Below are 41,667 nucleotides of genomic sequence, written 5' to 3' on the forward strand. Positions count from 1 at the left end.
CCGAAGAATCATTCAACAACATCAAATTAAACAAAGCATGAGTCGTAAGGGAGACTGCTGGGACAATGCTGTGGCTGAAAGCTTTTTTCGAACCTTAAAGACTGAATGTACTTACCATGAAAACTTTAAGACACGAGAGCAAGCTAAAAAAGCTATTTTTGAATATATTGAGGTATTTTATAACCGTAAAAGGAGGCATACACATAATGATTATTTATCCCCTGTAGAGTTTGAGAGAAAATCTAAATTTGCTTAAGAAAACTGTCCGGATTAGTGTTGACACTCCATATGGACGTATCTAACAGATAGTAACATGAGGCATAGCTGAGTTGGCTAAAGGTAAATCGCCAATAGATGATTGCTTATAGAATTTTAATTGAAAGGGCGTGGATTTTATCTTTCATTAAATCGCCAAGGCAGCTATAAATTGCTTGATGTGCTTTAAGGGTTGATAGGTTTTTGAGTTGAGCTGAGGTGATTATAAGTAAAAAATGACGTTTACCCTCTTGAAAGTGTCTATGTTTTTTATGCTTATGCGTCTCGTCAATTAATTCAAGCGCTTGCGGGGAGAAGGCTTTTTCAAGTTTGCGAATGATTTCATTTTGTAAGGAATCGATATTTTGAGACATAGTTTATTTTAATATTTGACTTGGTGTGATGATAATATCCATTTTAATATCCCAAGGGCGAATTTCAATATAATCAAGCGCCTGTTCATCAAATGCAATGCCAACCATTAGAGGTTTTTTAGGGAAAATCTCTTTATGTGTTAAAAAAGCAAAGCTACTGTCATAAAAGCCACCTCCCATCCCAAGGCGATTTTTATGCCGATCAAAACCAACAAGTGGTGTAATAACAAGATCAAGTTCCCACGGTGCGATGATATTTTTAATGTTGATGATAGGCTCTAGTAGTCCAAAGCGATTATGGCGCCATTTCTGAGTATCCTCTGCGAACCATAAATGCCTTGCTCTATAAGGGTGTATAATCGGGTAGTGGAGTGTGTTATCATTGCTTAAATAGCTATCAATCTTCAGTGGGGATATTTCCTCCCAGCTTGGTTTATAGCTGGCAATATTTAGTTGTTTAATTGTTGGGAATGCACGTTTAAACTGCTCTAGTAGCAGTATTTCATCGCTGGCTTTTTTTTGAGAGGAAATAGCTTGCCTTTGTTTTCTTAGCATATCGCGAGACATAAGCGTGCCTGTGCTATATTGGTGATGTAATAATGGCATAGATTCAATGTGATAACAAATAATTACAGGTGAATAACACCCAATCATGATAATGGAGCGTTATCGAGATGGAAAAATCAAGATGCCTTTGGGCAAAAGGGGATGAGTTAATGATTGCTTATCATGATACAGAGTGGGGCGAGCCTGTATATAATGAGCAGAGGTTATTTGAATTTTTATCATTAGAGGGGATGCAAGCGGGACTTAGTTGGTCATGCATATTAAAAAAGCGTGAGGCGTATAGAGAGGCGTTTTATCAGTTTAACTTGGAAAAAGTTGCAAAGATGAATGACGATGATGTTGAAAAATTAATGCTGAACGAGGGCATTGTTCGTAATCGCTTAAAAATCAAAAGTATTATCAAAAATGCGCAAACTTGGTTAAAAATAGCTCAAAATGAGTCGGTGGTGGAAAAGCTTTGGTCATTTGTGGGGGGCGAGCCTATTTATAATTGCTATCAAAGTGACACGGATGTTCCGGCAGCAAATAAGGATGCAACCTTGTTGAGTCAATGGCTTAAATCAGAAGGCTTTAGCTTTGTAGGTCCAGTTATTTGTTATGCATTTATGCAGGCGACAGGGATGGTTGATGATCATGTTAAAAACTGCTTCAAGTATAAAAAATAAACAAATCGTGACTTAATTCCTTGTATTAAGATTCTGTTAATATTTTGTGCTTAGTCTATATTTTAATCGCAATTTATATTGCGGTAGTTGGTAACAAAGTAACTTGAAATATGGTAATTGAGGAGCATGATGATGAAAAAGCTAGCAGCAATATTAGAAATAATGTTACTCCTTAGTATTGCCATAGGTGTCGCAAGTGCAGCTAAGTTTATGTATAAAGTAGAGCATACGGCGCAAATGCAGCAACAACACTAAGTGAGATTATTGGCTATCAAAGACCTATCAAGCCTGTCTTGATCACAGTCACGAAGATTAAAAAGCGCCTCATCCATTAAATGGCTTGGGACAATATGCTTTAATGAGCTAAAAATATTTACAGGAATTTTAGGATTTTCGCCTGCCAGTTCATTAAGTAATTGCTTAATTCTTTGGCGTTTTAAATTTTCCTGTGTGCCACAAAGATTGCATGGAATAATAGGAAAGCTCTCTTCATTGGCAAAGCGTTGAATGTCTCTTTCCTGACAGTAAACTAATGGGCGTATGACGACATTTGTTTTATCTTCTGTCAGTAGCTTGGGTGGCATGGTTTTTATCTTGCCTTGATAGAACATTGACATTAAAACGGACTCAATTACATCATCTCGGTGGTGACCGAGCATAATTTTATCAATGTTATTTTCACGAGCATACCGATAAATATTCCCTCGTCTTAAGCGCGAACACATAGAGCAGTAGGCTTTTCCTTCAGGTGTTTTGTCAACAACGACGCTATAGGTGTCGCGTTTTTCAATTACAAAAGGAATATTATGTGCCTGTAGATAGGCTCGCATCTCTTTATCATCCCACCCAGGCTGGCTTTGATCTAACGTGTAGGCAATGATGTTAATATCGTATACTTTTTCAGCGATTAAGTTATGCATTAGCTTTAATAAGCTAAAAGAATCTTTGCCGCCAGAGAGACAGATCATTACCTTATCATGTTTTTGTAGCATCTTATAATCAGCAATAGCTTTAGTCAGATTAAAACGTAGTTTCTTTTCAGTATTGGTCATAGCTTTAGTGGTGTTTTTTAAATAGACGTTCTTTTTCTCGCTGCCAATCCTTCTCTTTAGAAGCTTGGCGTTTGTCATGGAGTTGTTTTCCCTTGGCGATCGCGATTTCAAGTTTAACGTGGGAATTTTTCCAGTACATTGAAAGTGGCACAATGGTATAGCCTTTTTGCTCAATTTTCCCCATTAGGTTATCAATCTGCTTTCGATGTAGTAGTAGCTTTCGTGTGCTGTCAGCGATAGGTGATACATGTGTGGATGCTGAATGAAGAGGAGTGATATTGGCGTTAAATAGCCATGCCTCATTGTTTTTAATATGAATATGTGAGTCGGTGATTTGCACTTTACCTTCACGTATACTTTTTACTTCCCAGCCATCAAGGACAATGCCAGCCTCCATCCGATCCTCAATAAGATACTCGTGAAAGGCTTTTTTATTTTTGGCAATAATATTTGAAGTTGCCTTTGGTTTCTTTTTTGTTTTTGCCATGATTTTGCAAAATGCGCCTTTAGCGTTACAATAGCCAAGATTTTAACATGAACTGATAAAATAAGAGAAACAATATGACAACAATTCATCGAACAGCGCTGGTTGAATATAGTGCTTGTCAGATGTATGATCTTGTAAATGATATTGATCACTACCCTGAGTTTGTGCCAATGTGTCAGTCTGTAGAAGTGCATAAACATACTGAAACTGAGGCAGAGGCGACACTCAAAATCGCCAAAGGTGGAATTAAAATTGATTTTGGCACCAAAAATGAAATGACGCCAAAGGAAGAGATTAAAATTCGCCTAATGAAAGGTCCGTTTAAACGACTTTTGGGTTTGTGGAAGTTTGAGCCATTAAATGAAAGAGCTTGTAAAGTTACTTTAGATTTGGAGTTTGAATTTTCTAATCGCATGCTCGCGATGGCGCTGGGCGTTGTATTTAATACTTTGGCCAATACGATGTTAGATGCATTTTGTAAGCGCGCTTCGATTGTGTATGGAGAAAATGAGTGAACGTTGAGCTTGTTTATGGAACAGCGGCACATCAAAGAATATATTCTTTGTCATTTACATCTTCTGTCAGTGTTGAAGAAGTCATTCGACAAAGTGGCGTGTTAGATGACTTCCCTGAGATTGATTTAACTTGTCAAAAAGTAGGGATTTATGCTGAAATAGTCTCTTTAGATCATCAAGTGAAAGCTGGCGACAGAGTAGAGATATACCGCCCGCTTAGTATTGATCCAAAAGAAGCAAGGCGTTTGCGTGCTGAGCGAAAACGTAAAAAAGAAGGCATACGATTATTTGGAGCATAATAATATGGCAATATGGAAAACACCTGCAAGCCCTGAGATTTTAAATGAGCGATCCAGTGGATTATTTGCAGATTTATTAGGCGTTCGTTTTATTGAAGTGGGTGAGGATTATGTGCTCGCTGAAATGGAAGTAAAAGATAAACACAAGCAGCCTTTGGGTATTATGAATGGAGGGGTATCTTGTGGTATTGCTGAGACAGTTGGAAGTACGGCTGCAAATTATGCTGTAGATATTACGAAGGAATATTGTGTTGGTCTTGAGATTAATACCAATCATTTAAGACCAGTGAAATCAGGTAAACTGATCGCAAAAGCCTTTCCTTTTCACCTCGGAAAAACAACACATGTTTGGTCAATAGAAATTCGAAATACCGAGGGGAAGCTTGTTTCCATCAATCGCCATACCGTTGCTGTTAAAAAGCGTTAAGACAATTTAATTATTGTAAAAGGGTAACTTTTTCATTATGTCATCTTCTCGAGAAGTAAATGATCAATCCACTGAAGTGAATGTTAGCTGGAAAAGTGGTGAGCCATTTTCACTTGAGTTTGATGATGTATTTTTTGCAAAAGGGCATGGACTTGAAGAGTCGCAATATGTTTTTTTGCAAAAAAATGATCTTTATGCGCGAGTCAGCAAGCTTCTCTCAGGCAAACACTTTAGTGTTGCGGAGACTGGCTTTGGTACGGGATTGAATTTCTTAGCATTGTGCGAGCTTTGGGATTACTATGCACCGAAAGGGGCGAAGCTGCATTTTATCAGTAGCGAAAAATACCCTTTATCTCAAGCAACACTGAAAAAAGCGCATAGCCTTTTCCCAAAGATGCAAAAATACTCTGAGCAGTTACTTAGTATCTATCCAGAGATTTTGTATAATGGGCAGTCACATTACCAGTTAACAAAAGATATTAGTTTGACGCTTTTGATTGGAGATTCACTTGAGCGTTATCGTGCATTTGAAGGGGTGATTGATGCATGGTTTTTAGATGGTTTTGCGCCAAATAAAAACCCTGATATGTGGCAAGAGGCACTATTTGATGAAATTTGGCGCTTAAGCCATACGGGTACAACGCTTGCGACATTTACAGCTGCATCAAGAGTTAGAAAAAGCTTACAGCGAGTTGGTTTTAGGGTTACAAAGCACAAGGGGTTTGGCTGTAAGCGAGAGATGTTAAGTGCAGTTGTGTCACATGAAAAAAGCACAGGTTCTCATTGTGCCAAATACTTATCAGTCGCCCATTCAATAAGCAGCAATTCAAGCAAAAAAGTGGCTGTGATTGGGGCAGGGCTTGCTGGAGTTTCAATTTGTTACGAGTTATCTAAACTTGGCATTCAGGCTGAGTTATATGATAAATCTCCTTCCTTTGCAATGGGCGCATCAGGGAATCCTTATGGTATATTAAAGCCCTATCTAACAGCAGATTGTAACTTATCTGATCAGTTTCATACGAGCGGGTATTTATATACTAAGGCTATTTTACAGGAGCATCATAATAAGATTGATTACATTCAAACTGGCGCAATTGAATTATTTAGCAATGAGAAAGAGAAAAAACGTTATCAGCATATTTTCAATAAGCGCTCTATTGCAAAAGATTTAGCTTTTATTGTATCCAAAGAAAAGGCAAGCGAGATTGCTAATATCCCACTTGAGCATGCGGGTGTGTATTATCCTCAAGCGGTGATGGTGAATCCTAAAAGCCTTATTGAAACACTGTTAATAGAGTCAAAGGCGAAAATGAGTTTTAATCATAGCCTTGAAGATTGTCAGTATCAGCATAAAACTAGAACATGGCAGCTTTGTTTTAATGTGCAAGGAGCTCGTGTCGAAAAGGAATATGATGCCGTTGTATTTGCAGGCAGCTTTGATCTAATGGAGCAAATAGCTATGTTAAACTTTATTGAGGCATATCGCTCATTTGGTCAAATTTCAATAACAAAAAAAGGGACAAGCGTAGCAAATAACAAGTGCATTTTAATTGCAAAAGGCTATCTGCTACCTTATATAGAAGGAACGCAGTTATTTGGGGCAAGCTTTCGAGATAATAGTGATACTAATGATCAAGTAGAGGATAAAGATCATTTGTTTAATATTGCTCAGATAGCCTCTATTGTGAACACGGATATAGAGCAAATAGGGTCGGCTAGAGTCAGTGCACGGTGTGTAACTTCGGATCATTTACCGTTTGTTGGTAATATTGCAGATAAAGATCAGTATGCGAAACAATATGCTTTAGCGCTTAATAAAGGGGGCAGGTTGAAATCATTAGATGAAGCCCAATATTGCCCGAATATCTATCTAACATCAGGGTTTGGCTCAAAAGGGTTGTGTTCAATGTTTATCTCAGCAAGACATATTGCGAATTTAATTCATGGGAATCCAAACTTAACACTCTCTAATGAGCTATTTCAAGCGCTTCACCCCATGCGTTTTATGGCAAGGAGCTTAAAAAAGAAAAGGTAAACCTATTTCTTATCAGACACCCAGTTTGGAATGTTGCTGCCATTACTTTGACCGTCATTGTTGAAAAACCCCATCTGGCGCTGACCATCAGCTTTATTTGGCTCATTCACCATTTCAAAGAGGAAGGTTGGTATTGTGTAGCCACTTGCCATGCTATGCTGACTGGTAAGAGAGCTTGTAATCGCATTATTGACTTTAACTGCATAACTGGCATCTTTATCTTCAATGCCTTCAGCACCCGTTTCTCCAATGAATGCTTGAAGTGGTTTTCCTGATGAGGTTTTGAAGCGTGAGATATAGTTATGATAAACATCAGCATAATACTCAGAAAAAACTTTAGGGGCAGCATTGATAATATTTTGTGGTGTCTTCTGAGATACTAACGCATCAGCATAAGGGTCGAACTCAACAAATGGATAACCATGATTCCAAGTACTCTTCCAGCTGTTAACAACAGCATTCATATAAGGATCAAAAATAGCATTTGCATTAGGATCGTTTCCAATGCGAGGTAATCCATTAAAGCTTGCACTAACACTTATGTCTGGCAAACCATTTGCTGTTAAAGCTTGAGAGATCGCTTGAATACGCGCTTTAAGCTCACTTGCACTAATGTTGTTCGCATTAACCTCGTTACCAATTAGAATAGCTTTTATTTGATTAACACTGCTACCAAAAGTTTGTTTTAGCTTTTTAACCCAGTCATTTGCTGAGATTGGCATAACATTTAAAGTGCCAATTACTGCTTCAATACTTGAATCTTCTTGCATTTGTTTAGCAAGTGCTTGAGTGGGAATATCAATAACACTACAGTTAGCACTTCCAACCGCACACAAGCGATAAACACGAAAAAGCTTAATATTGGTTGAAACATTTTTCATAAGCTCTTCAGCGCTTGAGAGGTTGTTCACACTTGGTGCTGCCATTGTGTCAAAGTTCATGCCCACGTTATAAGAAAAAGGGCTCTGGATGGATTTAATTTGATCAGCGCTAAGCGGAGTGCTTGCATAGCTAAGTGAAAATCCTGTGATAGCTGCGCCAAGAATAATTGTATGAGACAATAGCTTTTTCATTATGTAGTTTCCTTGTTGTTGAGGTTAAAATCCTAAATAATCTACAAACTTTTCTTTTGTCTTAGAAATTACCGGTCTCATTTTAAACATAAATGGGTTGATTACAAGTCATTCTTAAATTTATAGTTACTTTGATACATAAGCTATGCTATTGCAGATTTGCTATTAGGTTATAATATATTATCCATAACGACCACATGCTATAGGTCTCAGGTGATATTGTTACAGGGTGATTGAAAAGTATCACGATACTTCTTTATCCAAACTAATAAATGCATTAAGTGCTAGTGCTAAAGAGGCTTTGGCCCAATTAAGCGGTGTAATAGGAGAGGGTGCGTAGTGCTTTTGATCCTTTATTTTAAGGGTGTTAATGCTCTCTGGTAACAGCTCGCCTTTAAGTAGTGCGCCATCAGCCGCTAGAGTGTTCGATTTTGTCATTTGCGCTAAGGCGCGTTTAATGTGGTAGGCAGCTTTTGCTTTTATGCTTTCCTGAGTGGAAAGAAGCTTATTAGATCGATAGCAGCTTATATAGGCAAGTGCGAGCATACTATCAAAAAACCATTCAGCTTCAGTGTTAGCAGGCATTGCATTTTCTCTTGCTTGAAAGCTTGCTGCATCTGAGCTATCCCCGGTAAGAGAGGGCTCATCTTGCGTTTTTTTAGTTTTCAGCCAGTAATTTCCAGATTGATAGCTATCTTTTACATAGCGAATAATCCCATGTGTGCGAAGTAGCTTGGTTTCAATCAAATCAAGGATTATTTGATACTCTTTTTGCTCAAGCTTAGAGAACATAACAGGGGTAAGTATGTGTAAAAGTGCAGCATCTGCTTGGCGATAGCGTAAATCATCTTTATCATAGCCTGCCGATTCTCCACCTTTTTGCAGGTTTGTTTTAATAGTCTGTAGCCCTTTTTCAGCCAAGGAAGTGATTTTATTCTCTTGAGATAATATTATTTGTTGCTCGTCGGCAATTTTCTGCCAAGCGAAAAGTGCATTTGTCACGAGTGTAATACTGCTGGTATTAACTTTATCTATTTCCTCCCAAGCGCCAGCATCTTCATAATGGTAGTATTCAATCGTCTCAAAAAATTGAATAAAAAGATCAATCAAATTAGCCAAAATAACGTGATGCTGAGCATTAATCCACCCTGATTGAAAGGCATCAGCTAATGCAAGCAAAAAAAGCCCATGGGCATCCATTTGCTTATGATTCCATATCTCAGGTTTTCCATCGACAATTACATCATCTAAATGTTCATCAGTACCATCAAAGCGAATATGAGGGACTTGCATTTTATCTTTAGCAAGCTCTGGTGAGCTGATGATATTCAAGAATCTAGCGTGCTGTTTTTCACTGATATAATAATCAATCAGCCGATTAATCAATGTGCGCGCCTTTTCAGGTGAAAATACCTTGAAATAAAAATATACCCATGCACTGTCACGTACCCAGATGGCATGATAGTTTGTGTCATCTTTATCGACATCTCGCTCAGCGGCAGGTGGAAAGCCATTTTGGTTTAAATCGATATTAAAACTGCTTGGAAAGCGATTGAGAATCTCTTTGGCACTTTGATAAGTCAGCGGGTTTTGTAAATAGGGCGCAAGCTTTGGATTACAAAAATAAATTGGCGTATTTGATTCAGGGGGAAGTACCTTCTCCCAACTTGCTAATTTTTTTGTGTCAATTTGCATTTTAGAATGTCCATTAAGTTTTCTTTCTCAGTGAGTGAATGGTGATAATAAGAATGCTTAAAATTACAAGCATTACAGGGCCGACAAGCATAGCACTTTGACGAGAGAAGCTCTCACCAATGATGCCAGATAATGAGGTGCCAATAGGAATACCAATTGCACCTACTGTGACCAGAAATGAAGTAGCGCGCGCACTGACTTTGTTTAGCTGATCCATCCCATATCCAAGGATAGATGGATAAATACATGAGTCAGCCAACCCAAGTACTGCAAGCACAATAAAAAGCATCCAAAGCGTATGAGTAAAAAGATAAATGATCAAAAAGATAGCAAATAGAAGAGCACTTACAATCAAATAGCGGTGTATTTTAATATAAGGCAGAAGAAACTTGCCAAATATAAGCCGGCCAAGAAGCTGAGCAAAAACATAGGTTGATACCAACATTCCAACTGTTTTCATGTCAATGCCAAGGTTGTAATGCAAGTGTGGTTGGTTGTAGTAATTCATGATTTGCTCGGTATAAACAATGCAAAATAATGCAATAGCAGTCAATATAATCGGCAAGGTTAAAAAGGGTTCCTTTTGGTTATTTTGCTCTTGAGAAGTACATGAGTGTCGGCTTTTGTGCATATCAACCACCTCATCTATACGCAAAGATAATAAGAGGATAATAAAAAGCACAAACAAGATCATAATGACAATAAATACCCATTGCCAGCTGGAGTAAAAAAGTATCATACCAACAATTGAAGCACTGATAAGAAAACCAAGGCTAAAAAAGACATTTAATATGCTGAGTTTGCCTTCTGACTCACCCTCTTTGCTAACTGTGCCCATAACCATATAATTACACGAGACAAGTGTATAACCAATCGCCATGTTGCAAATGAAAACCATGATGGTGTAGATATAAACATCTGGCGCTAGAATGGAAAAAAATGAGCCGACGATCATTAAAACGCCAGATAATAAGAGGGTGTTTTTGGCCTTAATTTTATTGATGATAAGACCGCCGGTTGCCATTGCCAGAATCTGTCCCCAAAGACCAAAACCGTCAAAGAAAATAATCGTGTTTGCAGAAATATTAAAATGGGTGGAAAGGGGCACGCTTAACATGCCATAGATGGCAGCCTGAAAGCCACTAAATAAAAAAGCAACAAAGGTCAGAAAGATGGCTTTTGAAGCATCTACTTTAGATTGATAAATTATGGTGCGTTTCTTGCTAGCTGATGAGGGGGTATGTGTTCCCAATTAGAGATCCTGATATTCTATAGTGAGGCTAACATAACACTTTCACTTTAAAGAATAAATGCTGCTATACCACTTGCGAATCATTTTGCGGTGTTTAATGTTGAAGAAGTTTTTGATAGTTTTGAGTCATTGGGTTGCAGGTAATAGCTTGGACTATTAGCAATATCTGATGACTCAAAAGAACAAGAAATTCAATGGCAGAAATAGGGTGAAATGGTTTGCGGGTGGTATATGGCACCTCTTGGGCACTTAAAATACTGCCTATTACCAACTCACCGTTTGTAAGGGCGTCGTGATTTTTGCAACTGCTTCCAATAGTGCATCTTTATCAAGGAGCCCGGATTTCGCATCATGATACTGAATAACAGAGGCACTATTAACAAGACCATAGGCAACCGCTTTTTCAATGCTTTCCCCTGAATAGATCGCTCCTGAAAAGCTAGAGCCAAATGCATCGCCTGCACCGAGGGTGTTGACAACATTTTTAATTTTAAGTGCAGGATGGAAGTAAAGCTCTTTCTCTGTTCCAACATAAACGCCATTTGCGCCATCTGTAACAACGACAAGTCTTGGGCCCAGTGCTAAAGTTTTTTGGAAAAACTCTTTTAGAGAGAAGAAGCTGTCTTGATAGACAGGTTGTGCTTCAAGTAAGTTTTGCTTATGATCAGTTACTTTTTCAGTTGTCTCATCGCTTAAAAGCGAGCTCATAAGCTTTTGTGCTTCTTCATAGTTTAGAATTAAGATATCAATACCGCTTAATGACTCTTTAATAAAGCCACTGCCAAGTTCAAGCTGGCTGCTTCCTGGGTTGATCGCAACCTTTGTATTACAAGATTTAGCAAAATTCACAATCTCTGGCAATTGGGCAGCAGAGGTTTTACTTAATGAAGTGACATAAACAAAATCAGCACTTTGAATGGCCTCAATCGGTAAATCTTCAGTTAAAAGATCACGGTTAGCACCGCGATAAGCAAAAATGGTTCTATCCCCCTTTAAAGAGGGAACCACATAAGAGGTCGCTGTGCCAAAATGGTTGGAAAAGCGAACTTGAGAGGTATCAACGCCTTGCTTATTGAGCTCTTCTAATAGCGATTGACCTGTGCTATCTTTGCCAACCTTCCCAAAGAAACTTACATCAATGCCTAGTTTTTTAAGAGATACAGCAGCATTTGTCGCACCGCCACCACTAAAGCACTTTTGTTTGGTCACTTCAATTTTGGCGCCTTCTTCTAACAACAAATAAGCCTGTTTTCCGATAGCCTTTTGAATTTCCATGGTTTCCATTTTTTCATATTCGATAATGGTGTCTAAAGTCGCACCACCTATAGTTAAAGCTTTGATTTTCATACAGCGCTGATCTTCATATTCCTTGTGAGTATTGTGCCTGAAATTTATCAAGATGTCATGAGTGTTTTGGGCTTACGCCTTTAAATACGATAGTGCATTAGCAATTAGCTTTATTCCCGTATCATTATGCAAAGTCAAAATAGACTCAGGATGAAATTGCACAGCCAAAATAGGTAGTTCTTTATGCGAAATGGCCATGATATCATCCTTTTCATTGGTGGCAATTACTTCTATCTTTGAAGGAATATGCTCACCATCAGCGATTAAAGAGTGATAAGCCGCTACATCACTATCAATGTCGATACCGCTAAAAAGTGGATGATTATGGTGTTTGAGCTTCCATATTTTTCCATGTTTTGGCTCATCAAGCAATTGAAGCTTGCCACCAAATGCCTCAATGATTCCCTGAAGTCCAAGACATACGCCAAATTGGGCAATACCTTGGTCAGCTATTTTTTGTATCTTTGTTGCCAAATCAAAATCAGAAGGTCTACCAGGCCCTGGCGAATGAATGACTAAATCAGGCTTTTTATCAATAATTTCTTTTGTGCTAATAGCGTCAAAGCGGTAAGTTTCAAGTATTACCCCCAATTTTCTAAAGTAGCTTGCTAATGTGTGGACAAATGAATCTTCATAATCAATCATAATTGCATATAACCCATCGAAGCGACTAAGTTTGCTATCTTCTTTGGATGGCGCTTTTTTAAGATTAAGTGCTCGATAGAAAGTGGTAGCCTTTGTGATGGTTTCTTTCGCTTCATCCAATGGATTAGAGTCCCAAACCAGTGTGGCGCCAGATTGATAATAAGCATGATTATTGGTTAAATACACCGTTCTGATTGTAATTGTTGAGTTCATGTCTCCATTAAAGCCAAGGCAGCCAATAGAGCCACCGTACCACTTACGTGACTGGTTTTCATTTTTCTCAATAAGCTCTATTGCGCGTTTTTTGGGTGAACCTGTGAGGGTAACTGCCCACATGTGACTTAAAAAAGCATCAAGACCGTTGTAGCCCTCTCGAAGTTGTCCTTTTACATGATCCACAGTGTGAAAAAGACCAGTATATCTCTCGATGGTTCTCCTTGAGATAAGCTCAATGCTGTCAGCTTCACAAATGCGTGCTTTGTCATTTCTATCAACATCTGTGCACATAGTCAGCTCAACTTCATCTTTATAAGAGTTTAAAAGCTTACGAATTTGCATTTCATCCTCCATGGCATTTTTACCACGAGTAATCGTGCCTGAAATAGGGCAAGATTCAACCGTTTTCCCTTCGCAGCGAACAAACATCTCAGGGGAGGTGCCAATAATTTGTTCATCCCCTAATTGACAGTAGAACTCATAAGGGCTTGGGTTCATTTCTTTCAAAGTGTGATATAACTCTGAAGGTTTCCCTGACACTTTGGCATGAAAGTGACGGGAGTAGACCACTTCAAAAATATTTCCCTTTTTCATTTCCTTCTTTGCACTTTTAACAAGCTCAGCATATTCTTGATCACTTAAAGATACTTGAATATCTGACTCCGCTTTAAAGGGAGTGTTCTGCTGCTTTAGTGTATAAAAAGGCTCAGAGGACTGTCCGATTGTTGTTAGTGATTCCTTCATGAATTCTACAGAAAGCTCAAAAGCCGCTTCTTTTTGTTTATCAATTGCATAGGCTTTATCAACAAAGAATAGATGGTAGATCTTATTTTGATTATCACGCTTTTGTTGCAACTCACATGGTTCAAATTCAAATATCAAATCATACCCAAACGCACCAAATAATCCCAGCATGTTGTCTTTAAGCTTATCCATTTCAAGGTTGATTAAGCGTAATATGCTCACAGCAGAAGGTTGTTTACTTCGATCTTCTTCACTAAATATCTGATTAGTACGGGAGATAGAAAATATAAGCTTATCCTTTTGCTCAGTTACGATATTGATATTATTGGCCATAAATACGGGCTTAAATAATGCTAAAATCACCTCTCCACGCGGATTAAGGGCAATGAATTCAACATGCTCTTTATAGGCGATGATTTCACAAGGCGGATTAAAGGTACCTAGCTCCCAACGGTTATAACGCCCGGGGTAGTCGATGCCTGAAGACAGCATTACCCCCTTATATTGATCAAGTTTCTTAGTAATATGATCAAGTGTTGATACATCAATCGGTTTTTTTTGATAATGAACTTCTATATTTGATGGCGTTGTAAAGCGTTGAGTTTTCATTGGTCCCACGATGTAGTAATTTAGTTTGTATTTGTGTAACGATACAGTAGTATTTATCTAAAGTCTAGGTGATTATGATGGTATTTTAAACTTTCCACTAAAAAGCAATCAAGTTAGGCGATATTAACCAATATATCTTAACAATATTATGCTATTATAGCTCCCAAGGTTATTTAGCGTAATATTGAAATGAGTCGTTTACAACAAAATATCATCTATGCTTGCTTATTGGTTGCCATTATTGGTTTTTTCTGGGCAGTTTATCCAAAGCATAACTACACACCACATGGGGTTTATCTACCGCAAACCAAAGAAAAATTGGCACCAGTGAAACTGAATCAAGTTAATTTTTATGTCTCTCAAGATATGGATTTAAGAAAAGCGGTACCAATTGTAAATGGCATAAATGAGTCACCTATTGGTATTATTCGTGTGGTGACGCATTTTAAAGATAGCTCAGAGATTCAATCTATCTGTGAGAAAAGTGTGTTGGTAGCAAGAGAGAAAGCCGCTGAAAATGGGGCAACAAAAGTTATTGGAAATTGTATGTCTTCTCGTCAAAAAGGGCCTTTGGATGGCGTGAGCTTATATGCTTATGCTTATAAGTAGTCTGCTTGGAGCTTGATATGACAAATACGAAGCTTCGCATTGTTTTTGCTGGGACGCCTGAGATTTCCAAGGTTGTGCTGTCCGCGCTGATTAAAGATGAGTACGATATCGTTGGTGTGTTTACGCAGCCAGATAGAATGAAAGGTCGAGGGAAAAAAGTGTTACCGAGCCCGGTTAAAACACTTGCCTCTGAGCATAATCTCAAGGTGTTTCAACCTGTCTCATTTAGAAAAGAGCCTGAATATATTGAACAGCTAAAATCATTAAAGCCAGATGTGATGATCGTATTAGCTTATGGTTTGATTTTACCAAAAGCTGTTCTTGAAGTGCCCAAGTATGGCTGTATTAATATTCATGTCTCATTGTTACCAAAATGGCGAGGTGCGGCTCCAATACAACGGGCAATTGAAGCAGGAGATCGGCAAACGGGCGTCAGTATTATGCAGATGGATGAAGGGCTAGATACTGGGGATGTGTTGCATCAACAAAAGATTGATATCGATATCGCCGATACCTCGGCCTTGCTGCATGATAAACTGGCTGAGTTATCCATTCCTGCCGTTAAAAAAGTGCTATCAGATATTAATAACAAGACACTTTGTGCAATCAAGCAGGATCATGAAAAGGCAAGTTATGCTCATAAGATTAGCAAAGAAGAAGGACGTATAGATTTCTCTCAATCAGCGCATGAGATTGAAAGAAAAATAAGAGCATTTACCCCTTGGCCAAGCGCTTATTTCATGCTGGAAGACAAGATGGTTAAAGTTGCAGATGTGCATATTCTAGAAAAATGCTCGAGTGACGCTGCTGGCGTAATGATTGCAGCTGATAAATCAGGTATTCAAATACAAACAAAAGACCATATTATTCAAATTGCAAAGCTGCAATTTCCCGGGAAAAAAATGATGGATGTTGCCAGTATTTTAAATGGTCATGATTTGACACAATATATTGGTCTTACACTTTAGGAGATAAAAATGATTCTCTCTCATAAACATAGAAAAGATGGGGGCGATATTAAAATTGCCTACATTATTGATCCAATTGAGTCGTTTAATATTCAAAAAGATAGCACTTTTATGATGCTGCATGCTGCAAAAGAGTTAGGCTGGAGTCAGTATGTATTGGAGATGAATGATCTTTGGGTTGAAGATGGTATTGCCTATGGCCGAGCACATCATATTGAACTTTTAAGTAATACGGACAAGAAGTGGTATCGTATTATTGAGAGCGAAACGTTTGACTTATCGCACTTTAGTGCAATCTTTATGCGCAAAGACCCCCCATTTGACATGGAATATGTGTATGCCACTTATATTTTAGAGATGGCCGAGAGGCTTGGTACCTTGATTGTGAATAAGCCAAGTACACTTAGAGATTCAAATGAAAAATTCTCCATTACACGTTATCCTGAGTTTGCGCCAAAAACCTTAATTACGCGTGAATTTTCACAAATTATTCGATTTTTAGATCAACACAAAGATATTATTGTCAAACCGCTTGATGGTATGGGGGGGGAGTCAATCTTTAGAATTAAGGAAGCTGATCCAAATCGAAACGTTATTTTAGAGACCATCACATCCTATCAAACACAATTTGTAATGGCGCAGGTATATCAAAAGGAAATTGTTGATGGTGATAAGCGTATTTTGATTGTTGATGGTGAGCCGCTTGAGTACCTTGTTGCGCGTATTCCAAACCCTGAAGATGGTCGTGGCAATACTGCAAGAGGGGCAAAAACGATTGTAAGAAAGCTGAAAACATACGAGTATGATATCGCTGCAACAGTGGGCAAAGATTTAAAAGAGGCAGGTGTATTATTTGCTGGTATTGACGTTATAGGAAGTGCATTGACCGAAATTAATATCACTTCGCCAACAATGATTCAGCAGATCTATCATCAAAGTGGCATAAATGCAGCCGAGCGTTTGATGGAAATAGTAAAAGATAGAATTTCATAAGTATAATAATTTATTTATGTGTTAATAACACCAAATCATTGTTTTTTTATTCAAGGAATATTGAGATGCAATTAAATAATATAGTTACAGATGCTAAAAGACAGAATAAACACTCTGAGGCATTATTCACCGAAGCAAAAGAGTATATCCCAGGCGGTGTTAATTCGCCTGTGCGGGCATTTAAAGGCGTGGGCGGCACACCGAAGTTTATAGCCAAAGCGAAAGGTGCGCATGTTTATGATGTTGATGGCAATCGTTACATTGATTATGTTGGTTCTTGGGGGCCGATGATATTGGGTCATGCGGATGATGATGTCATTAAGGCAGTTCAACATCAGGCGGCTTTTGGACTCAGCTATGGTGCGCCTTGCGAGCTTGAGCTTAAGCTTGCCAAGAAAGTCTGTGAGATATTGCCAAATATGGAGCAAGTTCGTTTTGTTTCCTCTGGTACAGAGGCGACGATGAGTGCTGTGCGTTTAGCACGTGCATACAGTGGCAAAAATAAACTGATTAAATTTGCAGGTTGTTATCATGGTCATGGGGATCAGTTTTTAGTACAAGCAGGCTCTGGTGCGTTAACTTTAGGTCTTCCAAACTCTCCAGGTGTTCCTGAAGCGACAGTAAAAGACACCCTGACAGCCAGTTTTAATGATTTAGACAGTGTAGAGGCGTTATTTAAAAAGTACCCAGATCAGATTGGTGCCATTATCGTTGAGCCGGTTGCTGGGAATATGAATCTTATAACACCGCTCTCAGGTTTCTTAGAGGGATTAAGAGCGCTTTGTGATCAATATAAAGCAGTATTAATTTTTGATGAAGTCATGAGCGGTTTTCGGGTATCATTACAAGGAGCGCAAGGTTATTACAACATCGTGCCAGATTTAACAACCTTAGGTAAAGTCATTGGTGGAGGCATGCCTGTTGGCGCCTTTGGTGGTAAAAAAGAGATCATGCAAATGATCGCACCAAGTGGCTCTGTCTATCAGGCAGGAACACTTTCAGGGAACCCGATTGCTATGCAGGCAGGGCTTGCTACCTTAAACAAAATTACCACAGCAGGGTTTTATCAAAACCTTGAAGCGAAAACCACACGTTTAGTTGATGGCTTAAATAAAGTTGCAAAAACCCATAATTATCCATTTAGCGCAAAATCTATAGGAAGCATGTTTGGCTTGTATTTTACTGAAAAAACGCAGCTGACATCCTTTGATGATGTTAAAGCCTGTGATGCAAATGCATTTAATCATTTTTTTCATTATATGCTCAATCAAGGTGTTTATTTTGCACCGTCTTCATTTGAAGCAGGTTTTATGTCTATTGCACACGATGATAAGCTGATTGATCAAACAATAGCATTATTTGATACTTACCTTTTAAATTGTTTGCAAAATAGCTAATGAAAACTCATAACAGGGTATTATTAATTACCGGTGCAACAGGCGGAATTGGTACGGCAACCTGTTTGCTTGCTGCTGAGAAGTCTTATGACATTGCCGTGCACTATCATAACAATGATGCGAAGGCATCAAAGTTAGTAGAAACGTTGTTATCTAAAGGGGCAAAGGCAATTTCAGTTAAAGCTAATCTCTGTAATGAAAAAGACATTGTCAGGATGTATGAAAAGATTGATGCAGCGCTAGGCCCATTAACTGACCTTGTCAATAATGCAGGAACGCTTTTTAGTGCCTCTCGATTGGATCATATGGACGCAGCTAGGATAAAAGAAGTGCTAGAGCTTAACGCGCTCGGGCCTATGTTGTGTTCAAAGCATGCCATTTTACGGATGTCTCCACGATATGATGGCAAAGGAGGTAACATTGTCAATATATCTTCTAGAGCATCACAGCTAGGTTCTCCAAATGAGTATGTAGATTATGCAGCATCAAAAGGTGCGCTTGATTCGTTAACAGTAGGCTTATCACTAGAGTTGGCTGAGGAAAATATTCGCGTTAATGCTGTGCGTCCGGGGTTTATTTATACAGATATTCATGCAAAATCAGGTGATAAAAATAGAGTTGAAAAAATAAAACATAAGATTCCAATGAAAAGAGGTGGAGAGGCAAGCGAGGTGGCTAATGCTATCTTGTGGTTACTATCAGATCAATCTTCTTTTTGTACTGGCAGTTTTATTGATGTTTCAGGTGGTAAATAAACTAACATGAGAAAGTTATCTGAGATTTTCCAATTTTTTCATCAAGACTTTCCTAAAAATCATCAAGATATCGTGCTTCATCATCTGACGCAAGATAGCAGGCTTATAGCTCAAAATAGCATTTTTATTGCCCTTAAAGGGGAGGTGTATGATGGGCATCAATATGTGCTAGATGCATTTCAAAATGGCGCTTTATTTGCTATCGTTGAAGATAGAAATACTCTCTCACAAAAAATTGATCAACCTTATATTCTCGAGCTGAAAACCATTAAAAATGAGCTGGCAGCATTTGCTGAATGGTTTTATCATTATCCCTCAAGAGCACTTGATATTTATGCAGTAACTGGCACAAATGGCAAAAGCTCAATTGCACACTTTATTGCGGGATTATTTACAACGCTAGAGAAAAAAGCAGCCGTTTTAGGAACCATTGGTAATGGCGTATATCCTTTGTTGCAGGACTCTCCGCTCACAACCTTAGATAGTATTGCAATCAATGATTGGATGGCGCAATTTGTTAAAAAAGAGGCATACCATCTGTCTCTTGAAGCCTCTTCTCACGCATTAGATCAAAGACGACTTGAGAACATTAAGATCAAAACGGCGATTTTCACTAACTTGGATGTTGATCATTTGGATTATCATGGGTCAATGGATAATTACTTTTATGCAAAGCGCTCACTATTTATGATGCCAAGTGTTGAAATAGCTATTATTAATATCGATGATGACTATGGGCAAAAGCTATATCGGCTTCTTGATAAGAAAAAGCTGACATGCTTTAGCTACAGCATTGAAAATAAGTCGGCAGATTGTTTTTTTGAGATTGTTGAGACGATTCAGTTAAAGCACAAAGTGAAGGTTTATTGGCAAAAGCGATATATAGGCATATGTTTGCTATCGATACCTGGCAAATATAATGTCAGCAATATTGCTGCAAGTTTTGCTGCAATGATGGCAAATGGTTATGAGCTTGCTGTTGAAAAACTTGAGCAGCTAAAAAGTGCAAAGGGACGTGTTGAGCTTCTTGAGTATCGCTCTAAAGCAGCGGTTGTTATCGATTATGCCCATACACCAGATGCGCTTGAAAATGTACTGATTGCATTAAAAGAAAGGCTAAGTGGCAAGCTTATTTGTTTGTTTGGCTGCGGTGGTGATAGAGAAACCTCCAAACGAGAAAAGATGGCAATGGTTGCAAAGCGCTATGCTGATGTTTGTATTGTAACAGAGGATAATAGTAGAACAGAGCCATTTAATAGCATTGTTAAAGATATTCAAAAAGGCTTTTCATTAGATGATCATTACACCGTAATTGAAGAGAGGGAAAAGGCAATTTATCATGCACTTGAGATAGCTGAGAGTGAAGATGTCGTATTATTAGCAGGAAAAGGGCATGAAACATATCTTGATAAAAACAATAAACGCCATTATTTTGATGAAAGAGAGATTGTAAAAGCGTATTACAGTCGCGGTGATTCGAGTTTGTAAGAGTAAGCGGTGCAAGGAGTAAATCTTGATTAATTCATTAAAAACATTAGCAAAGTCCATTCAGGCAAAATATATCGGTGAGGATGTTGCCATTACAGGTGCGCATATTAATTCTAAGTTAATTAAGGTGGGTGATCTTTTTATTGCCATCAAAGATAAACGTGATGGTCATCAATATATTCAAAGTGCGATTGAACATGGTGCAACAGCAGTGCTTGTATCCGTTGAGCAAAAGAATTTGCCTATTGCGCAGATTGTGGCTAAAGATACAAGAAAAGCCCTCTATGCGCTTGCTTTAGCGCATAGGGAAAAATTCACAATGCCGATTTTATCAGTAACAGGAAGCTGTGGGAAAACCTCTACCAAAGAGATGCTGGTACAGATATTGTCACATTTCGCTAGGGTATATGGAAACCCCGGTAATTTTAATAATGATCTGGGTGTGCCAATTTCCATCCTCTCGGCGCCACTTGATTGTGATTATATGGTGCTGGAGGCAGGAACAAATGCGCCGGGTGAGATTGAGTATTTAGCGAAACTGATTCAGCCGAATGTTGCAGGCATTACGAATGTGTCTGCTTCACATTTAGAAAAGCTTGGCTCTTTAGATGGTGTGATGGAAGAAAAAGGCGCATTATTGCAGGCGTTAACGCCAAGTGATACGGCGATTATTAATCATGATGATAGACGCATTTATCATCACAGTGAATTTCTTAACTGTCACAAAATTAGTTTTAGCATGACAGAAAAAGGAGCAGATCTATATTTGGCATCGCACTCAGAAGTGTCAGGTGGGTTTGAATATACGGTGCGTTATAAAGATATAAGTTATCAAGGTATTTTAAATGTCAGTGGTGTGCACAATATTCAAAATGCACTCATGGCACTTGGTTATATTGTCGCGCTTGGGCTTGATTTAAAAGAAGCCATTTATGCTTTAAGTGGATTTAATGGCTATCAAGGGCGCTTTTCTTTAACTAAGCTGAGTGATCAGATCTCTTTAATTGATGATACCTATAATGCTAGTGTTAAATCGGTTGAAGCAGCCATTGAAACACTCGAGCGCTTTGAAGGGACGCGTATACTTGTGCTTGGTAGTATGGGAGAGCTTGGAGAGCATGAAATTTACTATCACAAAAAGATAGGCCAGCTCATTAAAGCGGCACACATTGATTCGGTATACCTATATGGACAAAAAGAGGTTATGGCGCATGTGCTTGAAAATGCAGGATCACAAGCGAGATACTATGTCGATAAGCAAGAAATTATCAATAACCTTAAAGATGAGCTTCAAGAAGCACAAGATAGCTTGCCAACTTTAGTGATTGTTAAAGGGGCAAGGGTAAATAAGATGGAAGAAATTGTAAGCGCGCTTAAAAGAATGTAAATTACTTCCCTTGTGCTTTATCGATTGCAGCTTGAATACTTGCTTTAGGCGCAAACCCTGGAATAACAGTTGTATTTTGTGCATTTGCTCCAGAGGTTGGCATAACAATAATAGCTGGTGTACCTTGAATGCCTAGTTGCGTAAAGCCAAGATCCATATCAGATTTGATTATGCCAGTAATATTTTTATCTTTCATAACACTTTCAGCTTTTGTCACATCGACGCCAGCTTGTGCTGCGGCTTTTTTCACATCAGCAACAGTCAGTTTCCCTTCATCATTACCAGTTGCAAATACACCATTATGATATTTGATATAAGCTTCAGCGCCTTTTAGTTGATAGACTGCTAAGCCCATTTCAGCGGCATATTGTGAAGACTCCCAGCGTTGACCGAAGATAGGGAACTCTTTGAAGATGTACTTAACATTTGGATTTTCATCCATGACTTTTTCAACAACTGGCGCAATCTTACTACAGAACATGCAGTTATAGTCAAAGAATTCAATCACAGCAACTTTTGCGTTTTTAGGACCTACTGTTGGCGCATGTTGGCTGTTAAGTAGTGTATCGGCACTTTTTAATACGCCAGCGACTTGTTTTTGCTGCTGCTGATTAATCAGTTGTTGTTGAAAAGCCTGCATGATGCTTTGCATTTGAGCATCGGTGAATTTGCCTTTTTCTTCTGCAGCACCTTTTTTGAAGCCCGCTAGAAGCTCTGCGGTATCTAAAGTTGCTCCTTGGCCTTGAAGCTGAGCAGTCACATTATGACCCACGCTATAGCCAAGAGTGTAACTAACATCATTTAAGAGTTTTGTTTGGTCTTTTGCTGTATGTGTCGTTGTATCTGTTGTTTTAGCGGCAGCTGTTACCGCTGTTTGCTCTTTGGTGCTATCTTTTGTCTCAGACTTGCTGCATCCAGCTAAAGCGATACTGAAGATAGCAGCGCCAACAACGCCAATGAGAAGTTTTTTTGATTTTTGCATAGTGGGAACACTCCGTTTACATTAAATATGAAATTAGTTGAATCCAATATATCAAAGCAACGAACAAAAATAAAAATATTCATGCCTAAATAATCGGAAATATTATATGTGACTGTTTTAGAGTGTTACATTAAGAAGTTGTTGTTGCTGTGGTTGCTGTTGTAGCTTTGCTTGCATCAGCTGTTTTTTGAGCAGTGTCTTTTGCTGCTGCCATTTGTTTTTGCGCTGCTTCTTGCTGTGCTTTCATTTTAGCTTCCATCTCTTTTTGGAAAGATTGCATTGCTTGTTCCATTTGCTCTTGAGTTAGCTCAGGTTTATCACCTTTCACGCCAGCTTCAAATCCAGATTGTAGTTTTGCTAGGTTTAAATCAACTTTTTGTTGCTTAAGCTGTGTAATCATGTTTTTGCCGACGGAGTAACCAATAGTGTAGCTTGCATCAGCTGAGTTATCTTTAGGCGCTGTTGCAGTTGTCATATCTGTTTTGCTTGCAACAGCAGCTGAACTTGTTGTAGCTGTAGTGCTGTTGTGTGCATGATTATCAGCAAAAGCACTGCCAACAAAAGCAGAAGCAATTAATGCGCTAAGGCCGATTTTAGTAACTTTATTCATGATGACTCCATCGTTTTTTGTTTATCAGTTATTAATCTTTATAAAAAGAAGTACACCCAAGCTTAAACAGGCTCTTTAAAAAGAACAAGTGTTTTACAGGGGAAAGTTTAAATCTCTTGCACCAATACCCAAGGTTTGATAACACTCACCCATAGTATTTGATTCTGCTCGTACCAGTTTTTAGCTTGATCATCGTTAACTCTATAAATTAGATTATCTTGCAGGTATTGGTCAATTTTTATCTGCTCATTATTGGCAATTTCAAAGGCAGTTTCAATTAAATCAAGAGAACTATCAACATAAAAAACTTTACCTTGAGCAAATAAACGCTGTAAATTCGACCAAGGCAGCTTCGCAGTTTCACTATTTATCTTTGCTTTTAATAATAATGAATCACTCATTGTTAGCCTCAATCTCAGCGAGCATCTCCCAGCGTGCATATTTTTGCTCTAATGCCGCATTAAGCGACTCAAGCGTTAAATTAGTTTGTTTAATCACATCAGTCTCTTGCCGATAAAAGTTACTGCTGGCAATGTCAGCTTGAATTGATGCAATTTCACTTTCCAATGTTTCAATATCATTTGGCAGCTTATTAAGCTCTTTTCTCTCAGCATAGGATAGCTTTGGCTTACGTGATTTACTCTCAGGTTTATTGCCTTTGGTGTTTTTGCTTGTGGCTGAAGCTTTAGAGGTATCGGTTAATCTCTTGGCGCTTGTTTGTGAAAGCCAATCATCATAACCGCCTATATATTCATTTAACTTTCCACCTGCCTCAAATACAATTGTGCTTGTGACAAGGTTGTTAATAAATGTGCGATCATGACTAATCAAAAGCACCGTGCCCTGATAATTAACAAGCATTTCCTCAAGAATTTCTAAGGTTTCAATATCCAGATCGTTAGTCGGCTCATCAAGAACTAGAACATTACTTGGTTTGGCTAAAAGCTTGGCGAGCAACAGGCGATTTTTCTCACCCCCAGAGAGTGAAGAAACAGGACTTTGTGCTCTTTGCGGTGAAAATAAAAAGTCTTGTAAGTAGCTAATAATATGCTTTTCTTTACCATTGATATTAATATATTCTTTGCCTTCAAGTACATTATCAATGACAGAGCGCTCAAGATCAAGTGAGGCTCTTAGCTGATCAAAATAGGCAATATCAACGCTATCACCATGTTTAACAGCACCTGTTGATGGTACTATTTTTTTAAGTAGAACCTGAATAAGTGTGCTTTTACCCACCCCGTTCGGCCCTAAGATACCTATTTTATCGCCACGGTTAATCTGACAGGAGAAATCACTAAAAAGCTTTTTATCTTCATATTGAAAACTAATATTATCAGCAATTAAAACAACTTTTGCTTTGTTTTGACTGGTTGCAGCTTCAATTTTGCTGACACCTTGTTTTTCTCGGCGCTGTGCTCTTTGCTCGCGCATTTGTTTAAGTGCGCGCACACGTCCCTCATTTCTGGTGCGTCTGGCCTTAATGCCTTGTCGAATCCACTTTTCCTCATCCGCGAGTTTTTTATCAAACAGAGCAGCCTCTTTTTGCTCATTGTGTAAGGCAGCTTCTTTTTGCTGTAGAAATTTATCATAGCTGCCAGGGTAGCTATAGAGCTTACCTCGATCAAGTTCAACAATATCAGTTGCTACATTTTGCAAAAATTGTCTATCGTGAGTGATAAAAAGGATGCTTCCTTTAAACTGCTTGAGAAACTCCTCTAGCCAGTGGATGGAATCAATATCAAGATGGTTGGTTGGCTCGTCAAGTAATAAAAGTTTTGGCTTTTGGATCAAAGCTTGCGCGAGTAAAACACGGCGCTTTAGTCCGCCAGAGAGAGCGTCAAATCGCACATCCGCGCTTAATGAGAGTTTTGAAAGGAGAATCTCTACTTCATTTAAGGCATCCCAAGCTTGATGTTGATCAATATCTTTTTGTAATTGTGATAACTGATCAAGTGCCTCTGACTCGGTTGCATTTTCAATAAGGCGAGTATATTTAATGAGCGTATCACCAATACCATTTAAACCCTGAAGAATGACTTCTTTAACTGTGTGATGATCACTATTTTGTGGCACATCTTGTCTTAACGAGGCAAGATAAGCGCCTTGATGTGAAATACGCTCACCTGTATCGGGGGCAATTTCACCCGAGATAATTTTGAAAAGAGATGACTTTCCCGCACCATTTCGCCCAATAAGGCATAAGCGCTGATTATCATTGATATCAAAAGACACATTATCTAATAGTGCATGGTGTCCAAAACTTAAAGAGAGGTTACGAAGAGAAATAATAGGCATTTAGATAACTCGATTCATCTCAGCTAGTGTGCTTAAACCTAAATCTCCACCAATATGCTTGCCAAGACGTCTGCCGATAAAGCTTGCTGAGAAAATACCACGGATAACTTTTTTATTATTGCTGTCGTGATCATAAACTAAAATATGATCAATATTTCCTTCGTGCAGTAGTCTTGCAATGTGACCAACTAAAGCATCTTTTACCGTGTTGTATTCTAATAGTGGTAGCTCTTTCAAAGATGCCATTAAGTTGGCAATGGTGATATCTTTGGTTTTAATTCCGTGCTGTTGTGCAATTTGTGTTTTATAGGCACCATGAACACGCGCGGCATTAATTAGCCCTACAACTTGATCATGATCATCAATCACCAAAAGGGCGCGAACTTGCTCTTTTTTCATCAGCTCAAGCGCATCATTGGCAAGTGCATCTTTATGGATATGTCTAGGTCTTTTCGTATGAAAATCTGCCAACACATCAAGTGCAGGTGTTTCAAGTGTAATAACTTCTACAGTATCTGGATGATGATAGGGAATGCTTTGTGAATGAATAGAATCTGTATTTAATAACTTATAATCTTTAAACATGGAAATAGCCTTTTTAATATGAACTATATAATAAGTTTAAACTAGGTATGTAAGGCTTGGCAAATGTTATAAAGCAGATATCACCTTTTATAATCCTTTTATAAGTAGTTATGGCTTATGAAGGGTTGTGTTGTGTTTGAAGCGCTTAAAAATTAAGTGCTATATACTGACATTAATCCCATTTCTTAATTTATTGGTTCCCGCGATGACAATGATATCTTTTAAGTGAATGCCATTGGTTAGAATCACTTCATTATCACCTACTTGATTGCCTAGGGTAACAGGCTGTTCATAGGCCTTATCATCAACTATTTTATAAACATAGGTTTTTGTCCCATCATAAACAACTGCTTGAGAGGGCACAATTACAAGGTTTTTCTGCTCTTTGGTAACAAGGTTGATATTCGCCAAATCCCCCGGGAGCAGCTCTTTATCTTTATTGCTAAAATTAGCCCGAACTAGAATGCTATTGCTATCAGGGTTTATTTGATTATTGATTGCACTGACATAACCAGTAAATATTTTATCAGGATAGGCATCGATGGCCAGCTCCACTTTTTGTTTTAGTTGAAGGGCGGCTTGATATTTACTTGGGATGGAAAAATCAACATAGACCGGATCAAATGTTTGTAGTGATAATAAATCATCGCCTGCGCTAACATACTGGCCAACTTTTGCTGAAATAATCCCGACATTACCACTAAATGGCGCATGGATAATGGCATCATTTAGCTCAGATTGAATCAATTTCTCTTCAGCTAAATCTTTCTGGTAGGTTGCTTGTGCGGTATCAAGCTCTGCTTTGGAAGTTGCAGCTTGTTTATATAAACTCTGATAACGGGTAAGATTAAGCTTATCTAATTGCGTTTGAGCTTGATAATAAGCAAGATTAGCTTTTAGTGCATCAGGGTTAATCTCAATCAGCGTTTGGCCTTTAGTAACATACTCTCCTGAGGTTACATTTATTTTTGTGATTGGGCCGGCAACATTTGATTTAATGGTTATCCCGTTAACTGATTCAATATGGCCAAGGGCGTTGATGGTGTTGTCATGGCTTTGCGTTTTAACTGTCATGGTCGCAACATGTGGCTTAGTTATTCTTATGCTCTTTTGTTCAGAGGCTTGGTGCCACATTAATAAAACAATTGCAATGAAAATGAGAATAATGATAATGCTGATAACAGCTTGGAGTCGTTTTTTCATGATATCTATCTCTCTAAACGTGCGGGTTTTCGCTTAAAAATGCAATATATGATGGGCAAAATAATCAGTGTAAATAGTGTGCCAAATAGCATGCCTGCAAAAATAACCATTCCTAGCTGATTTCTTGCATTACTGCCTGCTCCAGATGCAAGTATTAAAGGGATGCTGCCAAAAAGCATTGCTAAAGTGGTCATAAGAACAGGCTTTAAGCGAATGCTCCCAGCTTCGATAATGGAGGTTTCTATTGAGCTTTTGTGTTCTTTTTGATGTTGGCGCGCAAAATCAATCAGTAAAATACCATGTTTTGTAATAAGTCCAATCAGGGTGATGAGTCCAATTTCTGTATAAATGTTGAGTGAATAGTGACAGAAGTACAGTGCCAATAGTGCGCTTGTGATGGCTAGAGGTACGCTAAACATGATAATAAGTGGATCGATAAAGCTTTCATACTGAGCTGACAGGACAAGGAAAATCACTAATAAGGCAGCTAAAAACAGAAGTGTCATGCTGTCTTGCGTTTGCAAAAAAGAACGTGTTTGTCCACTTGTATCCTCACTCATTTGGTCAGTTTTATATTCATTGAAAAGGGATTGAAAATAACTTAGAGCCTGTTGTGTACTGTAATTGCCGGCAAGTTGTGCTGAAATAGTTACGGCGCGCTGCCCCTGAAAGTGTGGCCAGCTTGATGAGACAACCTCGTTTTGTAATTGAATAACGCTGGATAAGGGAATTTGTTTACCAGAGCTTGTTGGAACGGTTAAAACATCAATAATGCCTTGATTGTCGCGTGTCAAATCGCTTAGCTGAGGGATGACATAATAACCATATCCATTGAGTGTGAATTCGTTATTTTCAGGCTGACCAAATGCAACACTAAGCACTTTAGCAATATCATCCATTGACACACCAAGATAATTGGCTTTGGTTTTATTTACCTTGATGAGCACTTGGGGTTGGTCAATGTGTAGATCAATTTGGGTATTGATGATCTCAGGATTATTCGCAGCCTCGCTCACTATTTTATTGGCAACTTGGCTAAGATTACTATAGCTCCCCATGCTTTTTATGACATATTCAAAATTATATATCCCTTTGGAAATTGGCAATGCTGGTGGAGAGTTCAGCATAATGTTAAGCCCTTTATTTTGTGAAAGCTCAGGCATTAGCTTTTGTGTGATTTCGCTGGCACTTAAGTTACGATCACTCCAGCTTGTAAGGCTCAGTATAATCATGGATGCATACTCTCCCATTGGGAAACCATTGGTAATGGTGTTATTTTGAATTTCGGGCACTTTTTTAAAAATGGAGCTAAGTGGTAGCGTATAGCTTTGTGTGTAGTTTAATGAAGCTGAAGTTGGACCGATTGCCATACCGATTAAAACACCTTGATCTTCACTTGGTGCGAGTTCACTTTTTTCTGATAGGAGAAAAAAGCAGCTACCACCTAAGATTAGAATAAGTATTAAGAGCATCAAAATGATTTTCTTTTGATGAATAATACATCTTAGAAGCTTTTTATAAAGAAGGCTTAATTGCGTAAAGCACTTTTCAGTTTTGATAGCAAACCTTCCCTCATGTGTAGTAATCACCTTCGAGCACAACATGGGAGTAAAAAATAGAGCAACGACTCCAGAGATGAGAACTGCTGATGCTAAAGTAAAGGCGAATTGTTTAAAAAGCGCGCCTGTAATGCCGGTGTTTAAGCCTATTGGTGCAAAAACGGCTAAAAGCGTAATGGTGATGCCGATAACAGCAGAAGTGAGCTCCTTAATGCCACACATAGCAGCTTGCAGTGGTGATTTGCCCATTAACATATGGCGGTGAATATTTTCCATCACCACAATCGCATCATCAACGACAAGACCAATTGCTAATACAAAAGCCAGTAAAGTCATCAGGTTAATGCTAAAGCCGAGATTGTACATAACGAGCAATGTGCCACAAAGTGATAGGGGAATTGCGCTAAGTGGAATCAAAGACCAGCGCAGTGACCCTAAGAACAGTGCAATAATAAGCATGACCAATACAATTGTAATAATCAATGTGCTTACAATTTCCTCAAGTGCGGCATTAATATAAAGAGAGCTGTCTCTCATTACTTGAACGTGCAAATCAGCAGGTAGTTGAATGCTGTTGATTGCACGTTTAATTAACTTTGCCGATACAATCGGGTTCGCATCATTTTTATAGGTGATAGCGAGTCCTACAGCAGGCTGCCCATTGGTGAACATTGAGCTTGTCGTATCTTCTGCACCCAGTTTAACCTTGGCAATATCTTTGAGGCGTATAACCGTATTATCAACTTGTTTAATAACAAGGTTACTAAACTCATCTGCCGTATTGTTATCTGTTTTTGCTTCGATAGTAATAATTTGTGATTTGCGATCAATTTCACCGGGCGTTGCCTGCACGTTTTGCTTTGTTAAAGCATTATCAACGTCGATTGCACTAATGCCATATTTTTGCATTTTATAGGGGTTTAACCAAATGCGCATCGCATACTGTCGATCACCCATAATTTGTAGCTCCCCAACACCGTTAAGGTTGGATAATATCGGTTCAATATTGCGGGTGATATAGTCACTTACTGTGCTTGCTTGCATGCTGTTACTGCTATAACTGAGCACCATATCTGGCATGCTGCTGGCATCAGCCTCTCGTATAACAGGGTCATTTACGCCATTTGGCAGTTTTGAGCTGACGCTTGACAGTGCAGTTTGGATTTGAGTAACTGCTTTATTTTCATCTGCATTGATCGTGAGGTTAACAGATACTTGGCTCATACCACTTTTACTGTTTGAGCTGATATAATCAACACTATCAATGCCTTGTAAAGCAGTTTCAATTGGCGTTGTAACCATTGACTCTATTGTGCTCGCATTTGCGCCTGGATAGCTCGTGCTGATCATAATCGTATTTCCACTTAAATCAGGATACTCTCTAAGCTCTAGTTTCTGGTAAGCAAAAAAGCCACAGAAGGTAAGAAGAAGAAATACCGAAGTCGTGAAAACAGGGCGACGAATAAAAAAAGCTAGCATCGGATTAATAGCATTAGAATGTTAATAATCAATGTAAAATAAAGCAGTAGCTCCATAGAACCTCTCTCAGTTTTGGCACCATAGTGATAATAGTAAGAAGTGTATAGGGTAAACGTAACAACAGTGCTACAAGCAAAGGAAAAAATGTAACAAGGTTGTTACATTATTAAAAGGCGATAGGTTTTTAACGGCGATTAAAAAATCTGGTAAGCACTGAAATAGCGATAAACATAAGCATTAAAGCAAAAAGCGGATATAAGCCATATAACAGCCAAATGGTATTGCCTTTCATAGGAGTAATATATCCACTTAAGATGGCTTGAGTATTTTGTGGAAGGTGTTTTGTGATTTCACCTTTTGGGTTAATAATGGCAGTGACGCCATTATTGGTTGCTTGAATCACATATCGCCCTGTTTCAATAGCGCGCATTTGGGCAATCTCCAAATGCTGCCAAGGGGCCAGAGAGTCACCAAACCATGCATCATCACTAATAATACCAATAAGATCTGCATTTTGAAGCTGCGCTCTGAGCTCCGTAGGGTAGGCGCTTTCATAACAAATATAAAGTGCAACTGAAATCCCATTCATATCTAAAAGTGGCTGGATTTCTTGTCCTTTTGTAAAGCTCGACATCGGGATGCTAAAGTGCTGCATGAGTGGTTCAAGCCACTTTGCAAAAGGATAGTATTCGCCAAATGGTACGAGGTGATGTTTATAGTAGTGTCCACTGCCGTTTCCATAAACAAATGCAGAGTTGAAATATTGATCTTGTTTATTGAGAGCGACAGTGCCAACTAAAATGGCATTGTTATGAGCTTTTCCTAATTCATTAATTTGTTGCAAAAATGGCTCAATGTAAGGTTTGAATGTTGGAATCGCATTTTCAGGCCAAAAGATAAGATCAGCACTGTTCTTGTCTGTTGCTTGGTAATAATAATTAATGATTTTTTGCAGCATTTGAGGATCCCACTTTTCCTCTTGGACATAATTGCCTTGAATCAGATTAACAGACTTCTTGCTACCAGCAGGGACTGTCCAAGTGATATGGCTTAACAAAAAGGCAAGCAACAGAGTGATCAAAATGCCAAAGCTAAAAAAGCATGCTTTTTTTATTCTTTTATGCCAGAAGGTTGCAACCAGTTCATTAAATAATATGGCAATAAAGCACACGGCAAAACTAACAAGGTAGACACTACCTATACTAGCATAGGCGCTAAGAAAGTTGTGTGTTTGTGAGTAACCCAAAAGCACCCATGGAAAACCGGTGAATAAAAAAGTTCTGCCAAGCTCTAAAATAACCCAGATAACAGGGTAGAGCAAAACACGATGAGGGGAGAGTGTTACCGTGCAAATATGCGCTAACAGAGAAAAAATCAAAAAGAAAATAGAGAGGACAATGATAAAAAGAAGGCTTAAAAAAATAGCCAGTAGCAGCGATTGACTAAAAGCATAAATGCTCACATAGACCCAAGAGATGCTGGTGGCAAAAAAGCCAACACCATATAGATAGCCGATAAGAAGCTTCTTTTTCAACTTGGTACTATTCTCAAGGAGATAAAAAAATCCGCAAACGGAAATAAAAGCACAAATCGCTATGGCAATCGGTGAGAATGAAAGGGTGAGAATAGCGCCAAAAATAAGCGCCAGTAGCGATGAATAGGTGGTTTTGAGCTGCTTATTTTTCATGGCGAACGTGCAATGTGCGCACACGGCGTTTATCAGCCTCTGTTACCTTAAAGTTAAAGCCTGCAAAGTTAAGCTCTTCACCAACATTTGGCAGATGCTTTAGCTCGTTAATGATAAGGCCGCCTACTGTATCTGCTTCACTGTCATCAATGTGACATTCAAAAAAATCATTAAAATCTTCTATCTCAGTTAATGCATTAACCGCATAGACGCCTTTTTCAAGCTCAGTGATTTGCGTTTCTTCTTCATCAAACTCATCTTCAATGTCACCAACGATTTCCTCAAGAATGTCCTCAATAGTCACAAGACCTGAAATAATGCCATATTCATCCACAACGATTGCAAGATGGTTGTGGCTAGATTTAAATTCACGTAAAAGCGCATCAAGCTTTTTGCTTTCAGGCACAAAAATAGCAGGTCGAAGCATAGAGCGGATATGCTCAGTGCTAAAGCTTTTATTCTCAACAATAATTTTGAGTAAATCTTTGGTGTGCAAAATGCCACAGACCTCATCACTATTCTCGGCAAAGACAGGAAAGCGTGTATGGGATGCTTGTGTAACAATGGATAAAATATCTTGGGTTGACATGCCAACATGTATCGTCGCCATTTGACTTCTGGCAACCATAATGTCTCTTACCTGAGAGCTGGCAACTTTTAAGACGCCATTGATCATCTCACGTGACTCACTATCAATTGTTCCCTTTTTAACAGCAAGGTCAACCAGAGAGATAAACTCACTTGAAGACTCAGGCATAAGAATGCTGGCAGCAATTTTCTCTAACCAGCTTTGTGAGGGTTCAGGGGTGTCATTTTTGTTATTTTTATCGTTTTTATCATCCATAGATTATTCATTCTCAAGATAAGGGTTATCTATATGTAAGGCAGCTAATAATGCAATTTCTAATGATTCCATTTCCAAGGCCTCTTTTTCGCTTATATGGTCATATCCCAATAGATGCAGTATGCCATGAATTAGAATATGGCACCAGTGATGTTCGAGCATTTTGCGTTGGGTTTCAGCCTCAAGTGCTAACTGATCAGAGCAAATGACTAAATCACCCAAAAAATTTGCCATCTGAGCCTCTTTTGGCAAGCCAGGAGGTGCTTCAAATGGAAAGGAGAGGATGTTGGTGACTTTATTTTTATTGCGATATTGATGATTAAGCGCAGTCATTTCTTCTTGAGAGACGATGCTGATGCTGATTTCAGCCTTGAGAATATCTTGAGCATTAAGCACCGATGTGAGCCATGTGTGTATATCGCTTTCATTCGGTGCATAGAGGTTATGTTCATTATAAAAGTCAATATGGAGCATATTAGCCCTTAATTGTGAAGATTATAAATATTCAGGTGAATGGGTTTGCTCATAATGATCATAAGCAGAAACGACACGTTGCACAATGGGATGTCTGACAACATCAAAAGTTTCAAAGAAGGTCATGCTGATGCCTTTTATGCTTGCTAAAACCTCAATGGCGTGACGAAGTCCCGGTGTAACCCCTTTTGGTAAGTCAACTTGTGTAATATCACCTGTTACAATAGCGGTGGAGTTAAAGCCAATGCGCGTTAAGAACATTTTCATTTGTTCTTTTGTTGTGTTTTGGCTTTCATCTAAAATAATAAATGAGTCATTGATCGTACGCCCACGCATATAGGCCAGTGGCGCAATTTCAATCACTTGTTTTTCAATCAATTTTGTAACTCGCTCGACACCCATTAAATCATACAGTGCATCATACATTGGCCTTAAATAAGGGTCGACTTTTTGTGCAAGATCTCCGGGTAAAAACCCTAGCTTTTCACCAGCCTCTACAGCAGGTCGAACAAGGACAAGGCGTTTTACCAGCCCCTTTTCAAAGGCCGCAACAGCGCAAGCCATCGCAAGGTAGGTTTTACCTGTTCCAGCAGGGCCAATACCAAAATTGATATCATTATCTTGTATTCGCTTTAGATATCTCTCTTGGTTAATGGTGCGCGGAGTAATTGCGCGCTCTTTAATCATCACCTGAAATTCAGGAATAAACTTCTCTTTGTCTTGGCGTTTTTGTTGCCCAGCTATACTATTAAGCGCCATATTAAGCTCTTTATTGTTGAGCTCAAATGCGGTGTTTTCAGAGAGCTTTTTATAAGTATCTTCGATAAATTTCTGTGCTTCGGTGATTGACGTTTTTGGGCCAACGACACGAAAATTATTTCCGCGCTGAATGATTTCAACGGCAAGGTATTTCTCAATGAGACTTAAATTTTCATTTAAATTGCCACAAAGTTTAGATAATAGTTGGCTGTTGTCAGGCTCTAGAGTGAACTGTAGTGATTTCATAAAGTTAAATCATATCTCCGCGTAAGGAATGTGGGTATGCTTCGGTAATTCTAACATCAATTAATTCGCCAATTAAACTAGAATCACCGATAAAATTCACAATACGATTGTTTTCAGTGCGACCGGCTAAGATATCTGGGTCTTTTTTAGAAGGTCCTTCGACTAAAATGCGTTGGTTTGTGCCAACCATTTGTCTTGAGATAACCATGGCGTTATGATTAAGCTGATCTTGAAGGCGCTTTAACCTTTCTTTTTTCACTTCTATAGGGGTGTCATCCGGTAAGTTAGCAGCAGGCGTTCCTGGGCGCTTTGAGTAAATGAAGCTAAAGGATTGATCAAAGTTCACCTCTTTTACAAGCGTCATAAGCTTTTCAAAATCATCCTCAGTTTCGCCAGGGAATCCAACAATAAAATCCGATGAGATGGTGATATCAGGGCGAATCTTTCTAAGCTTTCTGATTTTTTGTTTGAACTCTAAGATAGTATGATTACGCTTCATAGCAGTTAAAATTCGATCAGATCCGTGCTGCACAGGCAAATGCAAGTGATTTGCAAGTTTGTCAACTTCGCCATAAGCTTCAATTAAGTTCTCAGAAAACTCAACAGGGTGTGAAGTGGTAAATCGAATGCGCTCAACACCATCGATTTCAGCGATAAAATGAATCAATAGAGCTAAATCAGCAATGTCGCCAGAGGACATTTTTCCAAGATAATGGTTAACATTTTGCCCTAGAAGTGTGATTTCTTTAACGCCTTGCTCTGCCAAATGGGCGCATTCAGCCAATACATCTTCAAAAGGACGACTGACTTCAGGGCCTCTTGTATAAGGAACAACGCAATATGAGCAATATTTATCACAACCTTCCATAATAGAAACAAATGCCTTCACGCCGTCAGCTTTAGGTTCTGGCAAGTGATCAAATTTTTCAATTTCAGGAAATGAAATATCAACCTGAGAGGTTTGGGAGTCCTTTTTCTTGTTGATTAAATCTGGCAGGCGATGAATTGTCTGCGGGCCAAATACAATATCAACAAAAGGCGCACGTTTTATAATGTTTTCGCCTTCTTGCGATGCCACACATCCACCAACACCAATAACAAGCTCTGGGTTTTTATTCTTAAGCGTTTTCCAGCGGCCTAACTCATGAAACACTTTCTCTTGTGCCTTTTCACGAATTGAGCAGGTGTTGATTAAAATAATATCTGCCTCTTTAAAGTCTTCCGTCTTTGTGGTATTAAAATTGGCTTCTAACACCTCATTCATTCTTGAGGAGTCATATTCATTCATTTGGCAGCCAAGTGTTTTGATATATACTTTTTTATTCGGCTTTTGAGTATTGTTAATTGGAGCTTGAAGCTCGCTTACTACTTCAGTCATACTTTATCTCTAATCGGTTTATATTATCTTGTCAATGCGTTCACGTTTTAATCAAAAAATCTGCAATAGGGTACCTTTTTTTTATCAAAAATGCCAGTGACATTTTCTGTTGAAGATAATGGGTTTAGCTTGAGATAAATCAATACAGCGACTTCAGCTTGAACTGCTGATCTAAGCAAGATAGTATGTTGCTAATACAAACTAATTATACTCAATATGACAACAGTGTTAGTGGTTGATGATGAGCCACCAATAAGACAAATGTTAAAATTGGCGCTTACAAGAGGTGGGTTTGAGGTTGTTGAGGCTGAAACAGCACTAAAAGCGCTGGATGAAATTAACCGCAATAAAGCAATTGATCTTGTGCTATTAGATTGGATGCTGCCGGATATGAGCGGCACCTCTTTATTAACTCAGTTGCGACAAAGCAGTGCATATAAACTTTTACCTGTCATTATGGTGACAGCTAAAGCAGAAGAAAATAACGTGCTTCGAGGCTTTAGCATGGGCGCAGATGATTATATTACGAAGCCATTTTCTCCAAAAGAGCTTATTGCACGTGTTCAAGCGGTGTTAAAGAGAAGTCATAAACCAAAACCAAAACTGCTGAGCTTTAAAACATTAAGCTTCGATTTAGAGGGAAAACGTTTGATGCATGAAGGCAAGCAAGTCAAATGTGGACGGCTGGAGTTTAACCTGCTGGTGTATTTTGTGCAAAACGTAAATAGAACGCTCTCTAGAGAGCACCTTTTGGACAAGGTTTGGCCTGCTCAAAAGGATGTTACTGAGAGAACAGTGGATGTTCATGTTAGGCGAATCAGGCAAATTCTTGAAGCTTTTGAGTATCAAGATTATATTCGTTCAGTGCGTGGTGAAGGGTATCAAATGCTTGAGGAGTTGTAATGTCATTAGAAAAACAAAAAGTGGATATGGGGCTTTTTTGGGCAAAAACTTTTGCTAAAGGGATTGGCGATTCTGTAATGATTATTGATGAAGAAGGGGTGCTCTTATGGTTCAATAGTGCAGCAAAAAACTTCTTTTGTTTATCTAAAAGCGACCAAGGTGTTTGCATCTCAATTATACTGGAATCTCCTGCAATTAATGAATATTTGGCGCAGGGAAAAGTCAGCACGCTTGAGCTCCCCTTACCTAAAAAACCAGACCAAGTGCTTTCTATGGTACTTATTCCTTATGGAAAACATTTTTTGCTCATTGCGCAAGATGCGCCATATCGTCATCATGTCGATAGGATGCGCCAAGACTTTGTGGCTAATGTATCTCATGAGATGCGAACGCCTTTGACGGTGATTCAGGGCTATTTGGAGATGATGGAGCTTGAGATGGTGGAAAGCCTCCCGCACTGGCAGCCATACATTGAACAAATGCAGCAGCAAATGACCCGCTTAGAGGTTCTTTTAGAGGAGCTTTTGTTGTTGTCCAGTTTGCAAAGTCATGAAGTTGATGAGAATACACTGGAGGTGGTAGATGTACCAAGAGTGCTTGAAAATTTAATTGCAGATGTGAAACGTTTAAGTGGTGGCAAGCATCATTTTTGTACCAATATCCAAACAGATTTATCTATTTTAGGAAATGAAAAAGAACTCAATAGCTGTTTTGGGAATATTCTCACCAATGCTGTACGTTATTCACCAGATGGGGGGGATATTCGAGTGGGCTGGTATCAAGACAAAACAGGTAAACATTTTTATGTGCAAGATCAGGGAATTGGTGTTAGTCAAAAGCATATTCCGCGGTTAACTGAGCGATTTTATCGTGTCGATAAAGGACGATCTAGAGATACAGGTGGAACGGGACTTGGGTTATCTATTGTCAAACATGTGCTGATACGTCATAAGGCAGTATTGTATATTCAAAGTGAAGAGGGCGAGGGAAGTCTTTTTCGCTGTGACTTTCCCCCTGAGTAGTCATGTTGAAAGTAGAATGACTGGTCGTTAAATAGCTTGTGTGCGCTCAAATAGCCAAGTTTTAATCTCAGGTGAGCTGATCATGCTGGAGAGCTCCTCTCTAACACGCACATGATAGGCATTGATATAGCGAATTTCTTCATTTGTCAGAAGAGTGATATCAATCAACTTTTTCTCATATGGCACTAATGTAAGATCTTCAAATTGATAAAATTGACCAAATCCATTTTGTTTTTGTAATTGCTTAACAAAGCATAAATTTTCAATGCGAATGCCGTAGTTGCCATCGAAGTATACACCAGGTTCATTGCTGAGAATCATTCCCGGCATCAATGCTTGTGCACTCGGTGCAGGAGAGATGCGCTGAGGACCTTCATGTACACATAAAAAACTGCCAACGCCATGTCCTGTACCATGGCGGTAATCTAATGCATGCTGCCAAAGTGCCATGCGTGCAAGTGCATCAAGTTGCTCTCCTCGTGTTCCTTCCGGAAAGGTACTATTTTGTATCGCAAGGTGGCCTTTAAGCACAAGCGTATAGTGGCGTCTTTCTTCTTCTGTCGGCACACCTAGATGAAAGGTGCGTGTAATATCTGTTGTGCCTTCAAGATATTGTCCGCCAGAATCAACAAGGTATAAGGCATTATCAGATAATGGTTTTGAAGTCTCAGGGGTAGATCTGTAATGAATAATAGCACCATTACTTGCAAAGCCACTAATGGTGTCAAAGCTTGGTCCTTTGTAGTGCTTTTGCTGTTGGCGGAAAGACTCTAGTTTTTCCTGTGCGCTAATCTCACTTTGTCCTTCAAAGTTATTCTCCAACCAGTGCATAAAAGAAATAACAGCAACAGCATCTTTTTTATGTGCTCTTTTGGCGCCATCGAGCTCAGTGATGTTCTTGCAAGCCTTGGCAAGCACGATAGGTGAGCGTTCATAGAAAATATCTGCATTATCTGGCAAGGATAGAAAGACAAGGTAATTTGCCGTACTTTTATCAAGCCACACGGTGCTATGGCATGTGCTTAGTGCTTGGAAAAGTGCACTATAAGGTTCGATGTTGATTTGATTGGTTGTCAGATAACTCTCAGTTTCAGGGGTAAGCTTTTTAGTATCAACAAAAAACGTGCAGCTGGTATCGGTTAAAATAAGATAGCTAATAACAAGTGGATTAAATGGAATATCATTCCCGCGAATGTTTAAAAGCCAAGCGATTTCATCAAGCACGGTCACAATTAAGCTTTGCGTGCCTCTTGCTTTCATTTGACTTCGAATAAAAGCAAGCTTTTCTGTCACTGATTGGCCTGAGTATTTCTCAAACTGTATAAAAAAAGGTGATATGCTCTCAGTAGTATTATGTTTGAGCTGCTCTTTGGTCTGATCAATAAGGTTTTGTTGATCAAACACGCAGTTTCCGCCAATGCTTTTCATTGTTTGGATGAGTGAATTAGCACGTGATATTGAAATGGTGGATGGGTCAACGCCAAGCGTTTTATTTGCAGCATGTTTTATAAGCCATGGCTCAAGTTCGCTCGCAAATCCTTGCTGTTTTTGTAAGTTGAAATAATTACTATCTAGTTGATTATCAGCTTGTAAAAAATAGCGTCCATCTGTCCAAAGGTGTGCTTCATCGGTGCCAATGAGCGCCTCTCCAGCACTGCCATCAAATCCGGAGATATATGCGCGCCTTTGCCATTTTTCAGGGGTATACTCATTATTATGTGCATCGGCAGAAGGCACTAAGTAATAGTCATATTGATGGGATTGTAGTAGTTGTCGAATGGTTGAAAGTTTATCGGTCATTGCACTCATGTTATGCCTTTGATGTTGATAGCAAATGATAAGCTAGCATACCTAAATCATGCTGCCTGCTGCAAGCAAGTCGTGAGAAAATTATATAAATATCCACTGCTACTTGCTTTGTCGGTTGTTTTTTAATCAAGCATATCTCAAGGTGAAATTTACGAATATTTTTGTTAGTGTGAGCGAGAAATAACAACCGAGAGAGAATGTATTATGTTATGGATAAAATCGATCAAATTTTCATTTATAGGCGTAGCAGCGGGCTTATTAGGTAGTAATTATTTATATGCAGATTGCCCTAATGTGAAGGCGTATTGTTATCAATATATTGTTGATAGCACATCTCCTATTCCTGCTACAGACAAAGTATTAAGCTTTGGCTCGAAATGGTCATGGAGTGATTTTCAATGCCATGCAATGAATACAAAAGAGCAGTTTATCTCTGCTTGTGAACAGCATTACACTAATATTTTATCCGTTGTTTATCCAGCTCAAGATGGGTTTATTACAGCGCCAACCATGCAAATAGAAAAAACACGAAAGGCGAATGTGGATTATAGTCACTGGATGGAAGATTTAACAAAAGCCTATCCTAAATTTACTTCACTAGCTATTAAATCGCTGATTCTCCCTGGGTCTCATGATTCAGCAACTGATAAGATCACACAAAACTCAGCGATTGCGCCAGATGCGCCTGATTTGCCAGAAGTAGTTGCCGTATTAGAAAAATTAGGTATGGGTAATTTGATTAATAGCATATACGCTGGTTGGTCAAAAGCAGAGCCTTTAAGCATCTCCGAGCAGTTAGCATCAGGCATTCGCTATTTGGATTTAAGACTCTGTGATAAATCAGGTGATATCTATAGCTGTCATGGGCGCTATAGTGACGCTTTTAAAGTTATTTTGGAGCAAATAAAAGCCTTTAGTGATGCACACCCAAATGAGCTTCTTATTTTGGATATCAATCATTTATACAATGTGAATCTAGAGGCTGCGTATCAGTTAATCTATGGCTATTTGGGGGATAAACTTGCCAGTTATAATACTCAAGGTGAGTATAATGTGGATACGCCTTTAGAGAAATTTATTAATCATAAAAAGCCAATTATTGTGCTTTTTGCAGATGGTGCTTTTACAAAGGCGCATCCACTTTTATGGCCACAAAGTGCCATTTCATCACCGTGGCCAAATAAGCAAACAATAGCCGATCAGTTATCAGCAATGAGCAATAATCTCAATAATAGAGATGACACAAAACTTTTTGTGTTGCAGATGCAATTAACACCAAATCAAGATACGATTATAAGTGGCATACTAAAGGAGCCTAAAACACTGCATAATTTAAGCTTAAGTTATAAAGAAAGTGTATATGATTGGCTTGATGATCATCAAAAGGATGTTTTACACAATGGAAATATCCTGATGGAGGACTGGAGTTATGGTAAAGCATTAACGGCTTTAGCAATAAGGTTAAACACATTAAAAGTGCAAAAAGGTATCAGTTAAATTTTAGATAAAGATAAAGCGCAATGAGGAACAGATGGGAAGGACAGATTTATTATTTTCATATGGAACACTACAGGATGAAAAGGTGCAAATTTCAACAATTTGATGGTAGTGTTTTACTTTGTCTTAACTCTGTGTAGAATACTCAATCAAAAATGGCAAAAATTGACGTTACTTGCAGGCTATGTAAATCCAACAATACAGTAAAGGCTGGTAGGCATAGGATAAAGTCAAACCCTGAGGGAGTTCAGAAGTATAAATGCCAAGATTGTGGCAAATACTTTCAGCTTGAATATAAAGCAAAAGGCAGGCTTCCTGAGACAAAAGAAAAGATTATTGATATGTGCAACAATGGTAGTGGTATTCGTGATACGGCACGTGTGCTCAAAGTCAGCACTAAGACAGTGATTAATACAATAAAAAAAAGCCTGTAACTTACTGAAATGTAATTGGGGTTTGCTTTTAAACCTAGGCTCAG

Annotated in this window: 40 protein-coding genes; 18 read left to right on the plus strand and 22 right to left on the minus strand. The window is 38.7% G+C overall.

Annotated features, from left to right (window positions below; translation table 11 throughout):
* Positions 1 to 256: IS3 family transposase (locus A37Q_RS0105930; RefSeq protein ID WP_018299365.1), on the plus strand; the 256-nt coding region annotated here is incomplete at its 5' end.
* 106 nt (positions 257 to 362) lie between these two features.
* Here the strand turns inward: A37Q_RS0105930 and A37Q_RS0105935 are convergent.
* Together A37Q_RS0105935 and A37Q_RS15820 are read right to left on the minus strand one after the other, a co-directional pair.
* A complete protein-coding gene (locus A37Q_RS0105935; protein ID WP_018299366.1) occupies positions 363 to 629 on the minus strand; it encodes a BolA family protein in 267 nt (88 codons plus the stop codon).
* A gap of 3 nt (positions 630 to 632) precedes the next feature.
* A complete protein-coding gene (locus A37Q_RS15820; protein WP_169710243.1) occupies positions 633 to 1,196 on the minus strand; it encodes a 5-formyltetrahydrofolate cyclo-ligase in 564 nt (187 codons plus the stop codon).
* Positions 1,197 to 1,303: 107 nt separating this feature from the next.
* On the opposite strand from A37Q_RS15820, the gene A37Q_RS0105945 reads away from it, so the two are divergent.
* Both A37Q_RS0105945 and A37Q_RS16530 read left to right on the plus strand, forming a co-directional pair.
* Entirely contained in the window at positions 1,304 to 1,861 is a 558-nt protein-coding gene (locus tag A37Q_RS0105945) for a DNA-3-methyladenine glycosylase I (RefSeq protein WP_018299368.1), read from the plus strand.
* Between the two features lie 132 nt (positions 1,862 to 1,993).
* Positions 1,994 to 2,116 carry a hypothetical protein gene (locus tag A37Q_RS16530; protein WP_018299369.1) on the plus strand — a complete coding sequence of 41 codons (123 nt, stop codon included), beginning with the start codon at positions 1,994 to 1,996 and terminating at the stop codon, positions 2,114 to 2,116.
* On the opposite strand, the gene ttcA is transcribed toward A37Q_RS16530, so the two are convergent.
* Positions 2,113 to 2,913 carry a tRNA 2-thiocytidine(32) synthetase TtcA gene (gene ttcA, locus A37Q_RS0105955; protein ID WP_018299370.1) on the minus strand — a complete coding sequence of 267 codons (801 nt, stop codon included), beginning with the start codon at positions 2,911 to 2,913 and terminating at the stop codon, positions 2,113 to 2,115. The genes A37Q_RS16530 and ttcA overlap by 4 nt on opposite strands.
* 4 nt (positions 2,914 to 2,917) lie before the next feature.
* Entirely contained in the window at positions 2,918 to 3,400 is a 483-nt protein-coding gene (gene smpB, locus A37Q_RS0105960; RefSeq protein ID WP_018299371.1) for an SsrA-binding protein SmpB, read from the minus strand.
* Between the two features lie 74 nt (positions 3,401 to 3,474).
* Here smpB and A37Q_RS0105965 point away from each other — a divergent pair, with 74 nt between their 5' ends.
* Genes A37Q_RS0105965 through mnmC form a run of 4 tightly spaced genes read left to right on the plus strand, consistent with a single transcriptional unit; the run spans position 3,475 to position 6,676 of the window.
* Positions 3,475 to 3,915: a type II toxin-antitoxin system RatA family toxin gene (locus tag A37Q_RS0105965; protein WP_018299372.1), complete on the plus strand. Its 441-nt coding sequence runs from the start codon at positions 3,475 to 3,477 to the stop codon at positions 3,913 to 3,915.
* Positions 3,912 to 4,214, plus strand: a complete 303-nt coding sequence (locus tag A37Q_RS0105970) for an RnfH family protein (RefSeq protein ID WP_018299373.1) — start codon at positions 3,912 to 3,914, stop codon at positions 4,212 to 4,214. The genes A37Q_RS0105965 and A37Q_RS0105970 overlap by 4 nt, the downstream gene beginning before the upstream one ends.
* A 4-nt stretch (positions 4,215 to 4,218) precedes the next feature.
* Positions 4,219 to 4,641: a PaaI family thioesterase gene (locus tag A37Q_RS0105975; RefSeq protein ID WP_018299374.1), complete on the plus strand. Its 423-nt coding sequence runs from the start codon at positions 4,219 to 4,221 to the stop codon at positions 4,639 to 4,641.
* 37 nt (positions 4,642 to 4,678) lie between these two features.
* Positions 4,679 to 6,676 carry a bifunctional tRNA (5-methylaminomethyl-2-thiouridine)(34)-methyltransferase MnmC2/FAD-dependent 5-carboxymethylaminomethyl-2-thiouridine(34) oxidoreductase MnmC1 gene (mnmC, locus tag A37Q_RS0105980; RefSeq protein WP_018299375.1) on the plus strand — a complete coding sequence of 666 codons (1,998 nt, stop codon included), beginning with the start codon at positions 4,679 to 4,681 and terminating at the stop codon, positions 6,674 to 6,676.
* Positions 6,677 to 6,678: 2 nt separating this feature from the next.
* Here the strand turns inward: mnmC and A37Q_RS0105985 are convergent, their stop codons facing one another.
* From A37Q_RS0105985 to A37Q_RS0106005, 5 genes are all read right to left on the minus strand, one after another.
* The gene (locus tag A37Q_RS0105985; RefSeq protein WP_018299376.1) at positions 6,679 to 7,749 is read right to left on the minus strand and encodes a glycosyl hydrolase family 17 protein; all 1,071 of its coding nucleotides are present in this window, start codon (positions 7,747 to 7,749) and stop codon (positions 6,679 to 6,681) included.
* Positions 7,750 to 7,992: 243 nt separating this feature from the next.
* Entirely contained in the window at positions 7,993 to 9,444 is a 1,452-nt protein-coding gene (locus tag A37Q_RS14760; protein WP_018299377.1) for a glycoside hydrolase family 15 protein, read from the minus strand.
* A gap of 13 nt (positions 9,445 to 9,457) precedes the next feature.
* The gene (locus A37Q_RS0105995; protein ID WP_018299378.1) at positions 9,458 to 10,696 is read right to left on the minus strand and encodes an MFS transporter; all 1,239 of its coding nucleotides are present in this window, start codon (positions 10,694 to 10,696) and stop codon (positions 9,458 to 9,460) included.
* 264 nt (positions 10,697 to 10,960) lie between these two features.
* On the minus strand, positions 10,961 to 12,043 hold the full coding sequence (locus tag A37Q_RS0106000) for a carbohydrate kinase family protein (protein WP_018299379.1): 1,083 nt from the start codon (positions 12,041 to 12,043) through the stop codon (positions 10,961 to 10,963).
* Between the two features lie 72 nt (positions 12,044 to 12,115).
* On the minus strand, positions 12,116 to 14,257 hold the full coding sequence (locus A37Q_RS0106005) for an anthranilate synthase component I (RefSeq protein ID WP_018299380.1): 2,142 nt from the start codon (positions 14,255 to 14,257) through the stop codon (positions 12,116 to 12,118).
* Between the two features lie 189 nt (positions 14,258 to 14,446).
* Here A37Q_RS0106005 and fvfA point away from each other — a divergent pair, with 189 nt between their 5' ends.
* The 7 genes from fvfA to A37Q_RS0106040 all read left to right on the plus strand — a co-directional run bounded on the left by fvfA (position 14,447) and on the right by A37Q_RS0106040 (position 21,854).
* Positions 14,447 to 14,866 (plus strand): Francisella virulence factor A, encoded by a 420-nt coding sequence (gene fvfA / locus A37Q_RS0106010; protein WP_018299381.1) that lies wholly within the window; start codon positions 14,447 to 14,449, stop codon positions 14,864 to 14,866.
* Between the two features lie 17 nt (positions 14,867 to 14,883).
* Positions 14,884 to 15,834 (plus strand): methionyl-tRNA formyltransferase, encoded by a 951-nt coding sequence (fmt, locus tag A37Q_RS0106015; RefSeq protein WP_018299382.1) that lies wholly within the window; start codon positions 14,884 to 14,886, stop codon positions 15,832 to 15,834.
* Between the two features lie 9 nt (positions 15,835 to 15,843).
* Positions 15,844 to 16,827 (plus strand): glutathione synthase, encoded by a 984-nt coding sequence (gene gshB, locus A37Q_RS0106020; protein WP_018299383.1) that lies wholly within the window; start codon positions 15,844 to 15,846, stop codon positions 16,825 to 16,827.
* Positions 16,828 to 16,892: 65 nt separating this feature from the next.
* Positions 16,893 to 18,224 carry a glutamate-1-semialdehyde 2,1-aminomutase gene (gene hemL / locus A37Q_RS0106025; protein ID WP_018299384.1) on the plus strand — a complete coding sequence of 444 codons (1,332 nt, stop codon included), beginning with the start codon at positions 16,893 to 16,895 and terminating at the stop codon, positions 18,222 to 18,224.
* Positions 18,224 to 18,979, plus strand: coding sequence for an SDR family oxidoreductase (locus A37Q_RS0106030; protein ID WP_018299385.1), 756 nt, complete (start codon positions 18,224 to 18,226; stop codon positions 18,977 to 18,979). Before hemL ends, A37Q_RS0106030 begins: the two co-directional genes overlap by 1 nt.
* Before the next feature lie 6 nt (positions 18,980 to 18,985).
* Positions 18,986 to 20,467: a UDP-N-acetylmuramoyl-L-alanyl-D-glutamate--2,6-diaminopimelate ligase gene (locus A37Q_RS0106035; RefSeq protein ID WP_018299386.1), complete on the plus strand. Its 1,482-nt coding sequence runs from the start codon at positions 18,986 to 18,988 to the stop codon at positions 20,465 to 20,467.
* A gap of 25 nt (positions 20,468 to 20,492) precedes the next feature.
* The gene (locus tag A37Q_RS0106040; protein WP_018299387.1) at positions 20,493 to 21,854 is read left to right on the plus strand and encodes a UDP-N-acetylmuramoyl-tripeptide--D-alanyl-D-alanine ligase; all 1,362 of its coding nucleotides are present in this window, start codon (positions 20,493 to 20,495) and stop codon (positions 21,852 to 21,854) included.
* A gap of 1 nt (position 21,855) precedes the next feature.
* Here A37Q_RS0106040 and A37Q_RS14765 read toward each other — a convergent pair whose 3' ends face one another.
* The 12 genes from A37Q_RS14765 to miaB all read right to left on the minus strand — a co-directional run bounded on the left by A37Q_RS14765 (position 21,856) and on the right by miaB (position 35,958).
* Positions 21,856 to 22,836: a thioredoxin domain-containing protein gene (locus A37Q_RS14765; RefSeq protein WP_018299388.1), complete on the minus strand. Its 981-nt coding sequence runs from the start codon at positions 22,834 to 22,836 to the stop codon at positions 21,856 to 21,858.
* Positions 22,837 to 22,966: 130 nt separating this feature from the next.
* A complete protein-coding gene (locus A37Q_RS0106050) occupies positions 22,967 to 23,446 on the minus strand; it encodes an FKBP-type peptidyl-prolyl cis-trans isomerase N-terminal domain-containing protein (protein WP_018299389.1) in 480 nt (159 codons plus the stop codon).
* Positions 23,447 to 23,553: 107 nt separating this feature from the next.
* Positions 23,554 to 23,847 carry a DUF2288 family protein gene (locus tag A37Q_RS0106055; protein WP_018299390.1) on the minus strand — a complete coding sequence of 98 codons (294 nt, stop codon included), beginning with the start codon at positions 23,845 to 23,847 and terminating at the stop codon, positions 23,554 to 23,556.
* Positions 23,840 to 25,744 carry an ATP-binding cassette domain-containing protein gene (locus A37Q_RS0106060; RefSeq protein ID WP_018299391.1) on the minus strand — a complete coding sequence of 635 codons (1,905 nt, stop codon included), beginning with the start codon at positions 25,742 to 25,744 and terminating at the stop codon, positions 23,840 to 23,842. The genes A37Q_RS0106055 and A37Q_RS0106060 overlap by 8 nt, the downstream gene beginning before the upstream one ends.
* Entirely contained in the window at positions 25,745 to 26,329 is a 585-nt protein-coding gene (locus A37Q_RS0106065; RefSeq protein ID WP_018299392.1) for a CBS domain-containing protein, read from the minus strand.
* 159 nt (positions 26,330 to 26,488) lie between these two features.
* A complete protein-coding gene (locus A37Q_RS0106070) occupies positions 26,489 to 27,532 on the minus strand; it encodes an efflux RND transporter periplasmic adaptor subunit (RefSeq protein ID WP_018299393.1) in 1,044 nt (347 codons plus the stop codon).
* A gap of 5 nt (positions 27,533 to 27,537) precedes the next feature.
* On the minus strand, positions 27,538 to 30,570 hold the full coding sequence (locus A37Q_RS0106075) for an efflux RND transporter permease subunit (RefSeq protein ID WP_018299394.1): 3,033 nt from the start codon (positions 30,568 to 30,570) through the stop codon (positions 27,538 to 27,540).
* 184 nt (positions 30,571 to 30,754) lie between these two features.
* On the minus strand, positions 30,755 to 32,257 hold the full coding sequence (lnt, locus tag A37Q_RS0106080; RefSeq protein WP_018299395.1) for an apolipoprotein N-acyltransferase: 1,503 nt from the start codon (positions 32,255 to 32,257) through the stop codon (positions 30,755 to 30,757).
* Positions 32,247 to 33,101, minus strand: a complete 855-nt coding sequence (locus A37Q_RS0106085; protein WP_018299396.1) for an HlyC/CorC family transporter — start codon at positions 33,099 to 33,101, stop codon at positions 32,247 to 32,249. The genes lnt and A37Q_RS0106085 overlap by 11 nt, the downstream gene beginning before the upstream one ends.
* Before the next feature lie 3 nt (positions 33,102 to 33,104).
* Positions 33,105 to 33,575: an rRNA maturation RNase YbeY gene (gene ybeY / locus A37Q_RS0106090; protein ID WP_018299397.1), complete on the minus strand. Its 471-nt coding sequence runs from the start codon at positions 33,573 to 33,575 to the stop codon at positions 33,105 to 33,107.
* 21 nt (positions 33,576 to 33,596) lie between these two features.
* Positions 33,597 to 34,580: a PhoH family protein gene (locus A37Q_RS0106095; protein WP_018299398.1), complete on the minus strand. Its 984-nt coding sequence runs from the start codon at positions 34,578 to 34,580 to the stop codon at positions 33,597 to 33,599.
* Between the two features lie 4 nt (positions 34,581 to 34,584).
* The gene (gene miaB / locus A37Q_RS0106100; RefSeq protein ID WP_018299399.1) at positions 34,585 to 35,958 is read right to left on the minus strand and encodes a tRNA (N6-isopentenyl adenosine(37)-C2)-methylthiotransferase MiaB; all 1,374 of its coding nucleotides are present in this window, start codon (positions 35,956 to 35,958) and stop codon (positions 34,585 to 34,587) included.
* Between the two features lie 216 nt (positions 35,959 to 36,174).
* On the opposite strand from miaB, the gene A37Q_RS0106105 reads away from it, so the two are divergent.
* Positions 36,175 to 36,861: a response regulator gene (locus A37Q_RS0106105; RefSeq protein ID WP_018299400.1), complete on the plus strand. Its 687-nt coding sequence runs from the start codon at positions 36,175 to 36,177 to the stop codon at positions 36,859 to 36,861.
* The gene (gene phoR / locus A37Q_RS14770; RefSeq protein WP_018299401.1) at positions 36,861 to 37,883 is read left to right on the plus strand and encodes a phosphate regulon sensor histidine kinase PhoR; all 1,023 of its coding nucleotides are present in this window, start codon (positions 36,861 to 36,863) and stop codon (positions 37,881 to 37,883) included. Before A37Q_RS0106105 ends, phoR begins: the two co-directional genes overlap by 1 nt.
* A 27-nt stretch (positions 37,884 to 37,910) precedes the next feature.
* Here the strand turns inward: phoR and A37Q_RS0106115 are convergent, their stop codons facing one another.
* Positions 37,911 to 39,692, minus strand: coding sequence for an aminopeptidase P family protein (locus A37Q_RS0106115; protein ID WP_240402936.1), 1,782 nt, complete (start codon positions 39,690 to 39,692; stop codon positions 37,911 to 37,913).
* A gap of 204 nt (positions 39,693 to 39,896) precedes the next feature.
* Here A37Q_RS0106115 and A37Q_RS0106120 point away from each other — a divergent pair, with 204 nt between their 5' ends.
* A complete protein-coding gene (locus tag A37Q_RS0106120) occupies positions 39,897 to 41,189 on the plus strand; it encodes a phosphatidylinositol-specific phospholipase C domain-containing protein (RefSeq protein WP_018299403.1) in 1,293 nt (430 codons plus the stop codon).
* Positions 41,190 to 41,344: 155 nt separating this feature from the next.
* Complete coding sequence (locus A37Q_RS0106125) at positions 41,345 to 41,623, plus strand: transposase (RefSeq protein WP_018298742.1); 279 nt, start codon at positions 41,345 to 41,347, stop codon at positions 41,621 to 41,623.
* Positions 41,624 to 41,667 lie beyond the last annotated feature (44 nt).

The organism is Fangia hongkongensis FSC776 = DSM 21703 (assembly GCF_000379445.1).
Taxonomy (GTDB): Bacteria; Pseudomonadota; Gammaproteobacteria; order Francisellales; family Francisellaceae; genus Fangia; species Fangia hongkongensis.

Excerpts from the sequence above, each read along its gene's own strand:
- gshB (WP_018299383.1), top strand. The coding sequence starts at position 15,844 with ATGATTCTCTCTCATAAACATAGAAAAGATGGGGGCGATATTAAAATT.
- A37Q_RS14760 (WP_018299377.1), bottom strand. The coding sequence starts at position 9,444 with ATGCAAATTGACACAAAAAAATTAGCAAGTTGGGAGAAGGTACTTCCC.
- A37Q_RS0105985 (WP_018299376.1), bottom strand. The coding sequence starts at position 7,749 with ATGAAAAAGCTATTGTCTCATACAATTATTCTTGGCGCAGCTATCACA.
- A37Q_RS0106125 (WP_018298742.1), top strand. The coding sequence starts at position 41,345 with ATGGCAAAAATTGACGTTACTTGCAGGCTATGTAAATCCAACAATACA.
- A37Q_RS0106035 (WP_018299386.1), top strand. The coding sequence starts at position 18,986 with ATGAGAAAGTTATCTGAGATTTTCCAATTTTTTCATCAAGACTTTCCT.
- A37Q_RS0106055 (WP_018299390.1), bottom strand. The coding sequence starts at position 23,847 with ATGAGTGATTCATTATTATTAAAAGCAAAGATAAATAGTGAAACTGCG.
- A37Q_RS0105945 (WP_018299368.1), top strand. The coding sequence starts at position 1,304 with ATGGAAAAATCAAGATGCCTTTGGGCAAAAGGGGATGAGTTAATGATT.
- A37Q_RS0106070 (WP_018299393.1), bottom strand. The coding sequence starts at position 27,532 with ATGAAAAAACGACTCCAAGCTGTTATCAGCATTATCATTATTCTCATT.
- A37Q_RS0106065 (WP_018299392.1), bottom strand. The coding sequence starts at position 26,329 with ATGTTTAAAGATTATAAGTTATTAAATACAGATTCTATTCATTCACAA.
- phoR (WP_018299401.1), top strand. The coding sequence starts at position 36,861 with ATGTCATTAGAAAAACAAAAAGTGGATATGGGGCTTTTTTGGGCAAAA.
- lnt (WP_018299395.1), bottom strand. The coding sequence starts at position 32,257 with ATGAAAAATAAGCAGCTCAAAACCACCTATTCATCGCTACTGGCGCTT.
- A37Q_RS16530 (WP_018299369.1), top strand. The coding sequence starts at position 1,994 with ATGAAAAAGCTAGCAGCAATATTAGAAATAATGTTACTCCTTAGTATT.
- fmt (WP_018299382.1), top strand. The coding sequence starts at position 14,884 with ATGACAAATACGAAGCTTCGCATTGTTTTTGCTGGGACGCCTGAGATT.
- A37Q_RS0105935 (WP_018299366.1), bottom strand. The coding sequence starts at position 629 with ATGTCTCAAAATATCGATTCCTTACAAAATGAAATCATTCGCAAACTT.
- A37Q_RS0106085 (WP_018299396.1), bottom strand. The coding sequence starts at position 33,101 with ATGGATGATAAAAACGATAAAAATAACAAAAATGACACCCCTGAACCC.
- ybeY (WP_018299397.1), bottom strand. The coding sequence starts at position 33,575 with ATGCTCCATATTGACTTTTATAATGAACATAACCTCTATGCACCGAAT.
- A37Q_RS0106095 (WP_018299398.1), bottom strand. The coding sequence starts at position 34,580 with ATGAAATCACTACAGTTCACTCTAGAGCCTGACAACAGCCAACTATTA.
- A37Q_RS0106120 (WP_018299403.1), top strand. The coding sequence starts at position 39,897 with ATGTTATGGATAAAATCGATCAAATTTTCATTTATAGGCGTAGCAGCG.
- A37Q_RS0106115 (WP_240402936.1), bottom strand. The coding sequence starts at position 39,692 with ATGAGTGCAATGACCGATAAACTTTCAACCATTCGACAACTACTACAA.
- A37Q_RS14765 (WP_018299388.1), bottom strand. The coding sequence starts at position 22,836 with ATGCAAAAATCAAAAAAACTTCTCATTGGCGTTGTTGGCGCTGCTATC.
- A37Q_RS0105975 (WP_018299374.1), top strand. The coding sequence starts at position 4,219 with ATGGCAATATGGAAAACACCTGCAAGCCCTGAGATTTTAAATGAGCGA.
- hemL (WP_018299384.1), top strand. The coding sequence starts at position 16,893 with ATGCAATTAAATAATATAGTTACAGATGCTAAAAGACAGAATAAACAC.
- A37Q_RS0106075 (WP_018299394.1), bottom strand. The coding sequence starts at position 30,570 with ATGCTAGCTTTTTTTATTCGTCGCCCTGTTTTCACGACTTCGGTATTT.
- A37Q_RS0106050 (WP_018299389.1), bottom strand. The coding sequence starts at position 23,446 with ATGAATAAAGTTACTAAAATCGGCCTTAGCGCATTAATTGCTTCTGCT.
- fvfA (WP_018299381.1), top strand. The coding sequence starts at position 14,447 with ATGAGTCGTTTACAACAAAATATCATCTATGCTTGCTTATTGGTTGCC.
- A37Q_RS0106060 (WP_018299391.1), bottom strand. The coding sequence starts at position 25,744 with ATGCCTATTATTTCTCTTCGTAACCTCTCTTTAAGTTTTGGACACCAT.
- A37Q_RS0106000 (WP_018299379.1), bottom strand. The coding sequence starts at position 12,043 with ATGAAAATCAAAGCTTTAACTATAGGTGGTGCGACTTTAGACACCATT.
- miaB (WP_018299399.1), bottom strand. The coding sequence starts at position 35,958 with ATGACTGAAGTAGTAAGCGAGCTTCAAGCTCCAATTAACAATACTCAA.
- ttcA (WP_018299370.1), bottom strand. The coding sequence starts at position 2,913 with ATGACCAATACTGAAAAGAAACTACGTTTTAATCTGACTAAAGCTATT.
- A37Q_RS0106030 (WP_018299385.1), top strand. The coding sequence starts at position 18,224 with ATGAAAACTCATAACAGGGTATTATTAATTACCGGTGCAACAGGCGGA.
- A37Q_RS0106005 (WP_018299380.1), bottom strand. The coding sequence starts at position 14,257 with ATGAAAACTCAACGCTTTACAACGCCATCAAATATAGAAGTTCATTAT.
- smpB (WP_018299371.1), bottom strand. The coding sequence starts at position 3,400 with ATGGCAAAAACAAAAAAGAAACCAAAGGCAACTTCAAATATTATTGCC.
- A37Q_RS0106105 (WP_018299400.1), top strand. The coding sequence starts at position 36,175 with ATGACAACAGTGTTAGTGGTTGATGATGAGCCACCAATAAGACAAATG.
- A37Q_RS0105965 (WP_018299372.1), top strand. The coding sequence starts at position 3,475 with ATGACAACAATTCATCGAACAGCGCTGGTTGAATATAGTGCTTGTCAG.
- A37Q_RS15820 (WP_169710243.1), bottom strand. The coding sequence starts at position 1,196 with ATGTCTCGCGATATGCTAAGAAAACAAAGGCAAGCTATTTCCTCTCAA.
- mnmC (WP_018299375.1), top strand. The coding sequence starts at position 4,679 with ATGTCATCTTCTCGAGAAGTAAATGATCAATCCACTGAAGTGAATGTT.